The organism is Micromonospora arborensis (assembly GCF_003205615.1).
Lineage (GTDB): Bacteria > Actinomycetota > Actinomycetes > Mycobacteriales > Micromonosporaceae > Micromonospora > Micromonospora arborensis.
Map to the genome: position 1 here is coordinate 245499 of NZ_PYBV01000011.1, position 57671 is coordinate 303169.

Annotated in this window: 45 protein-coding genes; 21 read left to right on the plus strand and 24 right to left on the minus strand. The window is 70.2% G+C overall.

Features of this window, described 5'->3' with window-relative positions; all coding sequences use genetic code 11:
* Positions 1 to 705: 705 nt before the first annotated feature.
* Positions 706 to 1827, minus strand: a complete 1122-nt coding sequence (locus C7C45_RS09140; protein WP_110563173.1) for a glycerophosphodiester phosphodiesterase — start codon at positions 1825 to 1827, stop codon at positions 706 to 708.
* A 141-nt stretch (positions 1828 to 1968) separates the two neighbouring features.
* Here C7C45_RS09140 and C7C45_RS09145 point away from each other — a divergent pair, with 141 nt between their 5' ends.
* The gene (locus C7C45_RS09145; protein ID WP_110563174.1) at positions 1969 to 3303 is read left to right on the plus strand and encodes a TrkH family potassium uptake protein; all 1335 of its coding nucleotides are present in this window, start codon (positions 1969 to 1971) and stop codon (positions 3301 to 3303) included.
* Positions 3304 to 3321: 18 nt separating this feature from the next.
* Complete coding sequence (locus tag C7C45_RS09150) at positions 3322 to 3990, plus strand: potassium channel family protein (protein ID WP_110563175.1); 669 nt, start codon at positions 3322 to 3324, stop codon at positions 3988 to 3990.
* A gap of 37 nt (positions 3991 to 4027) precedes the next feature.
* Here the strand turns inward: C7C45_RS09150 and C7C45_RS09155 are convergent, their stop codons facing one another.
* The 7 genes from C7C45_RS09155 to C7C45_RS09185 form a co-directional block, all read right to left on the minus strand.
* Complete coding sequence (locus C7C45_RS09155; protein WP_110563176.1) at positions 4028 to 5692, minus strand: serine/threonine-protein kinase; 1665 nt, start codon at positions 5690 to 5692, stop codon at positions 4028 to 4030.
* A 71-nt stretch (positions 5693 to 5763) separates the two neighbouring features.
* The gene (locus tag C7C45_RS09160; RefSeq protein WP_244200300.1) at positions 5764 to 7326 is read right to left on the minus strand and encodes a fused MFS/spermidine synthase; all 1563 of its coding nucleotides are present in this window, start codon (positions 7324 to 7326) and stop codon (positions 5764 to 5766) included.
* A gap of 36 nt (positions 7327 to 7362) precedes the next feature.
* Positions 7363 to 8307: a coiled-coil domain-containing protein gene (locus C7C45_RS09165; RefSeq protein ID WP_482805341.1), complete on the minus strand. Its 945-nt coding sequence runs from the start codon at positions 8305 to 8307 to the stop codon at positions 7363 to 7365.
* 287 nt (positions 8308 to 8594) lie between these two features.
* Complete coding sequence (locus C7C45_RS09170; protein WP_110563179.1) at positions 8595 to 9404, minus strand: inositol monophosphatase family protein; 810 nt, start codon at positions 9402 to 9404, stop codon at positions 8595 to 8597.
* Positions 9397 to 9849, minus strand: a complete 453-nt coding sequence (locus tag C7C45_RS09175) for a response regulator (protein ID WP_110563180.1) — start codon at positions 9847 to 9849, stop codon at positions 9397 to 9399. The genes C7C45_RS09170 and C7C45_RS09175 overlap by 8 nt, the downstream gene beginning before the upstream one ends.
* The gene (locus tag C7C45_RS09180) at positions 9846 to 11579 is read right to left on the minus strand and encodes a sensor histidine kinase (RefSeq protein ID WP_110563181.1); all 1734 of its coding nucleotides are present in this window, start codon (positions 11577 to 11579) and stop codon (positions 9846 to 9848) included. Before C7C45_RS09180 ends, C7C45_RS09175 begins: the two co-directional genes overlap by 4 nt.
* On the minus strand, positions 11576 to 12775 hold the full coding sequence (locus tag C7C45_RS09185; RefSeq protein ID WP_110563295.1) for a PP2C family protein-serine/threonine phosphatase: 1200 nt from the start codon (positions 12773 to 12775) through the stop codon (positions 11576 to 11578). The genes C7C45_RS09180 and C7C45_RS09185 overlap by 4 nt, the downstream gene beginning before the upstream one ends.
* Before the next feature lie 289 nt (positions 12776 to 13064).
* Here C7C45_RS09185 and C7C45_RS09190 point away from each other — a divergent pair, with 289 nt between their 5' ends.
* Positions 13065 to 15485 carry a M28 family peptidase gene (locus C7C45_RS09190; RefSeq protein WP_110563182.1) on the plus strand — a complete coding sequence of 807 codons (2421 nt, stop codon included), beginning with the start codon at positions 13065 to 13067 and terminating at the stop codon, positions 15483 to 15485.
* Between the two features lie 46 nt (positions 15486 to 15531).
* On the opposite strand, the gene C7C45_RS09195 is transcribed toward C7C45_RS09190, so the two are convergent.
* Complete coding sequence (locus tag C7C45_RS09195; protein WP_341866481.1) at positions 15532 to 16470, minus strand: threonine/serine dehydratase; 939 nt, start codon at positions 16468 to 16470, stop codon at positions 15532 to 15534.
* Positions 16471 to 16605: 135 nt separating this feature from the next.
* On the opposite strand from C7C45_RS09195, the gene C7C45_RS09200 reads away from it, so the two are divergent.
* Positions 16606 to 16959 carry a hypothetical protein gene (locus C7C45_RS09200; protein ID WP_110563184.1) on the plus strand — a complete coding sequence of 118 codons (354 nt, stop codon included), beginning with the start codon at positions 16606 to 16608 and terminating at the stop codon, positions 16957 to 16959.
* A gap of 216 nt (positions 16960 to 17175) precedes the next feature.
* On the opposite strand, the gene C7C45_RS09205 is transcribed toward C7C45_RS09200, so the two are convergent.
* On the minus strand, positions 17176 to 17358 hold the full coding sequence (locus C7C45_RS09205; protein WP_244200301.1) for a hypothetical protein: 183 nt from the start codon (positions 17356 to 17358) through the stop codon (positions 17176 to 17178).
* A 395-nt stretch (positions 17359 to 17753) separates the two neighbouring features.
* On the opposite strand from C7C45_RS09205, the gene C7C45_RS09210 reads away from it, so the two are divergent.
* The 6 genes from C7C45_RS09210 (at position 17754) to C7C45_RS09230 (ending at position 27160) form a co-directional block, all read left to right on the plus strand.
* Positions 17754 to 18923 carry an NsdA family TPR-like regulatory protein gene (locus tag C7C45_RS09210; RefSeq protein ID WP_110563185.1) on the plus strand — a complete coding sequence of 390 codons (1170 nt, stop codon included), beginning with the start codon at positions 17754 to 17756 and terminating at the stop codon, positions 18921 to 18923.
* A gap of 156 nt (positions 18924 to 19079) precedes the next feature.
* A complete protein-coding gene (locus C7C45_RS09215) occupies positions 19080 to 19466 on the plus strand; it encodes a hypothetical protein (RefSeq protein ID WP_110563186.1) in 387 nt (128 codons plus the stop codon).
* 204 nt (positions 19467 to 19670) lie between these two features.
* Positions 19671 to 20051, plus strand: coding sequence for a hypothetical protein (locus tag C7C45_RS09220; RefSeq protein WP_110563187.1), 381 nt, complete (start codon positions 19671 to 19673; stop codon positions 20049 to 20051).
* A gap of 584 nt (positions 20052 to 20635) precedes the next feature.
* Positions 20636 to 23083, plus strand: coding sequence for a type I restriction-modification system subunit M (locus C7C45_RS09225; RefSeq protein WP_208641107.1), 2448 nt, complete (start codon positions 20636 to 20638; stop codon positions 23081 to 23083).
* Positions 23084 to 23172: 89 nt separating this feature from the next.
* Entirely contained in the window at positions 23173 to 24438 is a 1266-nt protein-coding gene (locus tag C7C45_RS33590; RefSeq protein WP_146247299.1) for a restriction endonuclease subunit S, read from the plus strand.
* Positions 24439 to 25045: 607 nt separating this feature from the next.
* On the plus strand, positions 25046 to 27160 hold the full coding sequence (locus C7C45_RS09230; protein WP_208641108.1) for an AIPR family protein: 2115 nt from the start codon (positions 25046 to 25048) through the stop codon (positions 27158 to 27160).
* Positions 27161 to 27552: 392 nt separating this feature from the next.
* On the opposite strand, the gene C7C45_RS09235 is transcribed toward C7C45_RS09230, so the two are convergent.
* The 3 genes from C7C45_RS09235 to C7C45_RS09245 all read right to left on the minus strand — a co-directional run bounded on the left by C7C45_RS09235 (position 27553) and on the right by C7C45_RS09245 (position 29201).
* Positions 27553 to 27807: a Smr/MutS family protein gene (locus C7C45_RS09235; RefSeq protein WP_007465523.1), complete on the minus strand. Its 255-nt coding sequence runs from the start codon at positions 27805 to 27807 to the stop codon at positions 27553 to 27555.
* 143 nt (positions 27808 to 27950) lie between these two features.
* Positions 27951 to 28319 (minus strand): tetratricopeptide repeat protein, encoded by a 369-nt coding sequence (locus C7C45_RS09240; RefSeq protein WP_110563189.1) that lies wholly within the window; start codon positions 28317 to 28319, stop codon positions 27951 to 27953.
* Between the two features lie 111 nt (positions 28320 to 28430).
* Positions 28431 to 29201 (minus strand): ROK family protein, encoded by a 771-nt coding sequence (locus C7C45_RS09245; protein WP_110563190.1) that lies wholly within the window; start codon positions 29199 to 29201, stop codon positions 28431 to 28433.
* A gap of 62 nt (positions 29202 to 29263) precedes the next feature.
* Here C7C45_RS09245 and C7C45_RS09250 point away from each other — a divergent pair, with 62 nt between their 5' ends.
* From C7C45_RS09250 to C7C45_RS09260, 3 genes are all read left to right on the plus strand, one after another.
* The gene (locus C7C45_RS09250) at positions 29264 to 30901 is read left to right on the plus strand and encodes an ABC-F family ATP-binding cassette domain-containing protein (RefSeq protein WP_110563191.1); all 1638 of its coding nucleotides are present in this window, start codon (positions 29264 to 29266) and stop codon (positions 30899 to 30901) included.
* Between the two features lie 38 nt (positions 30902 to 30939).
* Positions 30940 to 31248 (plus strand): hypothetical protein, encoded by a 309-nt coding sequence (locus tag C7C45_RS09255; protein WP_110563192.1) that lies wholly within the window; start codon positions 30940 to 30942, stop codon positions 31246 to 31248.
* A gap of 188 nt (positions 31249 to 31436) precedes the next feature.
* On the plus strand, positions 31437 to 32162 hold the full coding sequence (locus tag C7C45_RS09260) for a methyltransferase domain-containing protein (RefSeq protein ID WP_110563193.1): 726 nt from the start codon (positions 31437 to 31439) through the stop codon (positions 32160 to 32162).
* Between the two features lie 176 nt (positions 32163 to 32338).
* On the opposite strand, the gene C7C45_RS09270 is transcribed toward C7C45_RS09260, so the two are convergent.
* On the minus strand, positions 32339 to 33820 hold the full coding sequence (locus C7C45_RS09270) for an amino acid permease (RefSeq protein WP_110563194.1): 1482 nt from the start codon (positions 33818 to 33820) through the stop codon (positions 32339 to 32341).
* A 203-nt stretch (positions 33821 to 34023) separates the two neighbouring features.
* Between C7C45_RS09270 and C7C45_RS09275 the strand changes: the two genes are divergently transcribed.
* Positions 34024 to 35691, plus strand: coding sequence for a glycoside hydrolase family 10-like protein (locus C7C45_RS09275; protein ID WP_110563195.1), 1668 nt, complete (start codon positions 34024 to 34026; stop codon positions 35689 to 35691).
* A 186-nt stretch (positions 35692 to 35877) separates the two neighbouring features.
* Entirely contained in the window at positions 35878 to 36417 is a 540-nt protein-coding gene (locus tag C7C45_RS09280; RefSeq protein ID WP_110563196.1) for a phospholipase, read from the plus strand.
* Between the two features lie 167 nt (positions 36418 to 36584).
* On the opposite strand, the gene C7C45_RS09290 is transcribed toward C7C45_RS09280, so the two are convergent.
* Positions 36585 to 39425, minus strand: a complete 2841-nt coding sequence (locus C7C45_RS09290; protein WP_110563298.1) for an ATP-binding protein — start codon at positions 39423 to 39425, stop codon at positions 36585 to 36587.
* A gap of 152 nt (positions 39426 to 39577) precedes the next feature.
* Positions 39578 to 39793 carry an FmdB family zinc ribbon protein gene (locus tag C7C45_RS09295; RefSeq protein WP_110563197.1) on the minus strand — a complete coding sequence of 72 codons (216 nt, stop codon included), beginning with the start codon at positions 39791 to 39793 and terminating at the stop codon, positions 39578 to 39580.
* A gap of 54 nt (positions 39794 to 39847) precedes the next feature.
* Between C7C45_RS09295 and C7C45_RS09300 the strand changes: the two genes are divergently transcribed.
* The 3 genes from C7C45_RS09300 to C7C45_RS09310 all read left to right on the plus strand — a co-directional run bounded on the left by C7C45_RS09300 (position 39848) and on the right by C7C45_RS09310 (position 45895).
* On the plus strand, positions 39848 to 41410 hold the full coding sequence (locus C7C45_RS09300; protein ID WP_244200302.1) for a lytic transglycosylase domain-containing protein: 1563 nt from the start codon (positions 39848 to 39850) through the stop codon (positions 41408 to 41410).
* A gap of 72 nt (positions 41411 to 41482) precedes the next feature.
* Positions 41483 to 42499, plus strand: a complete 1017-nt coding sequence (locus C7C45_RS09305) for a GNAT family N-acetyltransferase (protein ID WP_110563199.1) — start codon at positions 41483 to 41485, stop codon at positions 42497 to 42499.
* Positions 42500 to 42592: 93 nt separating this feature from the next.
* On the plus strand, positions 42593 to 45895 hold the full coding sequence (locus tag C7C45_RS09310; RefSeq protein WP_110563200.1) for a lamin tail domain-containing protein: 3303 nt from the start codon (positions 42593 to 42595) through the stop codon (positions 45893 to 45895).
* A gap of 93 nt (positions 45896 to 45988) precedes the next feature.
* Here the strand turns inward: C7C45_RS09310 and C7C45_RS09315 are convergent, their stop codons facing one another.
* The 6 genes from C7C45_RS09315 to C7C45_RS09340 all read right to left on the minus strand — a co-directional run bounded on the left by C7C45_RS09315 (position 45989) and on the right by C7C45_RS09340 (position 52469).
* Positions 45989 to 46324: a hypothetical protein gene (locus C7C45_RS09315; RefSeq protein WP_244200303.1), complete on the minus strand. Its 336-nt coding sequence runs from the start codon at positions 46322 to 46324 to the stop codon at positions 45989 to 45991.
* A gap of 433 nt (positions 46325 to 46757) precedes the next feature.
* Positions 46758 to 47741: a porphobilinogen synthase gene (gene hemB, locus C7C45_RS09320; RefSeq protein ID WP_110563201.1), complete on the minus strand. Its 984-nt coding sequence runs from the start codon at positions 47739 to 47741 to the stop codon at positions 46758 to 46760.
* 21 nt (positions 47742 to 47762) lie between these two features.
* Positions 47763 to 49343, minus strand: coding sequence for a bifunctional uroporphyrinogen-III C-methyltransferase/uroporphyrinogen-III synthase (locus C7C45_RS09325; RefSeq protein WP_110563202.1), 1581 nt, complete (start codon positions 49341 to 49343; stop codon positions 47763 to 47765).
* The gene (hemC, locus tag C7C45_RS09330; protein ID WP_110563203.1) at positions 49340 to 50308 is read right to left on the minus strand and encodes a hydroxymethylbilane synthase; all 969 of its coding nucleotides are present in this window, start codon (positions 50306 to 50308) and stop codon (positions 49340 to 49342) included. The genes C7C45_RS09325 and hemC overlap by 4 nt, the downstream gene beginning before the upstream one ends.
* Entirely contained in the window at positions 50305 to 51702 is a 1398-nt protein-coding gene (locus tag C7C45_RS09335; protein ID WP_110563204.1) for a glutamyl-tRNA reductase, read from the minus strand. Before C7C45_RS09335 ends, hemC begins: the two co-directional genes overlap by 4 nt.
* Positions 51699 to 52469, minus strand: coding sequence for a redox-sensing transcriptional repressor Rex (locus C7C45_RS09340; RefSeq protein ID WP_110563205.1), 771 nt, complete (start codon positions 52467 to 52469; stop codon positions 51699 to 51701). The genes C7C45_RS09335 and C7C45_RS09340 overlap by 4 nt, the downstream gene beginning before the upstream one ends.
* A gap of 536 nt (positions 52470 to 53005) precedes the next feature.
* Between C7C45_RS09340 and C7C45_RS09345 the strand changes: the two genes are divergently transcribed.
* Entirely contained in the window at positions 53006 to 54310 is a 1305-nt protein-coding gene (locus tag C7C45_RS09345; protein ID WP_110563206.1) for a sensor histidine kinase, read from the plus strand.
* Between the two features lie 59 nt (positions 54311 to 54369).
* Positions 54370 to 55023, plus strand: a complete 654-nt coding sequence (locus C7C45_RS09350; RefSeq protein WP_110563207.1) for a response regulator transcription factor — start codon at positions 54370 to 54372, stop codon at positions 55021 to 55023.
* On the opposite strand, the gene C7C45_RS09355 is transcribed toward C7C45_RS09350, so the two are convergent.
* Both C7C45_RS09355 and C7C45_RS09360 read right to left on the minus strand, forming a co-directional pair.
* Entirely contained in the window at positions 55004 to 55666 is a 663-nt protein-coding gene (locus C7C45_RS09355) for an HAD family hydrolase (RefSeq protein WP_110563208.1), read from the minus strand. The two genes, C7C45_RS09350 and C7C45_RS09355, sit on opposite strands and share 20 nt — an antisense overlap.
* Positions 55667 to 55686: 20 nt before the next feature.
* Positions 55687 to 55941 (minus strand): glutaredoxin family protein, encoded by a 255-nt coding sequence (locus tag C7C45_RS09360; RefSeq protein ID WP_110563209.1) that lies wholly within the window; start codon positions 55939 to 55941, stop codon positions 55687 to 55689.
* A 648-nt stretch (positions 55942 to 56589) separates the two neighbouring features.
* Between C7C45_RS09360 and C7C45_RS09365 the strand changes: the two genes are divergently transcribed.
* Positions 56590 to 57546 carry an ECF subfamily RNA polymerase sigma factor, BldN family gene (locus C7C45_RS09365; protein ID WP_110563210.1) on the plus strand — a complete coding sequence of 319 codons (957 nt, stop codon included), beginning with the start codon at positions 56590 to 56592 and terminating at the stop codon, positions 57544 to 57546.
* Positions 57547 to 57671 lie beyond the last annotated feature (125 nt).

The following is a 57671-nucleotide window of genomic DNA, read 5'->3' on the forward strand; positions in this document are numbered from 1 at the left end:
CCGCCGCGCCACACCACCGGACCCTCCCGCCGCGCCACACCGCCGGACCCTCCCGCCGCGCCACACCGCCGGACCCTCCCGCCGCCTTGATCGACACCAGGTCGGCGATATTGCGGCATCGGCCGGGCTGGACACCCCTATATCGGCGTTATGGCGCGGGCGGTCCGCCGCAAAGCCCGCGGTGGTCGCCGGTCACGGCCAGCGCCGCCAGCGCCTACCCGGAAACCCGCCCCAGGCACGGGCATCGGCCGTGGACCGGCGAAGATCGTGCTCGATCCTGGAAGTAGGGGCCTCGACCGCGCGCTGACACCACTACAACCAGGATCGGGCGCGATCTTGGCCTGCGAGGCCACTACAACCAGGATCGGGCGCGATCTTGGCGGCTCGGCGCGCGGTGACACCACTAGAACCTGGATTGGGCGCGATCTTGGCGGCTCGGCGCGCGGTGACACCGCTACAACCTGGCTCGGCGCGATCTGTGGGTGGCGGCGCGCGGGGTGAACGTTCACCCTGGGCTGGCCTCGCCGTCGTGCGATCCCGGTCGGCGCGGTCCCGCAGACGTGCCGCTGGCCCGCCGTCCGGGTGGCGGACGGCGGGCCAGCGTGTGGGCCGGGCGTGGTCGGCCCGATGGTCGGTCCGGAGCCGATCAGCTCCGGGCCGAGGTCAGCTCGGCGAGGCAGGCTGCCCCGTCGACGTTCGGAGGGGTCAGTTCCCGGCGAAGCCGGCGCGGGCGGCGACGGCGGTGTCGGGCTGGTCGGTGAAGACGCCGTCGAGGCCCAGACCGAGGAAGAGTTCGTACTCGGCGGTGATGTCGCCACGAGCGTTGGGATCGGTGCCGATTCGGAAGTTCACCGGGAGGAACTGGTTCTCCGCGCGGAACGTCCAGGCGTGCACGAGTAGCCGCTCCCGGTGCGCGTCGCGCACCACGTTCGTCGGGGCGAGCAGGGCACCGGCGGCGTCCCGGGGCACGATCAGGTTCTTGTTCGGCCCGATGCCGTCGGCGTACCCGGCGATCCACTTCAGCCCGGCCGGCGAGGCCAGGTCCTGGTAGCTGCGGGCGTCGCCGGCGACGGTGAAGTCGTACGGGCGGCCGGTGGCGTCGAGCAGTTGGATCAGCTTGACGTCGGTCAGCCGGCTCAACCGGCGCAGGTTGGCCGTCTCGAACGACTGGATGAAGACCGGCGAGTTCTTCCGGTCCAGCTTGTTCTGGCGCAGCACCCGGAGCAGCGGCTCCTCCAGCGGCAGGCCGATCGAGGCGAAGTAGCTCGGGTGCTTGGTCTCCGGGTAGATGCCGATGGTGCGGCCCCGTGTCCGCCCCTCGGCTCGGGCCAGGTCGATGACCTCCTGGAGGGTGGGCACCTCGAAGCGGCTGTCGAAGGCGGTGTTCGGCACCCGGACCTGCGGAAGCCGTTCCTTGGCCCGCAGCGTCTTCAGCTCGGCGAGGGTGAAGTCCTCGGTGAACCAACCGGTCACCGTGACGCCGTCGATGGTCTTCGTCGCCTTGCGGGTGGCGAACTCCGGGCGGTCGGCCACGTCGGTGGTGCCGGAGATTTCGTTTTCGTGCCGGGCGACCAGCACGCCGTCGGAGGTGGAGACCAGGTCCGGCTCGATGTAGTCGGCACCCATCCGGATCGCCAACCGGTACGCCTCCAGGGTGTGCTCCGGCCGGTAGCCGCTGGCGCCACGGTGGCCGATCACAATCGGTCGGTCGTTCGCCCGGGAGCGGTCCGCGTCGGCCACCGGTTCGGCTTCGGCCATGGTCGGCACGGCCACGGCGGCGGTGAGCAGTACGCCGGCCAGGCCCAGGGTCGAGAGGGTGCGTCGCATCGCCGTCTCCTGTCGTCGGGGGAAGCCGTTTCAGCAGACCTCCTCGGATTGGCCGGCAGTTGGTCGATGGCTGGCCGGGAGGTGAATCTCCGGAATGGGCGTTCCCGCTCCGGGTGGCGGGCGGAAAAGGAAGATTGTCTGGTGCGCCGGTTTTTCCGCAACCCCGTGCGGCTGGTGCCGTTCGCGTTCCTGGTGCCGATCCTGCTCGGTTCCGGGTTGCTCATGGCGCGCTGGGCGACCGCCGACCACGAGCGCCCGCCGCTGGTCACCGCGCTCTTCACCGCCACCTCTGCCGTGTCGGTCACCGGCATGGCGATCAACGACACGCCGAACTACTGGTCCGGCTGGGGCCTGTTGGTGATCACCCTGCTCACCCAGCTCGGCGGTCTCGGCATCCTCACCGTCGCGGCACTGGTCATCCTGGTGGTCTCCAGTCAGCTCGGGCTGCGCAACCGGCTGCTGGTGCAGGCCGAGACGGCGGAATTCGGTATCGGCGACGTGGGCCGGCTGCTGCGCCGGATCGCGGTGACCGTCTTCGCCTGCGAGGCGGTCATGACCGCGCTGATCGCCGGTCGACTCTGGCTGGCCTACGACTACTCACCCGGGCGGGCCCTCTGGTCGGGTGTCTTCCACGCCGTACAGGGGTTCAACAACGGTGGCTTCGCGCTCTACTCGGACGGTCTGCTGGCGTTCAGCCGTGACCCGTGGGTGTCGCTTCCCCTGGCGGTCGGCGCGATCATCGGTGGGCTCGGGTTCCCCGCGTTGTTCGAGGCGGTCCGCGAATGGCGTCAGCCGGCGCACTGGGCGGTGGCGACCAAGCTGACCATCTGGGGCAGCGCGGTGCTGCTGCTGATCGGCTTCGCCGGTCTGCTCGCCGCCGAGTGGACCAACGCGAGCACGATCGGCCAGTACGACGTACCCGGCAAGATGCTCGCGTCGTTCACCCAGATCGCGTTGAGCCGTACCGGCGGCTTCAGCGTCCTGAACATCGCCGCCCTGCAGGAGGAGAGCTACCCCCTGCTGATCGTGCTGATGTTCATCGGCGGGGGCAGCGCCAGCACGGCCGGTGGCATCAAGGTCTCCACGTTCTTCCTGCTGGCGTTCACCCTCTGGGCGGAGCTGCGTGGCGAGCCCGACGTGACGGTCGGGCACCGCCGGGTGGCCACCGCCAGTCAGCGGCAGGCGCTCACGGTGGCGCTGCTCAGCATCGCGCTGGTCACGCTCGGAACGATGACGTTGCTGCTGCTCACCGAGGGCGTCCGCTTCGTCGCGGCCCTGTTCGAGATCACCTCCGCGTTCAGCACCACCGGTCTGACCACCGGCCTGGCCGGCGAACTGCCGGCCGGCGGTCAACTGACCCTGACCGTGCTGATGTTCATCGGCCGGATCGGGCCGCTCACCCTCGGGTCGGCGATCGCCCTGAACACGCGACGCCGGCTCTACCGCTACCCCCAGGAACAACCCATCGTCGGCTAGCAGGGAAGGAGCGGCGAGGTGTCGGCTAGGAGAGCGGACAGCGACGGCGTCGTGGTGATCGGGCTGGGTCGCTTTGGTTGCCACCTGGCCGGGTCGTTGACCCGGATGAACCACGAGGTGTTGGCCATCGACCGGAACCCGGCGCAGGTGCAGCGCTGGTCGGCGCAGCTCGACCGGGTCGTCCAGGCGGACTCGACCGAGGAGGGGGCGCTGCGGCAGCTCGGCATCACCAGTTTCGGGCGGGCGGTGGTGGCCATCGGGGCCTCGGTGGAGGCGAGTGTGCTCACCGTGCTGGCACTTGTCGAGCTGGGCCTGCCACAGATCTGGGCCCGTGCGACCTCACAGAAGCACGCCAAGATCCTGTCGTCGGTGGGCGCACACCACGTGATCTTCCCGGAGGCGGAGACCGGGGACCGGGTCGCGCACCTGATCGTCAGCCGGTTACTGGACTTCATCGAGTTCGACGACGATTTCGCCATCGCCACTGTCCGGGTGCCGGAGTCCCTGGTCGGGCGCACCCTGCTCGACCTGCGGCCGGAGGAGCGCTACGGAGTTCGGGTGGTCGGTGCCAAACTGCCGGGCGAACGTTTCCGCTACACCTCGGACGACACCGCGCTCCCGCAGGGTGGGGTACTCATCGTCGAGGGTGGAATCGACCAGGTGCAGCGGTTCGCGGGACAGCGCTGACCTGGCGGTCGGTGTCAGCGACCGTCGCGGCCCTCGGTCAATGTGGCGCTTTCCCCCGGCCACCGCCACCGGGCCCCTCGCCCTTGGCCGGCTTCGCGGGGCCCTTGGCGGGCTTCGGGGGCTTGGCCTTCGCCGCGCCGCCGCCCGCACCGGAGCCGCCGCGCACCGTCGTCGCCTTCGGCGGGGCGTTCGTCGTGGCGGCCTTACTCGGCGGTGCCGTGGACGGCGCACTGCCCGCGACCCCGGAGACGCGGACCCCGCAGGTCGCCTCGCCGAGCCGGAACTCCACCGGCAGCGGGTTCGCCCCGGTGTACTTCCCCGTGAGGGTGAGCTTCTCGGCCGCACCGGGTGCCAGCGTGTTGCGCTGGGCCGTCGGCCGAACCAGCACCGTACTTCCCTGCTGCTGCACCGGCGCGGGCTCGGCCTTCGTCACCGTCTGCTGACCGGGGAAGGTGAAACTCATCGCCCAGTCCCGCAGCTCACGCTCACCGGTGTTGGTCAGCGTCAGCTCCGCGGCGAAGTCGGTGCCCGAGTCCGTACGCAGCGCGTACGCCACCTCGCAGGGCGTTGCCGTCGGCAGACCCATCCGGGCCTCGGTCGTCGGCCGGCCCTCACCGCTGGCCGGGGTACGCGAGGTGAACCCCCACATCGCGCCGGTGACCGCGATCAGCCCGACGGCGGCCACTCCGGCCTCGACCCGCCGACGTCGGCTCACCCGTTGCCGTGTCCGCCGGTGCCGTTCGCGGGTACGCGACAGCGGCAACGCGTCGGTCGCCGCGGACCAGGGCAGGATCGTGGTACGCGCACTGCCCAACATGGCCGCATCCAGTGGCCCACCGGCCGGGGAGACCGGCACCGCCGCGAGCATTCCGGCTGCGTCCGCGAGGATCCGGGTCAGCTCGGCGGTGGCCGGCCGGTCGGCCGGCCGCTTGGCCAGGCAACGCCCCACCAGGTCGGTCACCTCGTCGGGCAGCCCTGCGACGGTGGGCATCGGCTCCGGGTCGTTGTACATGTGCGCGCGCAACATCTGCGTGGTCGTGTTGGCCCGCCACGGCAGCCGCCCGGTGAGCATCCGGTAGAGCAGCAGCCCGACGGCGTACACGTCGGTGGCCGGGGAGACCTGGCCGTTGTCGAGCCGTTCCGGAGCGAGGTACGCGGGAGTGCCCAGCAGCGCGCCGTCCGGCCCCTTCTCGCTCTCCCCGACCAGCGCGGAGATACCGAAGTCGACGACCTTGACCCCGGTCGACGTGAGCATGACGTTGCCCGGGGTGACGTCGCGGTGCACCACGCCCCGGGCGTGCGCGGTGGCCAGCGCCGAGCTGACCTCCGCGGCGATGGTCACCGCCTCCCGCCACGGCAGCTGGCTCTCCCGGCCCAACCGGCTGGCCAGCGAAGCGCCGTCGACCAGCTCCATCACGACGTAGGGAACGGTCAGGCCGACCTGCTCGGACTCGCCGTAGTCGTACACGTTGGTGATGTTGGGGTGGCAGAGCCGCGCGGCGGCCTGCGCCTCGATTCGGATCCGGTGGCGGAAGGCCCGGTCGCTCGCCAGCCGCGAGGCCAGCACCTTCACCGCGACCTGGCGGCCGAGCACCTCGTCGTAGCCGCGCCAGACCACCGACATGCCGCCCGCGCCGAGCTGCTCGATGAGCCGGTACCGCTCATCGAGCAGTTGCGCGCCGTTTCGGTCCCCACCACCCATGGTGACCGTTGTTGCCCGCGACCGGCCGACCTACACCTGGAGTATCGGAATCGGTCAGAACTGTCACCCGTTCAGGCGGTGGCGAGCAGTTGGTCCACCGGAGCGTAGTCGTCGGTCAAGACCAGCGCCCGGCCGACGAATTCCGTCAGCTCCGCCCCGTCGAGCAGGCTGACCGTGGGATCCACCTCGCTCAGCCGGGTGCGGACGGCGTCCAGCGGCAGCGGCGCGTCGGAGCCGACGATGAGGAAGTTGGAACCCTGCTCCTCGGCGAGCGCCTCCGGTGGGGCGATCAACGCGACGTGCCGGAACTCGGCGGCCACCGTGGCCAGCTCGGCGCGGATGAACCGCAGCGGCGGGTAGTCGATGACGTTCTGCACGTACACGCCGCCGGGGCGGGTCACCCGCCGGACCTCGGCGGCCATCTCCCGGGTGGCCAGGTGCCAGGGCACCACCAGGTGACCGAACGCGTCACCGACCACCAGGTCGCGGCTGTCCGTCGGCTCGCCGGCGACCAGCATCCGGGCGTCGCCCACGACCGCCCGCAGGTCCGGCCCGGTGCGTACGCCCAGCTCCCGCTCGCCCAACTCGACCAGCCCGCCGTCGATCTCGAAGACCACGTTGTCGGTGCCCGGCCGCGTGGCGGTCAGGTAGCGCGGCACGGTGAACCCGCCGCCGCCCAGGTGCAGCGCGTCCAACCGCTGACCGGTCGGCGCGGCCACGTCGGCGACCGCGCCGATCCACTTCGTGTACGCGTACTCCAGGTGCCTTGGGTCGGCCAGGTCCACGTACGAGTGCTGGGCCGAGTTGAGCAGCAAAGTTCGGCCGGTGGACCGGTCGGGATCTGCCGTGACCCGGGCGCAGTGGTACGCGGTCTCGATGTCGCACGGGTTCGGTGCGACGGTGGTCAGCCCCGCCCCGACCAGGCCGAGCACGGCCAGCGCGGCCCGGGTCCGGGCGGGACCGGGCAGCTCGGTGGGCTCCTGCCGGCGCAGGTACCAGCCGAGGCCGATGCCGACCAGCCCGAGCGCGACCGCCAGGGTCAGCAGGATGACCGTGCTGCGCAGTGCGGCGACCAGTACGAAGCCGGTGAGCAGGGTCGCGGTGATGCCGCCCAGGGTGCCGATCCCGGAGAGTCGGCCGACCACCTGGCCGGTGCGGCGCAGGTCGGCGAGCTGAAGCTTCACGACCAGCGGCGTGACTGCGGCCAGCAGTGCCGCCGGCACGAACACGGCCAGAGCGACAAGCAGCAGGATCGCGCTGGCCGCACCACCCCGCAGCACCTCACCGGCGTACCGCACGACGGGCAGGGTGATCGCGGTGGCGATGCCGGCCAGCACCAACGCTGGCGCCAGCAGGCCTCGCGGGTTGCGCCGGTCGGCCAGCCAGCCGCCGGACCACGCCCCGTAGGCGATCGCGGCCAGCGCGATGCCGATCACCGAGCTGGTCACCTGGAGGGTCACCCCGACGTACGGGCCGACCAGGCGCAGCGCGACGGTCTCCAGCACCAGCACGGCGCCGCTGGAGAAGAAGACCAGGAAGGCGGCCAGGCCGTTGGGCAGCGCCCGACCGGTGACGGACACGGGCGGGGCCGAGGAGGCCGGCGGGGCCGCCACGTCGGACGGTGGGGTATTCATCGTCGCGATGGTACGCAGCGAAGCCGGTGGCCCGGGTCAGTACAGCGATAGATGAACGTGGTTCGTGTGGGACGCGGCGGGACTGCCGCTGCCGCTGTACGAGCGCCAGCCGGTGCCGGGGTGCCAGATCTGCCGGTACCAGATCACGTAGAGCACACCCAGTCGGTCGGCGTTGCGCACGTGCCAGGCAGCCAGACTGTCGCCGTACGCCTTGTCGCCGCCGGTCGCGTTGCGGTCCTCGAAGCCGTTCGTGGCGGCCGCGAAGTCGCAGGCCCGCCCCTTCGGGTGCTCGCCGCCGCCACCGGTGCGTTTGCAGGAGACGTGCCGCTTGTAGCCGGCCGCCTGGGTCTGGTTCAGCGCGTGCAGGGTGCGCGGGGTGATGCAGCCGGAGGTGGTCGGGTCCTTCACGGAGCAGGATTCCGACGGCCAGGATCCGTCGGAGTTGCGCGGTGCCGGCTTCGCCGAGGCGGAGCTGCCGCCGCTGAAACCGTTACTGCCGCCCGAGCTGACCTCGGCGAGCGCCGCCTCGGCCTCCTTCTTCTTCTTCGCCATGACGGCGAGCTGCTTCTGCTGCTCGCGGACCTCGGTGTCGATGGCGACCTTGGCCTGCTGCGCCTGCTGCCGGGCTTCGTGGAGGTCCCGCAGCCGCTTGCTGTCCCGCTGGGCCATCAGCTCAAGGTCGCTCGCGCGTTGCAGGAACGTCTGCGGCGTGGCGGTGTTGAGCAGCATGGCGACCGGGCTGAGCCGGCCGGCGCGGTACGACTGCGCAGCCACCTCGCCGACCTGGGCGGTGAGCCCGACCAGTCGACCCTCGACCACCGTCAACTCGCCGGTCAGCGCCGTCTGGCGACGCTTGGAGTTGTCCAGTTTGGCCTTGGCTTCGATGTGAGCCTTGGCGGTCAGCTCCAACGCGTCCTGCAGCTTCTTGCTGCCACCCTCGCCGGGTTCCGCGTACGCGGGCACACCGGTGCCGCCCAGCATCAGCGCGACGGCGGCGAGCAGGGCGAACAGTGCGCGGCGACCGAGCCGCGGGCTGAGCCTGGTCCTGGGCACGACAGCGTCCTTCCGTCGACCGCCGGCCCCCGGGTGAACAACTGCGCGGCGGCGTCCCCACCGGCGCCGGTCGGCGGCCTGCTGGCGGAGACCGCCGTCACGATACCGGACGGTGAGCCGGTGACCAGCCCCCTGACCGTCGGGCTGCGTCGATGTCGACGGAGCGTCTCGACGACGTCGCGCAGTGCGCGGATCAGGGGCCAGGAGCGCGCGGATCAGGGGCTCAGGAGTGCGTCGCGCACCTCGGCCCAGACCTGCTCGTTGACGGCGACGAGCAGACCTCGACCGTCGTCGGCGGGGTGGTAGTCGACACCGTCGAACCGGCGGGCAACGCCACCAGCCGCGCAGACCAGCACGGTGCCCGGCGCGTGGTCCCAGGGCAGGGTGCGCCAGAAGAGGACGAACTGCTGCTCGCCGCTGAGGATGTCCAGATACTCCCGGCCGGCGCAGTGCTGGCCGGGCAGCAGCTCACCGAGCCGGCGGCCACCGGCGCGGACCCGGTCGCGGGTCTCCGGCGGCAGGAACTGGGTCATCGCCGCGCCGCGCAGCTCGCCGAGTGGCGGCGCCGTGCCGGCGCCGTCGACACGTCGACCGTTGAGCAGGGTGCCGTCGTCCGCCCAACCTGCGGCGAGAGTGTCGGCGAGCGGGTCGAGGATCCAGCCGGCGGTCGGCCGCCCGTCGGTCAGCAGCGACACCATCAGGGCGAACGGCCGGCGACCCGCGGCGAAGTTGGCGGTGCCGTCGACCGGGTCGACCAACCAGACGTCCCCGCTGTCGCGCAGGTGCCGCAACAACCCTGGGTCGTCGGCGACGCCCTCCTCACCGATCACCGTCGAGCCTGGCCGCAGCCGACGCAGCCCCGCCGAGAGCAACTCCTCGGCACGGCGGTCGGCGACGGTGACCACCTCGCCGGGCGCCTTCTCCGACACGTCGGCGTCGTCGAGTTTGCGAAACAGTGGCAGCACGACCTGGTCAGCGGCCTCGCGGAGCAGGTCGCCAACGTCGTCGAGCAGGGTGTCAGCCACGCGGCGGCAGCTTGACCACGCTGACGAAGAACTCGTCGATCTGCCGGACCACCGCGATGAAGCGCTCGAAGTCCACCGGCTTGGTCACGTAGGCGTTGGCGTGCAACTGGTAGCTGCGCAGGATGTCCTCGTCGGCCTGCGAGGTGGTGAGCACCACCACCGGGATCCGGCGCAGTTCCGGGTCGTTCTTGATCTCTTCCAGTACCTCCCGGCCGTCCCGGCGGGGCAGGTTGAGGTCGAGCAGGATCAGATCGGGCGCCACCGCGTCCGCGTACTGACCCTCCCGCCGCAGGTAGGCGAGCGCCTCGGCGCCGTCGGAGACGACGGTCAGCCGGTTACGCAGCTTGTGCTCCTCGAACGCCTCCTGGGTCATCAGCACGTCACCCGGGTCGTCCTCCACGAGCAGGACCTCGATCGGGCTGTTGCCATCCGCCGGCGCGGTCATCCCACCGTCTCCCTCATGTCACCCGTTCTACCGCTTCCCGGCGACCCGTCGGCCCGGTCCGGCCGGTCCGAGGAGTCGGACTGCTCCGTCACCGCTGCCGGAACCTCGGTCGAGGGCGCCGCGTCGCCCGCTGGCAAAGCCTGCGGCTGCTCCGACGAGTCGACAGCGGCAGCCGCCTCGATGTCCTTTGGAAGCGCCGGCAGGGTGAACCGGATCGCGGTGCCCTCCGGTACGTCGGTGTCTACCCAGACCCGGCCGCCGTGATACTCGACGATCTTCTTGACGATGGCCAACCCGATGCCGGTGCCCGGGTACGCGTCCTTCGAGTGCAGCCGCTGGAAGATCACGAAGATCTTGTCGGCGAACTCCGGCTCGATCCCGATGCCGTTGTCCTGACAGGTGATCTCCCACTCGGCGCCCACCAGCCGGGCCGAGATGTGCACCTTCGGCGGCACGTCCGCCCGACGGAACTTGATCGAGTTGCTGACCAGGTTGGCCAGCAGGTTGGTGAGCAGCGGCTCCTCACCCGAGATCACCGGCAGCTCGGACCAGGTCAGCTCGGCGTCGGCGTACTGCCGGGCGGCTTCGGTCTGGCCGGCGACGTCGCCCATCACCTTGTTGAGGTCGACCTCGACGAAGCCGGTGGTGAGACGGCCGATCCGGGAGAACGCGAGCAGGTCGTTGATCAGGCGCTGCATCCGCTGCGCGCCGTCCACCGCGAAGGCGATGTACTGGTCGGCCCGCTCGTCGAGCTGCCCGGCGTAACGGCGCTGGAGCAGCTGGCAGAAGCTGGCCACCTTGCGCAGCGGCTCCTGCAGGTCGTGCGAGGCGACGTACGCGAACTGCTCCAGGTCACGGTTGGACCGGGTCAGCTCCTCGGCCTGCTTCTGGAGCTGACTGTTGACCCACTCGATGCGCTCGCGGGCCGCGCGCACCTCAGCCAGGTCGGCGGCGATCTTCTGGCGCATCGCGTCCACGTCCTCGCCGAGCCGGATGAACTCCGGCGGGCCGACGGCGGCGATGCCGTGCTGGTAGTCACCCTCGGCGACCTCGCGGACCTGGTCGGCAAGCCCGGTCAGGGGCCGGATCACCATCCGGTCCATCGAGAGCAGCAGTACCGCGCCGGCCACGACCACCACCAGCGCGGCGACGATCAACAGGACGACCAGCACGTTGCTGCTGGTACGCACGTTGTCGGCAGACTGCTCCCGGGCGGCCAGGATCTCCTCCTGGAGGTCGTTCACCGCCGAGCGCACCCCGTCGAACTGCTGCCGGGCCCGTTCGGTGACCAACGCCTGACCCGCGCTGGTGCCGCGCTGCTCGGTGGTCGCTATCACCGGCTCCGCCACCGACTGCCGCCACTGCGCGGTGCGCTCCTCGACGATCCGCAGCTCCTGGCCGATCTGCGGATAGTCGTCAAGTAGCGCGCGCATTCCGGCGACGACGCTCTTCTCCTGCTCGAGCCCTTCCCGATACGGGTTCAGGTCGGCCGGATCACCGCTGACCGCGTACCCACGGATTGCCGTCTCCTGGTCGAGCAGCGCGTTGAGTAGTTCCTGTGACTGCACCCGCAGCGGGCCGGTCTCGTTCAGGACGGCGTCGATCTGGGTGCGGTTGCGGGCGGCCATCGCCGCTTCCGCGCCGGCCAGGGCGATCAGCAGCACACCCACGACGGTGAGCAGCGTGATCACCCGACGGCGCAGACTCAAACCGCCGACCACCGGCTTCACCGGCCACCGCCCCTGCTGACCAGCAGCATGGCCACGTCGTCGGCGAGCGGGCCGCCGTTGATGTGTTCGGCCCTGCCGACCAGCCAGGCCGGCAGCTCGGGCAGCGACACCGTACGGTTCGCCGGCTCGTCCAGCAGCCCACTCAGGCCCGGCACGTCGAGCCGCTCGTTGCCGGCACCCACCCGCCCCTCGATCAGGCCGTCGGTGTACATCAGCAGGGACCAGTCATCGGTGTCGAACTCCAGGTCGTAGGCGATCGGCCGGCGGGGTCGTACGCCGAGCAGCAGGCCGCCGGGCGCGGGCACCGGGGCGACCCGGCCGCCGGAGAGCAGCAGCGGCGGCGGGTGCCCGGCGAGTCGGACGGTGGCCCGGTTGGCGTCCAGGTCGAGCCGGGTGGTGGCGACCGTCGCGAAGATCTCCTGCAGCCGGCGCTCACTCATCAGCACCTGCTCCAGCGCGGGCAGCACCTCGTCGTCCGGCACTCCGGCGAGCACCAGGGCCCGCCAGGCCACCCGCAGCTCCACACCGAGGGCGGCCTCGTCCACCCCGTGCCCGCAGACGTCGCCGACGATCAGGTCGAGGCGGTCCGGCCGGGTCTGCACCACGTCGAAGAAGTCCCCACCGATCAGCGCGGCGTGCCGCCCGGGCCGGTAGAAGGTGTGCACCGCGACCTGGTCGGTCGTCATCAGCGGCTGCGGCAGCAGGCCGCGTTCGAGCCGGGCCGACTCGGCCTGGCGCAGCTCGACCTCGCGCAGCCTGCGGGCGTTCTCGTCGGCGCGTTTGCGCTCCACGGCGTAGCGCAGGGCACGGGTCAGCAGCACCCCGTCGACCTGGCCCTTGACCAGGTAGTCCTGTGCCCCCTCGGCGACCGCCACGACGCCCAGGTGCTCGTCCGAGCGGCCGGTCAGCACGCACACGGCGGCGCCGCTGGACATCTCCAACACCTGGCGCAGCCCGTCCAGCCCCTGCGCGTCGGGCAGGCCCAGGTCGAGCAGGACGCAGTCGACGCCGGTGATCCGCTGCCGTGCCTCGCTGAGACTGGTGGCGACCAGCAGGTCGATCATCGAGTTCGTCTCGGCGAGCAGCTCTCCCACCAGGAAGGCGTCACCCTCGTCGTCCTCCACCAGCAGCACCCGCAACCGCTCGCCGGGTGGCAGGTCGGCGTGCCGCGCCAGGCCGCCGTGGGGGTACGGCACGACTGGGGAACCGGCCAAGCCGGCCCCCCGGTGCGGCCGGGTCACCGCCGCGAGACGCGGGAGTTCGCTGGTGATGTCGGGCTCCTTCCGAGTGCCCTGCTGATCCTGTATTAGACAACGGTCGCACACAACACGACGCCTGCGGCGCGGGCGGGGATGGGCCGCATCACTGCCCGCGGAATGACAAACCGGGCGGACGGCCGACGTCGGGCGAAGCGGCCATCCCATCCGGGGCCGCCGACGGGCAGGATGGTGCCACCCCAGGCCCCGCCACCCCCGAGGAGTTCCCGTGGGCGCACCGACCACCCCGGCCACGACGGGCACGCCGGCCCGTCGGACTCCGGGCGTACCCGCTGCCGACCGTGCGTTTACTCGGCCGCACCGGCGGCTCGTGGCCGCCGCGGCGGCGCTGGTGGCGCTGGCCGCCGTCGGCGCCGGCAGCCTGCTCGACCTGCGCACGCCGGCGCCGAAGCCGGCGGACTCGCCGGCGGGTGAGTTCAGTGCCGCCCGGGCGTACGAGGACGTGCAGGTGATCGCGGCCCGGTCACACGTCGCCGGCAGCCCGGCCAACGACCAGGTTCGCGCGCACATCGAGCAGCAGTTGCGCGGGCTGGGCCTGGAGACCGAGGTGCAGGACACCGTGGCGCCGGAGGCCGGCCAGCTCAGCGGGGCGGCGGGCGGGGCGACCCTGGCCCGGGTGCGCAACGTGGTGGCCCGGCTGCCCGGCACCGACTCCACGGGCCGGGTCTTCCTGGTCGCCCACTACGACTCGGTGCAGACCGGGCCGGGCGGCAACGACGACGCGGCCGGCACGTCGGCCATCCTGGAGGTGGCCCGCGCGCTGAGCACCGGCCCCCGGCCCCGCAACGACATCGTCTTCGTGCTGACCGACGCCGAGGAGGCGTGCCTCTGCGGCGCGGCCGCGTTCGCCGCCAGTCACCCGCTGGCCGCCGACGGCGGTGTGGTGCTCAACCTGGAGGCGCGGGGTTCCACCGGGCCGGTGATCATGTTTGAGACGTCCCGGAACAACGCGAAGCTGGTGGACGTCTTCGGCCGGTCCGCCCCGCACCCGGTCGGCACCTCGTTCGCGGTGGAGATTTACCGCGCGCTGCCCAACGACACCGACTTCACCGCGTTCCTGGACCAGAAGTTCGTTGGGCTGAACTCGGCGTACATCGACGGTGGCGCGATCTACCACACACCGTTGGACACTCCGGCGGCGCTGGACCGGGGCAGCCTCCAGCAGCACGGGGACAACGCGCTGGGCCTGGCCCGGGAGTTCGGCCGGACCGACCTGACCGACCTGCGCTCCGGGCACGACGCCACCTACTTCCCGGTCCCCGGCGGGCTGGTCCGCTACCCGGGCTGGCTCACCCTGCCGCTGGCCCTGCTCGCGGTGGCCGCGGTGGCCGCGCTGGGCTGGTTGACCCGTCGGCGGGGCCGGGCCAGCATCGGCCGGCTGGCCGCCGGCTTCGCGCTGGCCCTGGTGCCGATCGTCGCCGCGCCGGTCGCCGCGCAACTGCTCTGGCTGGCGATCACCACAATCAGACCGGGGTACGCGGAGCTGCTCGACCCGTACCGGCCGATCTGGTACCGGTTGGCCGTCCTGGCGCTCGCCGCCACCATCCTGTTCACCTGGTACGCGCTGACCCGCCGCCGGATCGGCCCGGCCGCGCTCGCCGTCGGCGGGCTGGCCTGGTTGGCCCTGCTCGGGGTGCTGCTCGCCGTGGCGGTGCCCGGCGGGGCGTACCTCACCACCCTGCCGGCGTTGGCCGGTGCCCTCGGCGGGCTGGTCGCGCTGCGTACCCGGCAGACCGGGCCGTGGCCGGTGGTGGCGGTGACCGCCGCCGCAGCCGTCGGCGTGATCATCCTGCTGCCCACCGTGGTGCTGCTCTTTCCCGCGCTGGGGATGGCCATGGGCGGGGTGGCCGCGCTGGTCGCGGTGCTGCTCGGCCTGACCGCCCTGCCGGTGGTCGACCTGCTGCACCCGCAGGCCGGCGGCCAGCGCGGCATGCGGGCGTTGCGGGCCCGCCGGCTCGGCGCGCTGCCCGCCGCGGCCGCCGCCGTGACGGCGCTGGTGCTCGCCGGGGTCGGGCTGGGCGTCGACCGGTTCGACGCCGCCCACCCCGCGCCCACCCACCTGATGTACGCCCTGGACGCCGGCACCGGCCAGGCCCGTTGGCTCAGCCAGGAGAGTGACCCGCAGCCGTGGACGGACGGCTACGTGGACGGGGCGACCCTCGTCGAGGACGACTTCCCCGGAATCAGCGGCGATTTCCTGCGGGCCGGCCCTGCCCAACCGGCGAACCTGCCGGCGCCAAAGCTGGAGGTGTTGGGCGACACCAGCGTTGGCGGCGAACGCACGCTGCGGCTGCGGCTCACCCCGCAGCGGGCAGTCCGGGTCACCACCCTGCACGTCGAGACGATCACCGCCAAGGTGCTGCGTGCCGAGGTGGCGGGTCGCGCGGTGTCCGCGCAGGAGGGCGGCCGCCGGTGGGGCTTCGGACTGGTCTTCCACGCCCCACCACCGGAGGGTGTCGAGATCACGCTCACGCTGGAGCAGACGGCGGGGCCGGTGCCGATACGGGTGATGGACGCCAGTGACGGGCTGGACGCGCTGCCCGGCTTCCGCCCCCGGCCGCCGGACGTCGGCGTCGTCGGGTCGCACACCTCCGAGATGCTGGCGGTCGCCCGCACCTATCCGATCTGACGGACAGCATCGTGGTCCGGCGGGGCTTGTTCCCCGTCGGACCAGGTCAGTGCGGCGCGGCGGGGCCCAGGTCACTCGGGTCGGTGTTGCCACCACAGACGATCACTGCCACCCGCTCCCCCGCCTGCGGCACGTACGCGCCGCCGACCAGAGCGGCCAGCGCGGCGGCGCCACCCAACTCGGCGGCGACCCGCAGCTCCGACCAGAGCAACCGGCGGGCCCGCACCAGGTCCTCGTCACGGACCAGTACGGAGACCACCCCGGTCCGGCGTGCGGTGTCGAAGGCGATCTCGCCGATCCGGCGGGCGCCCAGCGAATCCGTGGCGATGCCGCCCACCTCGATGTCGACCGGCCGGCCAGCCTTGAGGGCCGAGTGCAGGGTGGGGATCTGCTCGGGCTCGACGGCGACGACGCGTACCGAACCGTCGAACCAACTGGCGATGCCGGAGACCAGCCCACCGCCGCCGACCGCCACCAACACCGTGTCGATCCCGTCCACCTGGCGTTCCAGCTCCCGGCCAACGGTGCCCTGACCGGCCACCACCTCGGGCTGGTCGTACGCGTGCACGACCAACGCGCCGGTCTCCCCGGCGCGCTGGGTGCTCGCCGCCAACGCCTCGGCGTAGTGCTGGCCGACCTGGCGCACCTGGGCGCCCAACCCGGCCAGCCGCTGCACCTTCACCGGCGAGGAGGTGACCGGCACGAAGACCTCCGCCGCAACGCCCAGCGACCGGGCCGCGTACGCGACGGCGAGGCCATGGTTGCCGCCCGAGGCGGCGATCACCCCGGCCGTCGGCAGCGCCCCCTGGAGCATCCGGTTGAACGCGCCACGTGGCTTGAACGAGCCGGTGTGCTGGTGCAGCTCCAGCTTGAGGCTGAGCTGCCCGGGCACGCCCAGGTCGGCGCCGTCGACGGCGATGACCGGGGTCTCCCGCACCCGCCCCTGCACCAAGGCGGCGGCCGCCTCGACGTCGCTTCTGTTCACGATGGGAAACGCCCTTCACTACGACCGGAGGACCAGTCGACAGTCGTCGGTGGGCCCGCCGAAACATCCTATGGAGATTTCATCGCCGCCTCGGCGGAGACGACGGCGAGCCGCCCGGCGATGGATACTCCTGCCATGACGCTGGCGCCACCACGCCCCGACATCGCCCGTAGGGCCGACCCGCGCGCCTCGTTGCTGGTGCTGATCGGCTGGTACGCGGCCGTCGTCGTGGCGTTCGGACTGTTTCTCGGCACGCTCTCCGGGTCGCTCCCTGCGGATTGCGGCGAGGGGTGCGACTCGGAACGGTCCCGAATGCTGCTCTTCGGGCTCTACGTCGCCCTGCCGGCGATGTTCCTCGCGCTGCTGATCAGCCTGGCAACGCTCGCGGCCCTCGTCTCCCGTACCCGGATCCGCTCGGCGGCGCTCGTGGGGACGCTGTCCGCGGTGGTGCCGCTGGCCGTGTGCGCCCTCCTCACCGCGAGCCTCTGACCCCCGGAGGTTCAACTCCGATATCGACAGGGTGCCGCTCTCTGGCGAGCAATGCGCTCGGCCGCCTCACGTCCTCCCCTCGCCGGTGCGCCTCCAAGTGCTCCCGTAACACTGCCTGCCAGGCCTTACTCCCGGCCTCGTCGATCGGCCCGCCGCACCAGCGGTGCGACCAGTCGGAGTAATGCATGCCCTCGTCACCCCGGTGGACGCGGCCCATCAGCGCGTCCATGCCACGAACCGCTCGTACAGCTCGGCCGGTGCCACGTCGGGCAGCTCGACGGCGACGATGAAGAGCAGGCCAGCGACGTACATGGAGAGGCCGATGCGGTCACGTGCGTACGCCTCGGCCAGGCGTACCCGCGCGGGATGGCACGGCCAGGGCGTCTCCGGCGCGCACATCTGACAATGCCATTGCGGCCGGCGCGGCAGATGCTCCCCTTTCATCCGGCGATCCAGTGCTGACACCAACCGTTCAGCCTGGTTCACACGTGCCATCTCGGGCACGCCGGCCATCACAGAGCCGCCCCGCTGGTCGACACTGCCGTCCCGCTTCGTGATCCGATGTGCGCCGGACAGCTGTGGGTAGCAGGTCGCTGCTCCGGTCTCGTCAACTGGACCAGATGCCGTCTGCACCACCAGCGCTTGAAACTTTCCCGAACTGTCACCACGCCTCCCACCGGTCACTGCGCGTGCTCGTCCGGTACACCCTGCGGCGGTACGCTCACATCGGTCGACGGGTTGCGCGTTGCCAGCCCGCACCGGCAACCCGGCAACCTCGGCGGGAGGCGCGAGACATGCCAACATTCGGCACCCGCATGCGGACAGCGCGGGAAGCGCGCGGGCTGAGCCTGGCCGCCCTTGCCGAGTTGCTGCCCGCTGACAAGGGGCATCTCTCCCGGCTTGAGAACGGCCGCCGCCGCCCGGGCGAAGATCTCACCCGTCGGATCGACGAGGTGCTCGGCACCCGCGGTGAGCTGATCACCTGCGCCGCCCTGGATGCCGCTGCCGCTGCCGACACCCGACCGTCGGAGACCGTCGAGCTGTTACGTCGGATGCATGCCAGCGATACCGCCCCCGCCACCATCGAGACGTTGCACGCGACCGTGACCGAGCTGTCCTGCCAATACGGGTGGCGCGACGCTGCGGAACTCCGCGCCGAAGGTCAGGGTTGGCTGCGTGAGGTCGTGCGGCTGCTACAGCGAGCCACCGGGCTACGACAGCACCGCGAATTGCTGGTATGCGCGGGCTGGCTGGCACTGCTGATCGGCTGTGTCGAGTACGACCTCGGCATGCGCGTCAGCGCCGAGGCCACCCGCACTGCCGCCCGACAGCTCGGCGACGAAGCCGACCACGCGGACATCACCGGCTGGGCGTGGGAGATGACGGCCTGGTTCGCACTCACCCAGTCCCGGCACGAAGCGGCGCTGACCGCCGCTCGGGCCGGGCAGGAAGCTGCCGGACGGCAGCGGGTGGGGGTGCAACTGATCGCGCAGGAAGCCAAGGCGTTGGCCCGGCTCGGCGACCTCCACGGTGCGCGAACGGCGCTCGACCGAGGCCGGCAGTTCCTCGACGACCTGGGCGCGCCCGATCGGCCCGACAACCACTTCGAAGTTGATCCCGGAAAATGGCTGTTCTACGCGATGGACGCCTACCGACTCGCTGAACACGACGTTCTCGCCGAGCACTACGCCAACGAGGTTTTGCGTCTCGGCACCGGACCGGACGGCGTCGATCGGTCGCCCATGCGGACGGCCGAAGCCCGGCTCACTCTCGCCGTCACAGCCCTGCGCGCTGGCGAGCTGGACCGGGCCGTCGAGCAGGGGGTGGCAGCATTCACCGCTACTCGCCGCTCCCTGCCCTCGCTGCTGCTCGTCGCCGGAGAGGCTGACGTCGAGCTTCAGCGCCGCCACCCCCGCGAGCACGCCACCGCAGAGTTCCGCGACGCGCTGAAGGCGGTTCGGTAGCCGCGCCAAGCCTGCCGTCCCCTAGACATGGCGGTTCCCACCGACTCGTCAACGACCAGGCCCACGCCCTTGCGCACATGGAGGTGCTGCAATACGGCTGGCCGGCTGATCGGTTTAGGGACAGTCCGGATCGACGGTGGTTGTTACCGTCGCCGCATGGTCACGGGGAGCAACAAGGGTCTGGGCAAGCCGCGCAGGCCGATGTCTCTTCAGGAGCGGGCGCAGGCGGAGCGGGACATCCGAGGTGCGATCGCCTACCTCCAGGAGAGTGCCTACGCCAACTTCCGCTCCGCGGTCGCCAACGTCGCGATCTTCTTCGGTTTTATCGGCGTGTTCGGGATAGCCATCGAGCCCCCGGATGGGTTACGCCTGATCCCCATGGTCGTACTTGTCCTCGCCGGACTGGTCGGAGCCGCCTACTACCCTTTCCGGCAGCATTGGAAGATCGCCGTCAGGCTCTTGGTGACATCGAGCGCGCTCATGGCGATCGGAATGGCCGGTCTCGTCCTGGTAGGCAGAGTCCTGGAGAATAGCCAGCAGTGACCCGCCCTGAGTACCGGGACGGATGCGCGCCGACCGGATCAACGATGTTCTAGCGGCATGTCGCGACACATCGTCGACAATCGACGGCCACTCGATCCGGCTCGCTGGGGGCGGACAGGCTTTGGCGTGCTGCTGGCCGGCCTCGCTGTGCTGCCTTCCGCTGGATGTGCCCCCTCGGGCCACGACAGGGCTCGGGACTCGGTCTTGCAGAGGACCGAACAGGTCGCCCACGAGACCGAGCCATGGGCGCCCGTCTCACACAGCCTGAAGGGCTGGAAGAGCAACCAGTCCGTACTCGACCGGCTCGTCGCCGAAACCGGAGGCGAACGGCTCACCTCCTCGGTCCACGATCCGGACGAGCGTGGGGTGGGCCTGCTGGCCACGGTCGAGGTGATGATGGTGGGCCACGCATCCGAGGGCTGGCTGGCCAACGAGGAGACGTCCTACTACATCTGCGTACGCTTCGACGTTCGCCGGAAGGCCAGCGGCCCGCGCGAGATCACTCCCGTGACCGTCGATTGCCCACACGGGGTGCTGGCCACCCGGGCTCCCGCAGTGACGTCGCTACAGGTAGATCGGATCTAACTTCGGATCGGTCTACCTGAAACCCGCCAGCGCCACTTCCCAGCGGTATTGATCTAGCAGAGGGACCTCGTAGCCGGAACCCGACGAGATGCTGCGCGAGCTCGGCGCGGACCCGTCACCGATAGACATTGGTAGCCACCGCCGGTTCACCTCAGACGGCCTGGAGACGGCCTGATCTTGATGTCGTGTTCCGGGGCTTCGCCCCCGCCGGGGGCCTGGTAGGGGGGTTGCCGGCCAGCGTCAGCGGGCGTCACTCCCTGTGGTCTTGCCCTTCGGCGTCGCGCCTGTCGTGACCATCGGCGTGAGTCCTGCATCACAGCGTCCCCTGACTTCTTACTGACCGCTGGGACGCTCAGCCGGACCCCCAGTCGCTCCGATATGATCGCTACCGCGCGGGGACTAGGTCGTTCGGGTGACGAAGCCCTCCACCTGGCACCGGCCGGAGAGGCTGGGCGATCGGACGACTACCCGACGAGGAAACCCGCAACCACCCGCGCGTGAACGGCTGACTCCCAGCCCCAACGCTTGCCGTTCGGGCATCCGGAGCGACGGTCAATGGCAGGCCATCGAGTACGGTTTCGACCATGAGCATGGTGGGTGTGACGCCGGCGCCTGACCAAGACTTTCCTTCGAGCGGACGCCTGCACCAGGTGGAGCACAAAGTCTGGGTGCCGCTACGCAGGAAATGGGTGGATGTTTCCAGTAAGCCCGAGGAGCTGGTGCGTCAGGAGTGGATCCGCCGCCTCGTCGTCGATGGCGGCTTCTCCCTTCTACAGATAGACCAGGAGAGGCGTACGCAGCATGGCCGCCGCTCGCCCCGGGCAGACATTGTCGTCTGGGCAAGCCCGGCCGACAAGGTTGCGAAAAAATCTCCCGTACTCGTTGTCGAGACAAAGGCGGGTGACGGACGCGCTCGGCACGAGGACTTCTGGCAGGGTGAGTCCTACGCTCGGGCCAGCGAGGCTCGTTTTCTCATCATCGCGACCGCAACCACGCACTCTGTATTTGAGGTCGTCCGCGGACTTCCCGGTTCGACTCAGGAAATTAACGACTGGCCGAAGGCGCACGACGTTGCCGACACTGCCCGTCTGTCGAAGCTCGTAGCTCGTCAGCGGACCTTCGACCGCGACGAGTTTCAGAGGCTGTTGTTCGAGTGTCACTCGTTGCTCCGGGACGCGCATGCAATGACCCCGGATCGGGCCTTCGACACCATGTCCAAGGTTCTGTTCGTCAAACTCCACGTGGAGCGAACTCAGACGCACGAGACATTCACCACCGAATACCTCGACCGATGGGCTGCGATGCAGCTTCGTCGTACGTCAGTGGTGCACGACTTGCTGTTCGAGGACACCAAGGACGCCTACAGGGCCGACGGTTTGTTCAACGCCACGGATAAGCTCGATATCTCTGAAGCAACCTTTCGGCAACTCGTCAGCAAGCTGGAGCGGTTTAACCTGTCCAAGACTGGCGAGGATGTCAAGGGTATTGCTTTTGAGAAGTTCCTGGGCCGCACCTTCCGGGGCGAGCTTGGACAATTCTTCACCCCGCGTCCTGTCGTCGAATTTATGATCCGCGCCCTTAACCCCCACGAAAAGGAGATAATCTGCGATCCTGCCGCTGGATCTGGCGGATTCCTGATCGCGGCATTCGATCATGTCCGTGCCGCGATTGCGGCTGATATAGACAGGCAGCGTCAGGCGGAGATCGAGCGAATTTCTTCAGAGTATCCGGACGATGCCACTGAGGAAATGCTTGACGAGCGAGATGCTCGCATCGACAGAGCCGTACGGAAGATCAACCGAGAGCTCCTGCCGACGGACGACCAGGGCGAGCGGGTCGAAACCCGTGTAGGACATCTCGCCTGGGAAGCAATTTACGGCAGCGACAAAGAACCACGTGCCGCTCGTACAGCCAAGATGAATATGATTATGCACGGCGACGGGCACGGGGGGATCCACTGGCACGACGGCCTAGTCGATGTAAACGGGATTTTCAACGGCCGGTTTAAAGTCGTAGTGACCAACCCACCTTTCGGTGCAACTGTCAATCGCCAGCAGCGCGTTGGTGACACGCGAGAGTCGGATGTCGAGGACGGGGGGAGCCGCTATCGATCGAGACAGAAAGAACGCTACGGCGAAGCGTGGGAAGCGTCGCACGCTCAGGTCCTCGCTGCCCGAGGTCAACCCATTCTCGATCTGTACGAGATCGGGCGTGGGCAGAATTCGCGTCAGACCGAGACTTTGTTTGTAGAGCGATGCTTGAATCTCCTCGACGTAGGTGGCCGCATGGCCATCATTCTGCCCAATGGCAACCTGAATGCTGCCTCGCTTTCCTGGCTTCGGCGCTGGACTGAAGGCAAGGCATTCCTGCGTGGCGTTGTGGCTCTCCCTGGAGAGACATTCAAGTTCTCCCGCGCCTCGGTCTCCGCCTCAGTGGTGTTCCTACAAAAGTTCACCGAGGACGACGCCGCACGTTGGGAGTCGGCTTGGACTGAGGCGGCCGCTGCATCCGACGGGGATTTCGACACGAGGCGCAACGCGGCTGTGCTGCGCTGGGAGCAGCGCGTAGTGGACGGCAACGATCAGCAGCTGCAAAAACTGCTCGAGGATCTAGCCGCATACGGAGTCAAGCGTTGCCTTCCTGCCTGGAAGCGTGCACCTTCGGAAGGGCTAGTCCGTGGGGCGGGCACGACTCGCATCGGAGCGCCGGTGTGGGCCGGTACTGCCCCGCCAAGGGAGTCTCGGGTCCGAGATCTGAAGGCCCGGTACTCACTTCTCGCCCCTGCGGTTCCGGCGCTCAAGGAAGCACTTAAAGGACTCCGCGCAGAGCTGCGAGCGGTCGACGATGAACAGACCGAGGCAATGTGGAAAATGGTGCGTACGACATTTGACTACCCGGTCTTCATGTCCAAACCATCAGCAGTAGGAATTACGACCACGGGCGATACTGGAGATCATGTCCCCAACGATCTCCCCAAAGTACTCGCTGAATGGCACCGGTACGTGACAGATATTCCTGGCTGGCCGGCATGACGTCCCTCACCTGGAGGGTGCGGTTTACGGACCTCGATCGTTGGGATGCCGTCGAGCCCGCTGCCGGCGGTCGCGCCTGGCGTTGGCCGGTGATGACTCTCAGAGATGTCGCTGACGTTCGTCTTGGTACCCAGCTGCGCAGCAGCTACAAGGAGGGGGTGGCACGGCCATACTTGCGCGCCGCAAACGTTCAGCGTGGCTTCCTTAACCTTGCGGACGTCAAGACAATGTTCGTCAGCGTGGAGCAAGCTAACCGCCTTGAGTTGCGCGGGCAGGATCTCCTGTTTGTGGAGGGCAATTCCCTTGAAGAGGTGGGGCGTGCTGCTGTATGGCCAGGCGGTGAGCCGACAATTATTCAAAACGCTCTAATCAGAGCTCGTTTGACTACCGACAGGCTCAATTCCGACTTCGTTGCTCTCTGGTTCAATAGCGCTCTAGGAAACGAATACGTCCGCCAGCATGCCACGACCACCTCCGGATCTCTATGGCATATCGGTGCAGGGAAGTTAGCCGGCGCTCCTATCCCGATCCCGCCTCTTGATGTCCAACGGCGACTCGTCGATGAGCATGCCAAGATCATGGACCTAGCTCGCGATGCCGACGTATCGTTGGATGCCGAGAAAAGGGCTGCCTGGGAGCGCTTCACCGGCGAGGTGGTCAGGCTGGAGGATCCTTCCATCCAAGGTGGCCTGGTCCAGTTCGTGCGCTTTGCTGACCTAGACAGGTGGGATGGGGCGGCGAGTAGTAAGTCACTGGAGTCACGCTGGCCTGTACCGGCCCTCCGTGACGTAAGCGAGATTCGCCTCGGTGTTCAAGTTCCGCGCAAGAACTCCATCCCGTCTGGTCCAGTTCGTCCGTATCTGCGCGCCGCAAATATCCAACGGGGGTTCGTCGACACGTCCGACGTGAAGAATATGGGAGTCAGCAAGAAGCAGGCCGAGGCGCTTGAGCTGCGGGCCGGTGATCTACTTTTTGTCGAGGGATCTGGCTCACCCAAAGAGGTAGGCCGATGCGCAACCTGGGACGGGGCGACATCCGGCGTCATCCACCAGAACAGCGTTATTCGTGCGCGTCTAGTGGCCGACTTTCTTGACCCCCAGTTCGTGGCTACATGGTTTAACTCGCCAGCGGGCAACGCGTACATCCGTCAACACGCTACAACCACATCAGGGCTATATCACATCGGGGCCGGAAAGCTGGCGGGAGCTCCTGTACCGCAGCCTCCCTTGGACGTGCAGCGACGCCTCGTTCAAGACCTAAAGATGGACCTTGAGGCTGCCGCCGAGCACTCGGTCCGGGCAGCCGAACTGCGGGAGAAGGCTCGGTCGCTCATACCTGCGGAGCTCCTCCACTGACCCAGAGGAGATTGTAGGCACTCCTTGGGAGCCTCTTTTCAAAGAGACGCCAGGCAATCTGATGCGGCGGCTCAGGCCACACCTGGAGAGGACCCTCAGTTCGTGGCCGATTCGGAGGGTGCGCTTAAAATTAGGAATATGCCGGCTCACGTCTACTTCAACATCCAATCCGAGGAAATGCTTTCGTTTGCGGGCCACAATCATATGTTTTGCAAATCGGAAGGAGTCTCTGAACGCATAGAAGGCCCTGTGGATCGCTTGCGTGAAGCGTGCGGCACCTAGCGGCGATCGGCGGGTTATACCGAACTAGAGGATGCGTTGGTGAAACAAACGTTGCGGGAGGCCGCCTATAGAGATTCACCGGATCAATGGGGTTTGTCTTCGACGGGGGACCAGACTGGCTGAGCCTTCCGATTCACGTCTTACGTCGAGCGACCGTACCAGCGCGGCGCTGGGGCCTGCGGAGCCTGCTTGATCATGGCCCGCACCGCATAAGCGTGAGACAATCCTCCACTGTGCCGGAGGCCGTGACAGTCCCAGGGGGTAGCTCTTGAGTCCAATCAACCCACGAGCCAGTCTCGGGGACGTCGCCCTTCAGGTACGTCAGGTGGAAGCGTTCCTCCGAGCGGAGTATGTGGACGCCGGCTTGCTGGACCTCAGCGACCTTGAGGGCAAACCGGACGAGGAGCGCGAACCGCGCATGTTGTCTAGGGCGTTGGCCGCCCAAGCGATTCGGATCGCCACAGGCTGGAGTCCCCAGGAAGCTTCACTCGCCGTCACCGACGGCCATGCAGATCAAGGTATAGACGCGATCGCAGTCGTGGATAGTGCCGATCCACATGTCTACCTCGTTCAAGCAAAGTGGAGCAAGACAGGAAGGGCTAACTCCGATCGGTCTGCGGTGCTCGAACTTCTAGCCGGGTTGCGGCTAATCGACGACGAGGACTTCGCCCCATTCAATCCCCGTGGCCGGCAACTCGCCGAGCGAGCGAAGAACGTGATGGGGAGCGGCCCAGTGCCGGTTACACAAGTCATCGCACTGATGCGAGCTGATGAGGTAACCGACGGTTTCCGCCTAGCGATCGATATTGGCGAGCAGGAGTTCAACCGTCACGGCAATGTGCTGCGCCATCGAATCATACTGTCGTCCGAACTGTGGACTTCGGTTCGAGATGATATAGCGCCAAGGCCAGTTGATTTGGAAGCCGACATATTCCCCTGGTTTGCCATCAGCACCCCGTACGAGTCATATCAAGGGGTCGTTGAGGCAGAGCAGGTAGCGCAGTGGCTTACTCACGGCTCAAACCTTTTCAACCTCAACATTCGCAATCCTCTGGGTAGGACGCCGATCAACAATGAGATCATTGAGACTCTTACTAGAGAGCCGGCCCACTTTTGGTACTTCAATAACGGGGTAACAATCCTCTGCGAGTCGGTCGAGAAAAGCCAGCAGTCTATGCGGTCCCCGCAATCACGTCCGATCAGCTTAACCTTGCGCAACGCCAGCGTGGTAAACGGAGCCCAAACCGTTCGTTCAGTCGCTGAGGCCGTTGCCATCGATGCCGTCGCCGCATCGGCCCAGGTTGGCGTTCGCATTATCGTGACCGGTAAAGCTGTCGCCTTCGGTAAACAGGCTACTCAGGCGACCAATCGGCAGAACCGTGTCGAGGCGAGGGACTTTGTCGCGCTCGATCCAATCCAGGCTGCCATTCTGGAGGAGATGCGAGCGGAGCTAGGGCTCGAGTACAGCGTCCGCCGCAGCGAGCTGGAGCCGCAACCCGACACCGGCTGCTCGGTGGTCGAGGCTGCATGTGCGTTGGCTTGTGCCCATCTCGATAGTCAGTACGCCGCTCGGATCGCGACGACTCTTGACGTGCTGTGGGAACGGGGCTCACAGGGCATCTACGACGCCCTGTTCCGGCCGCAGCCTGGCGTCTACCTGCTCTGGAACGCGGTCCAGGTCCTGAGGCAGGTAAGGCGAACCCTCCATCACCTGCGCCCTCGCTACATGGGGCGTGGAGCCGCCTTGGCCGAGCACGGGGTATACCTCCTTGCGCACTTGGTTTTTCGTCGTCTCGATACCGACGCAATTGATGAACCCGATCCGCGGCTCGAGTGGGCCGGGCACGCTGTCGACGAGACAAAGCGGTTGGTAGAGGAACTCTTGCCCATTGTTGCGGGTGTGATCGACGCGCTCTACACGGAGCGTTCGCAGATCCGGTCGGTCTGCTCCGATATAGCCCGATGCCGGGAGGTAACACAGCAGATACTTGGGGTGCCGCAACAAGCTCACCGCCCAGATCGAAACAAGTATCGACATGTGCCAGCCAAGCGCAAGCGGCGCCCGAATGCCGTCTCCGTTCTGATAGATAAGGCCATTCTTGTCGAGGGAGAGGCTCTTACACTTTCGCCGGGCAACCGAGTTGAGGCCGAGGCATTGAAGGGTTGGCTCACCGAGGACCCGAGGCGGGCGCGTGCCACCTGGACCCCCCATCGGACGAAGCCCATCGTCTGGGCAGCAGACGGCCTGCAATATTCGCCGTCTGGCCTGATCTCTCATTTGTGGGAGCTTGCACGATGGGAAGACCGACCTATGGCGAATCAAGGAACCGCCCGCTGGGCTGTCAGTACGGGTGAGACTCTTGCAGATCTGGCATGGCGCGCCCTAGGCGAACTTGAATCCTCCGATGAAAACCCTGATCCGCAAGTCCTCGCGCCGTAGGTCCGCTGCATTCGCTATTGCTGGCGGCGATGGCCGTCGAGTGCAGCTGGCGCCGGCAGTTTGAGTTCTACGGCTAACAGCGCCGATCTGCCATCCCGTCGCCGTCGAACCGCCCTCTGGGTAGCGCCTCGCCGCCGTCCGGTCCGCCATGTGAAGCGGTCCTTGACGGCTCGTATGGACGATGTCAGGTCGGACGGTGGTCTGCTCGGCTTGCCCGAGTCGATGACGACGGGACGGCCTGCTACAACAACCCCGGACCGCGACCGGCCGGCGGAGGCCCGCTGTTCTGGAGCCGGAGGCCTCCGCAAGCCCTTGACGGCCTGGACACGGCATGATCATGGACCAGCGGCCCTGGCAGTGGCCTGTTACGCAGGTCAGAGGCTATGCCGCCGCTACTTCCAGCGGAAGTGGACGAAAAGGCGGCCGAAGTTCTTGGAGTCCTTCTCCACCCGGTGGTAGAGCTGCTTGACGTCCTTCTGGTCGAGGAACCGCAGCACCCGCTTCTTGAGCTGGCCGGACCCCTTGCCGGGGATGATCTCGACGAGGGTGGCCTTCTTCGCCACCGCCTCATCCATGATCCCGCGCAACGCGCGGTCGATGTCCTGCCCCTTGTTGAAGATCTCGTGCAGGTCCAGCTTGAGCTTCATGCCGCAGCCCCCGCCCGGTCAGGTCCCATGCCCGCCATCCTAGGCACGCCCGGCGGACCGCCCGCCGGACGACGAAGAGCCCGCCCGCCGGACGACGAAGGGGCGGTCCCGAAGGACCGCCCCGCCACGTCACCGGTCCACGCTCAGCGCGTGCCGCCCACACGGGTTTCCACCCGCTCCAGCGCCGTCCGGTAGTCGTCGTTGGTCGCGTACATCGCGGCGGCGATCCGCAGGTGCCGCAACGCGTCTGTGTGCCGGTTCAGCCGCTCCAGCGTCCGACCGAGCACGTGATGCGCGTAGTGGTCGCTCGGGTCCCGCTCGACCAGCTCCCGCAGGTGCTCCTCGGCACGGTTGAGCTGGGCCGACTGGAAGTACGCCCGGGCCAGCAACTGCCGGACCGCGGCATTGCCGGGTTCGGCGGCGACGATCGGCTCCAGCAGTCGGGCCGCTCCGCTCGGGTCACCGGTTTCGAAGAACATGGTCGCCCGCCGGTAGTCCGCCAGAAGATCCATCTGCCCACCTCCTCGGGTCGCACCGTCACCTGTTCCGACGCTGGCACAACGCTGGGCGTTTGGCGACTGTTCCCGAGAGCAGGAAGCCGGGAGCCGGGAGCCGGAATCGGGTCAGGTGCGGGCGTCCCGCCGTCCAGCGGACAGCTCCCAGGCGCGCACACCGCCGACGATCCCGGCGGTGTTCGGCACCACCACCACGTCGTCGCCCATCCGGGCCAGTTGCTCGGGCCGGATCAGCCGGGAGTTGCCCCCGCCCAGATAGAGCCGGTCCCAGCGGAACACCGGGCGGAGCCCGTCCACCACCTGCCGGATCCGGCGGGACCAGAAGGCGTCGCCGAGCCGCCGGCGTTCCGGCTCACCCACGTACGTGTCGTAGGTGGTGCCCCACCGCACCGGCGCGTGTGACAACTCCAGGTGCGGCGCGAGCACCCCGCCGTCGAAGAGCGCGCTGCCCAGCCCCGTCCCCAGGGTCAGCACCAGCTCGCAGCCGGTGCCGGCGACCACCCCGGCGCCGTGCACCTCGGCGTCGTTGAGCACGAGCGCCGGCACCCCGAACGCGTCGGCCAGCGCACCGCGCGCGTCCCAGCCGGACCACTCGGCGAGCAGGTCCGGGTCGACCCGGGAGCGTGGGCCGTTACGGGTCACGTAGTGCGGTGTGCTCACCACCACACCGTGCCGGATCATCCCGGGTACGCCGACCGTCAGCCGGTCCGCCGCCGGCAGGCGCCCGCCCAGATCCAGCAGGGTCCGGACAAACAGCGCAGGCGGCAACGGGTACGGGGTCGGCACCCGCAGCGGCCGGGCCCGCATCGTCCCCGCCTCGTCGAGGACGGACGCCTTGATGCCTCCGCCGCCGCAGTCGATCGCCAGTGTGGTCACCACGCCGTTGAGTCTGCCCGCTGCCGTCGGGTCGTATGCCAGCAGCCGGATAGGCTGCCGTCCTGATGAGCGCCACGATGATCGTCAAGGACCTGGCCGCCGGGCACGGCGACCGCCCACTCTTCGCCGGGTTGGACCTGGTAGTCGCCCCCGGTGACGTGGTCGGCCTGGTCGGGCCGAACGGGGCCGGCAAGTCGACGCTGCTGCGTACCCTCGCGGGGTTGCTGCCGGTCGAGGCCGGCAGCGTGCGGCTCAGCCCGCCCACGGCGAGCGTCGGGCACCTTCCGCAGGAGCCGGAACGGCGACCGGGCGAGACCGTGCGGGACTTCCTGGCCCGCCGGACCGGGGTGACCGCCGCGCAGGCGGCGTTGGACGCGGCGACCGAGGCGCTGACCGCCGGGGCGCCGGGCGCCGACGACGCGTACGGCGACGCGTTGGAGCGTTGGCTCGCCCTCGGCGGCGCGGACCTGGACGAACGCGCCGAGCAGGTGAGCGCGGACCTGGGGCTCGCGGTCGACCTGGACCACCCGACGACCGGGTTGTCCGGCGGCCAGGCGGCCCGCGCCGGGCTGGCCTCGCTGCTGCTCAGCCGGTACGACGTGTTCCTGCTCGACGAGCCGACCAACGACCTGGACCTGGCCGGTCTGGAACGGTTGGAGGAGTTCGTCACCGGGCTGCGGGCCGGCACGGTGCTGGTCAGCCACGACCGGGAGTTCCTCCTCCGCACGGTGACCCGGGTGCTGGAGTTGGACCTGCCGCAGCAGCAGGTGCACCACTACGGCGGCGGTTACGCGGCCTACCTGGAGGAGCGCGAGGTGGCGCGCCGGCACGCCCGCGCGGACTTCGAGGAGTACGCCGACACGAAAGCTGGGCTGGAGGCACGGGCCCGCACCCAGCGTGGGTGGATGGAGAAGGGCGTGCGGAACGCCCGGCGCAAGGCCACCGACAACGACAAGATCGGCCGGAAGTTCCGGAGCGAGGCGAGCGAGAAGCAGGCCGCCAAGGCCAAGCAGACCGAACGGCTGATCGAACGGCTCGACGTGGTCGAGGAACCCCGCAAGGAGTGGGAGCTGCGGATGGAGATCGCCGCCGCACCCCGCGCCGGCGCCGTCGTGGCCACGCTGCGAGGTGCGGTGGTACGCCGGGGCGGGTTCACCCTCGGCCCGGTCGACCTGCAGATCGACTGGGCGGACCGGGTCGCGGTGACCGGGGCGAACGGCTCCGGCAAGTCCACCCTGCTGGCCGCGTTGCTCGGGCGGCTGCCGCTGGACGAGGGAACCGCCTCGCTCGGGCCGGGCGTGGTGGTGGGCGAGGTGGACCAGGCACGGGGGCTGTTCCTCGGCGACGCGCCGCTTATCGACGCGTTCCAGGAAGCCGTACCCGACATGTCGCCGGCGGACGCGCGGACCCTGCTGGCCAAGTTCGGGTTGCGGGCGGCGCACGTACCCCGGCCGGCGGCCACCCTCTCCCCCGGTGAGCGAACCCGGGCGGCGCTGGCTCTGCTTCAGGGGCGCGGGGTCAATCTGCTGGTGCTCGACGAGCCCACCAACCACCTGGATCTGGCCGCCATCGAGCAACTCGAATCGGCGCTGGCCAGCTACCCCGGCACGCTGCTTCTGGTCACTCACGACCGACGGATGCTGGCCGCCATCGAGACGAACCGTCGGCTCCGGGTCGACGCCGGGCGGATCGCCGAAGATTGATCCGTGCCAGCGGGCCGGCGCGGGGTGAGAATGACGCCATGCTCAAGTGGGAGTACGCCCTGCTGGTCCGCCGCCGCCAGGCCGCGACCAACGACCTCGGCTGGGAGGTCGTCTTCGTCTGGTACGGCCCGGACGGCTCGATGGTCGACGTGACGCCGTACGGCGACACCTCGCTGGCCCACCTGAACCGGGCCGGTGACCAGGGCTGGGAGTTGGTCGCGATGAGCGAGGACCCGTCCCTGCCCGGCCACCACGAGTTGCACCGCTATCACCTCAAACGGCCGAAGCCCGCCGCCCCGCAACCCCGTCAGCGGATCCGCGGCGGCCGCCGTACCGTCTCGGGCTGACTCGGCCGCTCCGAACGCACCCCTGCGGGCGTCCTGGTCATGATCGACACGACATCGCCGACGTTGGTGTATCCCGCGCCGTGGATGCCGCCAGATCGGCGATCTGGAGTGGATCACGCGTTGCCGAGTCCGACGGGCGGGGCATATCGGGCGCGAATGCGGGTAACGCGCGGCGGGAGGTGGCCCGAATGGTCGCGTTGGCACAAACTCCACCCTCGGCCGACCGGCTGCGGGCGATCGACGAATTCCTCGGTCAGGCGTGGGCGGACCAGGTCCGGCACGATGACCGACTGCGGGGCCTGGCGGTCGAGGTGCGGTTCGACCGCGGGGTGGCCCACCTGAGCGGGGACGTCGCCGAACCCGCCGAGCTACGGCTCGTACGGGACCTGGTGGGGCGGCTGGCCGGCGTCTACGGCGTCTGGTGCCGGGTTGGCGTCGACGGGCGGGCACCGGTGGTCGTGGACCTCGGCTGCGGGCCGACCAAGCAGTGGTCGAGCAACCTGGGGCTGGACATCTACCCGGCGCCGGGGGTGGACGCCGTCGCGGACCTGTCCGGTTCGCTGCCGCTCGCCGACAACTCGGTGGACGTCCTGTTCGCGGTGCACATCCTGGAGCACCTGATCGACTTCCTGCCGCTGGTGGACGAGTGCCACCGGGTGCTCCGCCCGGGCGGCGTGCTGCACGTGATGAGCCCCTGGTGGGGGCACGTGAACGCGGTGGCCGACCCGACTCACGTCCGACTGATGGACGTGCAGACGTTCAAGGGGATCTGCCAGCTCCGACCGCCGGGCACCCCGCGGTGGTACCCCCTGCACGCCGGTTGCGACGGTGCCTCGATCTTCGCGGACCTGACCCCACTCACCCCAGACGCCAACCCCGCACCGAAGCCCCACCTAGCCCGCTTCTTCGACTAACGCCCGGCCACCCGGCCAGGAGGGCAGCACCGACCCCGGCCGGCAGGTCTGGCTTGACGAGGTGACGTGGGTCGACGGCAAGCCGGTGGTCAAGGGCCCCACCGGCGAGCCGCCGCCTCGCCCCTGAGCCGTCGCCGAAGGGCCCCCAAGATCCCGCGGGGGCCCTTCGGCGGATCTCAAGCACCCGGGGCGACGGCGGGATCGTGTCGGGCCAGCCGGTTGCGGCGGTAGCCGTAGCCGAAGTAGATCACCGCGCCGAGCAGCATCCAGGCGAGGAACCGCAGCCAGGTTTCCACCGACAGGTTGAGCATCAGGTAGAAGCAGGCCAGCGCCGAGATGATCGGCAGCACCGGGGAGAACGGCACCCGGAACGGTCGTTCCAGGTCCGGGCGCTTGCGGCGCAGGATCGGGACCGCTGCCGACACGAGCACGAACGCGCAGAGCGCACCGATGCTGACCAGGTCGGCCAGCGCGGACAGCGGCAGGAAGCCGGCGAGCAGCGCGACCGCGACCGTCATGATCGCCGAGATCCGGTACGGCGTGCCCCAGCGCGGATGCACCTTCGCGATCGAGGGCGGGATCAACCCGTCCCGGGCGATGGCGAAGCCGATCCGGCCCATCGCCACCAGGTCGACAAGGATGACGCTGGTCAGGCCTGCGACGGCGGCGATGGAGACCAGCACGGCGGCCCAGCCCGCGCCGACCGACTCGAAGGCCGACGCGATCGGGGCGCCCCGGTCGATCTCGGTGTACGGCACCATCCCGACCACCACCAGCGAGACGCCGATGTAGAGCACGGTGGAGATCAGCAGCGTGCCGAGCAGACCCAGGGTGAGGTCCCGCTTGGGCTTGCGCGTCTCCTCGCCCAGGTTCGCCACCGCCTCGAAGCCGGTGTACGCGAAGAAGACGACCGCAGCGGCGCTGAGCACCCCGACGAAGCCGAAGACGGACGGTTCCAGCCCGAAGAGCGCCTGCGTGACCGGTTGCTTGATGCCGTCGTCGCCGCTACCCGCGGGCTCGGCCGGGGGGATGAACGGGGTGAGGTTGGCGGCCTTGACGAAGAACAGGCCGGCCACCACCACGAAGACGCAGATGGCCACCTTGACCAGCACCAACAGGTTGGTGATCCGGGCGGACTCCCGGATGCCGATGATCCCCACGGTGCCGAGGATCAGCACGATGGCGATCGCGCCGATGTTGACCGTGCTGCCCTCCTCGCCGAACCAGCGGGTCGGCAGGTCGAGCAGTTCCGCGAGGTAGCCGGACCAACCTCGCGCCACCACGGCGGCGCCGAGCGCGAACTCCAGCAGCAGGTCCCAGCCGATGATCCAGGCGACGATCTCGCCCATCGTCGCGTACGCGTAGGTGTAGGCGCTGCCGGCGGTCGGCACGCTGGAGGCCAACTCGGCGTAGCAGAGCGCGGCGAGCAGGGCCACCAGGCCGGCGATGGCGAAGGAGATCACCACACCCGGCCCGGCGCTGTCCCGGGCTTCGATCCCGGTGAGCGTGAAGATGCCGGTGCCGATCACGATGCCGATGCCGAAGCCGGCGAGGTCGACCGCGCCGAGCCGTCTCTTCAGCCCGAGTTGCCCGTCCGAGCCGTCCGCCTCACCTTGGGCTATGACGTCCTTGATCGGTTTGGTGCGCAGCACGGACACCTGGTCACCCCTCCCACCGCACGACCACCCCCGTGGCGGCCGGTAGCCGGCGTTGCTACCCAATGGCGGGATTGATCAACCGTGAACCCTTGCGACAGTGACCAGACTGTGAAAATTTTCTTCCAGCGATACATGGACAGACGGCGAATCTTGCCGGAAGTGCCGCGCTGGACACCGGGAGCCCCACCGAAGGGACATACCGCATGAGAGCCACACGAATCGGTGCCGCCGGGCTGGTCGCAGCCCTACTCGGCACACTCGTCACCACCACCCCCGCCAACGCCGCGCCCGACGCGGCCAGCACCACCACCACCACCAACGCCACCTGCACCACCGACCCGGCCATGCCGAAGCGGCAGTTCCGGGCCATGTGGATCTCGTCGGTGGTCAACATCGACTGGCCCAGCAAGGCATCCCAGACCAGCCCGGACCAGGTCGCCGCCCAACAGGCCGAGTATCGGGAGTTGCTCGACCTCGCCCAGCGGCTGCACCACAACGCAGTCGTGGTGCAGGTCCGGCCCACCGCCGACGCGCTCTGGCCCTCGCCGTACGAGCCGTGGTCGGAATACCTGACCGGCATCCGTGGGCAGGACCCAGGCTGGGACCCCCTGGCCTTCCTGGTCGACGAGGCCCACCGGCGCAACCTGGAATTCCACGCCTGGTTCAACCCGTACCGTGTCTCGATGCCGGCGCCCGGCGGCGCCGGCGCGGACCTCGCCCAACTCGCCCCCGACCACCCGGCCCGGCAGCATCCGGACTGGACCTTCGCCTACCCGCCGGCCGGCGTGGCCGGCAGCCGGCTCTACTACAACCCCGGCATCCCCGAGGTCCGCGAGTTCGTGCAGACCGCGATGATGGACGCGGTCAACCGGTACGACATCGACGGCGTGCACTTCGACGACTACTTCTACCCCTACCCCAGTGGCACCTACCAGGTGCCGGACGACGCCACCTTCGCGGCACACAACCGGGGTTTCACCGACCGGGCGGACTGGCGGCGCGACAACATCAACCTGCTCGTCCAGGAGATGAGCGGCAAGATCAAGGCGGCGAAGCCGTGGGTGAAGTTCGGGGTCAGCCCGTTCGGCATCTGGCGCAACAAGGCCGCCGACCCGCTCGGCTCGGACACCACCGGCAGCCAGTCGTACGACATCATCTCCGCCGACACCCGCAAGTGGATCAAGCAGGAGTGGATCGACTACGTGGTGCCGCAGCTCTACTGGTACATCGGCCAGTACCCGGCGGCCGACTACGCGCGACTCGTGCCGTGGTGGGCCGAGACCGTGCGGGGCACCCACGTACAGCTCTACATCGGCCAGGCCGACTACAAGAGCGGCGATCCGGCGTACGGATCGTACTGGCAGAACCCGAGCGAGCTGTCCGACCACCTGACACTCAATCGGGCGTACCCGGAGGTGCAGGGCAACGTGCACTTCTCAGCCGTCCAGGTGCGGGCCAACCGGCTCGGCGCCACCGACATCTACGCGGCCGAGCACTACTCCCGCCCGGCGCTCGTGCCAGCCATGCCGCACCTGCCGGCCCGCCCACTGCTCTTCCCGGTGGTCACCAAGGCAGCACGGCAGGCCGACGGAGTACGGCTGACCTGGCGCCAGCCGGCTGACGGCGTCGGGCCACTCGGCACCGCCACCTCGTACGCGATCTACCGGTTCGACGGCAGCACGCTGCCCGGCAAGTGCGGCACCGCGGACGCCGCACACCTGGTCGGCACCGTCCGGGCCACCCCCGGCGGAGCCCAGTCCTGGGTGGACACCTCGGCCGCGCCCGGCCGGCGATACACCTACCAGCTGACCGCGCTCGACCGATCCGGCAACGAGAGCCCGACGAGCCCGCCAGCCTTCGTCCTGCGCTGACCCGTCTTCCCTCGCCGAATGCCCCGGGTGCTCAGCGCCCCCGGGGCATTCGTCTGTTTCGACGCCTGTCATCAATAGTTGGCACGGCACATACCGACCGGTTGATCAGCTGATCGAAACTCATCGACATCCGGTAACCCGCCGGTAACTTCAGTTCCGCCCCGCTCACCCCCGCGGAGGTAACCCGTGCCCCGACGTCTCGCCACCCTGTTCGCCTCGGGCGCGCTCGCGCTGCTCGCCACCCTCGCCATCGCCTCCCCCGCCGCCGCCGTCACCCCCGCCCAGCGGCTCTCCGTGCTGTCCAGTTGGACCCAGACCAGCGCCTCCAGTTACAACTCCTGGAACAGCGCCCGGGTCAACCGGGCCCCCTGGGCCGAGTACAACTTCAACTGGTCCACCGACTACTGCTCGTCCAGCCCGGACAACCCGCTCGGGTTCACCTTCAACCTGGGCTGCTACCGGCACGACTTCGGCTACCGCAACTACAAGTCGGTCGGCCAGTTCCCCACCAACAAGTCCCGACTGGACAGCGCCTTCTACGAGGACCTGAAGCGCGTCTGCGCCACGTACAACTCGATCGTTCGGCCGGCGTGCTACAGCCTGGCCTGGACCTACTACCAGGCGGTCAGCCTCTTCGGATCGCTGGCAGCCGTACAACAAGCCGACATCGACCGCGCCGCCCACCTGAAGGCCGAAGCCGAACGCCAAGCCCGAACCCCCGCCTAACCCGCCACCCCCCCCACCCCACCCCCCCCCCCCCCGCGCCCCCCCCCCGCCCCGCCCCGCCCCGCCCCGCCCGCGTCGATCATGAGGTTATTGCCCGCCTTCCCGGCGTGTCGGGGCAATAACCTCATGATCAACAACGGCGTGGGTGGGGTGGGGGTGGGGGTGGGTTAGGCGCGTTCGGTGCGGGTGGCTGGGTGGCGGTCTGGGTCGGCGGGAGTGAGTGGGGTTGGCTCGGGTAGGGCGGTGCTGAAGCGGGTCGAATCGGCTGCCAGGTCCGGGTGCTCCACGTCGAGTGCCAGCGCTGCGGCCTCGTCCAACCCCAACTCGGCACCCTCGCCGTACGCGTCGTCGAACGCCGCGTCGCCCAGCACCGCGCGCAACTCCGCCTGCTGTTCGGCCCAGTAGCCGCCGTAGATGCCCGGGGTCGCCCGCATGCTCGCCCGGGTGGCCTGCGCCGCTCCGAACAGGCGAGCGGCCGTCAGCCGGTCCCCGCCGATCGCGCAGCGCACCGCGATCGCGTTCAACGTGTCGCACGCCCGGCCGTGGTAGCCATGGCCCATTCGAGAACGCAGCGCCACCAACAGGTGCTCATGTGCGGCGATCACGTCACCCCGGGCCAGCGCGACCATCCCGAGCAGCATGTCCACCGAACGCCGACCCCGCTCCACCGGACGGGCCGCCTCCACCGGACGGACCGCGCCCAGCAGGTCCGCGGCCTCCTCCAGGGCGCCCCGGCGCCAGAGCAACTCGGCCAGGCTGAACACCGCCAGCAGCGCTTCGCCGACCACGTCCTGCCCGTGCGCCCAGTCGATGACCTCCCGGCACACCCGCTCGGCCTCGACGAACTGCCCCATGTCCACCAGCGGCGCGGCCCTGCCGGCGAGCACCCGGGCCAGCAAGCCGGCATCACCGGCCTGCCGGGCGGCGGCCTCGGCCCGCTGGGAGTAGCGCAACTCCTCGGCGAACTCGCCGTCCGCGCCGGCGTGCAGCGAATGCATGTGGTAGACCGCTGCCAGCTCCGCCTCCGGGATCCGCTCACCCGTCTCGGCGAGACGCCCGTACAACCGGAACAGCCACAGTCGCCCCTCCCGGGCCAGGCCCCGCTCAAGCCACCACTGGTCCAGGCCACCAGCCAGCCCGAGGCCGGCGCGGGCGCTGCCGCCGGTGGCGCACCACCGCAGTGCGGCGCGAAGCTCCCCGGCCAGCGGGTCGAGGGCATACAGCGACAGCGTCACCGGCCGGCCGTCCTGGCCCAGGTGTGCCCGTTCCACCGCATGCGCGGACCAGGCCACATGCCGGTCCCGGGCGGCCTGCTCCTCACCCGCCTCGACCAACCGCCGCGCCGCGTACGCCCGGATGGGGTCGAGCATCCGGTAAGTGCTGCCGGCGGCACGCGGCTCCGCCAACACCATCGACTTGTCCACCAGCACCGAGAGCGGGTCCAGCGGGTCGTCACCCAGCAGCCACTCCACCGTCGCCAGGTCCACCGGCCCGGCGAAGACGGCCAGCCACCGCAGCAGGCGAGCCGCCCGAGGCCCCAGCGTCCGGTACGACCACGTGACGGTGGCCTGCATGGTCAGGTGCCGCTCGGTGGCCGAGCGCTGCACCGCCCTGCTCGCCGGGGTGGGCGGCGACGCCCCGGCTGCCGCGGCGACCAGGTCCACGGTGTCCTGCTGGTTGCCGGACCAGCCCCGCTCCACCGGTGGTGGATCCGGGTCCTCCCGGCCGGCGTCCAGTGTGCCGAGAACATCGTCCAGCCGCTCGGCGAGCTGACCGACAGAGAGCACCCGCAGGCGGGCGGCGGCCAGCTCGATGGCGAGCGGCAACCCGTCCAGCCGCTGCACCACTCGACGAAGATCGGCCGACTCGGCTGGATCCGGCTGCCGACCGCCGCGGGCCGCCGTCGTACGGTCCAGCAATAACGCCACCGCGTCGCTCTCCATACCGTCCGCCTGCGGGTCGACCGAGAGTGGCGGGATCCGCCACACCACCTCGCCCGGCAGGCTGAACGACTCACGGGTCGTCGCCAGCACCCGCACGCCGCCCCCGCCGGACAGCAACCGTGCGATCACCTCGGCACAGGCCGCCGGTTGGGTGTCGCAGGTGTCCAGGACGACAAGCATGCGGCGGCCGGCCGCGTGCTCGACCAGGGTGTCCAGCATCGGCCGGCCCGGCTCGGGTCGCAGGCCGAGCACCGCGGCGATCGCGAACGCCACCAGCCCCGGGTCGGTCACCGTGGCGATGTCGACGAACCAAACCCCGTCCGGGTACGCCTCGACCACCCCGCTGGCCAACTCCACCGCGAGTCGGGTCTTGCCCGCGCCGCCCGCGCCCAGGACGGTCACGAGGCGGTGCTGCTCCAGCAGCAGCCCCAACTCGACGCGCTCGGACTGTCGACCGACGAACGAGGTCACCTGGGTCGGCAGATTGTGCGCGACCGCGTCGGCGGTGCGGGGTCGGGGGAACTGCCGCTCCAGGCCCGGTGCGACAAGTTGGAAGAGTCGTTCCCGGTCGTCGAAACCGCGCAACCGGTGCAGGCCCAGGTCGAGCAGGGACGCGCCGGGCGGCAACGGGTCGGCCCGACGGGCGGTGGACGCCGAACAGAGCACCTGCCCACCATGCGCGGCGGCGGCCACCCGGGCGGCGCGGTGCACCTCGGGGCTGGCGTAGTCGCCGTCGCGCGGCTCGGCGTAGCCGGTGTGCAGGCCCATCCGCACCCGGGGCGCGGCTTCGGTGGTGGGCCAGTCGTGGCTGGACAACGCGCGCTGGGCGGTCAGGCACGCGGTCAGCGCCGCGGCCGCGTCCTCGAAAGCCAGGAAGAACGAGTCGCCTTCGGTCAGCAACTCCGCGCCGCCCGTGCTGGCCAGCGTCCGGCGCAGCAGCCGTCGATGCTCGGCGAGGACCGGGCGGTAGTCCGGCCCGAGCAGCTGAGCCAGCCGGGTCGAGCCCTCGATATCGGTGAACACGAAGGTCACCCAACCGCTCGGAAGCTGAATCCGTGGCGACATGCGTGGAACCTCCGCCCGTGACGTCGGGTTCATGCTGCCTGAGTCCGAGTGGTCACACATCGTGAGAACGGCCGGGCAGGTGCCGCCTCAAAGTGCCACTCGGACCCGCTCCCGGCAAGACCAGCCCACCAGGTGGCGGCGAACTGACCCGCTCAGCAACCGCAGGCGCCGCCGCAACACCCACCGCCGGCGGACGCCGGGCCACCGCCGGCGACACCACCCCGGCCGGTGACCGCGACCGCGGAGAGCAGCTTGACCGTGTCGGCGTGTCCCTGCGGGCAGGTGGCCGGGTCAGCGGCAGCGGCCATCGAACGGTTGACCTCGAAGGTGTCGCCGCAGGCGCGGCAGCGGAACTCGTACCGGGGCATGCACCCAGGGTACGTGGATCTGGCGTTTGGCGGAGCATGGGTGATACTCGACGGGTGGTGGACGGCGAGGACGACACGCGTGTGCAACCGTTACGACCGGCCGCGCCGCTGGACGGGCCGCTGGAGGGCTCGGGGGCCGCGCCCGATCCGGTGCGCGCGGTGCCCCGCCCCCGCCGGCCCTGGTTGAGCGGCCGGTCCGGGGGTGCGTCAGCGACACCTGCCGGCACGTCCAGCCCTACCGACCCTGCCGGTTCCGGCCCGGATGCGAGCGCCACCGCCCCCGCCACGAAGGCCGCATCCGAGCCCGACCCGCTCGCTGAAACGAAGGCCGACAGCCCGAAGGCCGAGGCCGCAAAGCCCGAAGGCGCAAAGCCCGAAGGCGCAAAGCCCGAAGGCGCAAAGCCCGAGAGCACGAAGGCCGAAGGCGCGACGACCGGAAGCGCGAGCACCGGAACCGCGAAGACGGACGGCGGTGCCAGTGACCCGGCCGCGCCGAAGGTTGCCGCCGGGTCGGGCGCCGGCACACCGGGTGACGATGCGAAGACCGTCACCGTGGTCGGCGCTGCGGGCCTGGCGAAAACCAGTGTGGACGAGGTGCCCGTCGTGTCGGCGTCCGCACCCAGCCGGCGTCGGCGGGTGCCGTTCGCGCACGCGGTACGGCTGCCACCGCGCCAGGCAGCAGCCTCCGCCGCCCGTGCGACCCGTGCCTGGGCTCGCCGGCCGAGTGGTCGGCTCACCCTCCCCGGCCTCTTCCTGCTGGCGCTGGTGGCCGCGACCGCCGCTGCGGGCGCGCTGCTCGTGCCGGCCACGATCCGCGCACCCCGCACGGTCGCGGACGACTCCTCCGCCGGGCCGACCGTGGCCGCACGACCGGGAATGCCGTCCGGGCCGGTCCCGACCGGCGGGATACCCAACGGCGGGCTGCCCAGCGGCTTTCCCAACGGCGGGCTGCCCAGCGGCTTTCCCAGCGGCGGGCTACCCAGTGGGTTTCCCAGCGGCGGGCTGCCGACCGGACAGCCCACCATCGGGCCGGGGACCGGAGTCCGGCCCTCGGACGCCCTGGCCAGCTGGGCACAGCAGGTCGGCGCCAAGGTGGGCATCCCGGCTGTCGCCATGCAGGCGTACGGCTACGCCGAGTTGATGCTCAACCAGACCAACCGAAGCTGCGCGCTGAGCTGGACCACCCTCGCGGCGATCGGGCAGGTCGAATCGGGGCACGGCTCGGCCAACGGCGCGCGGCTCGGGCAGGACGGCAAGGCACTGCCAAAGATCATTGGGCTGCCGTTGGACGGCAACGGCGGTCGGATGCGGATCATCGACACCGACCGTGGGGTGCTCGACGGGGACCTGACCCTCGACCGGGCGATCGGGCCGATGCAGTTCATCCCGACCACCTGGCAGGAGATCGGCGCGGACGCCGACAACGACGGGATCAAGGACCCGCACGACCTGGACGACGCCGCCCTGGCAGCGGGGAACTACCTCTGCAAGGGCGGCCGCAACCTGAGCATCCCGACCGACTGGTGGAACGCGATCCTGTCCTACAACGACGTGCGGCGGTACGCCCAGGACGTCTACGACACCGCAAACCGGTACGGACGGGCCAGTCGCCCGTGACGTGATCGTCTCGATACGTTGGAGAACTGGACACTTCCCCCCAGCACCTGTTAGCGGCAAGCTAGACGGGTGATGGTGCGCGAGTGGGACCCGAGGACCGCGTCGTCCGCCGAGATCGCGTCGCTGCTGGCCACGCTGAACGCGGTCCTGGCGACCGATCTGCCGCACGACCCGCCGTGGCGGGAGACCTCGCTGCGGGAATACCTCGCCGAGGTGATGCCCGGCGAGCGGCGGATCTCCTGGATCGCGCAGGCCGAGCCGACCGACCCCGACCACCCGGGTGCGGTGCTCGGCCAGGTTCACGTGCTGCTCCTCGGTGACATCGGCGTGCTCGAGGTGCTGGTGCACCCGTCCGTGCGGCGCAGCCACCTCGGCCGTGACCTGGTGTTGCGTGCCGCCCGCAGGGTCTACCAGGAGGGCTTCCGGTCGATCGGTGTCGAGGTGGTCGGCGACACGCCCGCGGTCGGGTTCTACGAGTCGCTCGGCTTCACCCGGGAGTACGTGGAGACGCGCAGCGTGCTCGACCTGACCGGTGTCGACTGGGCCGAACTGGCCCAGATGGCCACCGGCGTGGCGGCGGGCTACCACCTGGAGTTCTTCCCTGGTGGGCCACCGGATGACCTGATCGAGGCGTACGCGCGGGCGAAGGCCGAGGTGCGCGACGTCGACGACGGTGAGCTGCGCCCCAGCTCCTACGACCCGGAGCGGCTGCGCGACAGCCTCGACACCCTGCACCGGCGGGGCATGAAACCGTACATCGTGCTCGCCCGGCACGAGCAGAGCGGCGAGGTCGCCGGCCTGACCGAGGTGGTGGTCCCGGCGCAGCACCCGACCCGCGCCGATCAGTACGACACGATCGTCGCGCAGGACCACCGCGGCTACGGCATCGATCGGGCGATCAAGGCCCGGATGCTGCTGGAGCTGCGTTGCGCGGAGCCGGAGCTGATCGAGGTGCAGACCTGGAACGCGCAGGCCAACGAGGCGATGCTGAAGGTCAACGCCGAGCTGGGTTACCGGCCTGACCGCGACTGGTGCGAATACAGCGTCGACGTCGCCGAGCTGGTGCACCGCCTCGACCCGCCACGCTGAGGGAATTCACGGAACTGTCCACTAGGGGATGGACGCTGGACAGTCGCGCACCTTAACGTGCGTTGACTCCCATCCACCCATCGTGGAGGCCCTATGCGCCCGCGCCGCTCAATCGCCGCGCTCGCGACCGCCACCGCCGCCGTGACCATCACGGCGCTCGGCGTCGCACCCACCGCGGCCAGCGCCGCGCCCACCGACCTGTTCATCTCGGAGTACGTCGAAGGTTCGTCGAACAACAAGGCGATCGAGCTGTTCAATGGCACCGGCGCCCCGGTCGACCTGAGCGCCGGCGGCTACCAGCTCCAGCTCTACTTCAACGGCTCCACCACCGCCACCACGATCGCGTTGACCGGGAGCGTGGCCGCGGGCGACGCGTTCGTGTTCGCGAGCGCCTCGGCCGGGGCCGCCATCCTCGCCCAGGCCGACCAGACCACCGGGGCGAGCCTGTTCAACGGTGACGACGCGATCGTGCTGCGCCGGGGCACCACCGTGCTCGACTCGATCGGGCAGGTCGGCGCCGATCCGGGCACCGAGTGGGGTGCCGGCGTCACCAGCACCGCGGACAACACCCTGCGCCGGCAGTCGGCTGTCACCGCTGGCGACACCGATCCGACCGACGCGTTCGACCCCGCCGCACAGTGGGCCGGCTTCCCGGTCGACACCTTCGACGGCCTCGGCACGCACACCGTGGACGGCGGCGGCCCGGTCGACGCGCCGGCCACGCTGACCTGCGGTGGTCCGCTGGTCACCGCTGCGGGCACGGCGGCGAGCCGGGAGGTCACCGCCACCGACCCCGATGACACGATCGTCGACCTGGCGGTGATCACGGTCAGCCCGACCCCGGCCGCCGGCTCGATCACCCGCACCGCGTTCACCCCCGCCGAGGGCCTTGGCGGCACCGCGCACGCCACGGTCGGCGCGAGCGCCGATCTCGCCGCCGGGGCGTACACCGTCGCCCTGACCGCGACCGACGCGGGCGGTGGCACCGCCACCTGCACGCTGGTCGTGCAGGTGACCCGGGAATTGACCGTCGGCGAGGTGCAGGGCCCGACCACCGACGCCGAGGCCGGTCCGACCGACCGGTCGCCGCTCGCACCGGCGAGCGGCAACGGCACGAGCAGCACGATGTACGACGTACGCGGCGTGATCACCCAGTTGACGCTGGCCCGCACCTCGGCCGGGGCGGAGCAGCACGGCTTCTTCCTGCAGAGCCGTACCGGCGACACCGACGGCGACCCGACCAGCTCCGACGGCATCTTCGTGTTCATGGGCGCCTTCACGTCGCTGATCGGCGGCTACGTCCCGACGGTCGGCGACGAGGTCGTGCTGCGGGCCCGGGTGTCCGAGTACTACAACTTCACCCAGCTCTCCGGCGCGTCGCTGGTCCGCCGGCTCGGCGGCGGCCTGGCCGTGGACACCGCGGTCGCGGTCACCGACGCGGTGCCACCTGCGGAGTTGACCGACGCGCAGCGTTTCTGGGAGCGGCACGAGGGCAGCCGGATGCGGGTACGCGCAGGCAGTGGCGCGGTGAGCGGACGGGACGTCTTCTCCTCCACCGCCGACGCCGAGCTGTGGGTGGTCGACCGCGACGACCCGCTGCTGGACCGCGCCGACCCGTACGCCCGGCGGGTCTTCCGGGACTCGCACCCGCTGGACAACGACCCGACCCGGCGCTTCGACGACGGCAACGGCCAGCGGGTGCTGCTCGGCAGCATGGGCGTGAAGGCCACCGCCGGGGACAGCGCCGCGCTGCTCCCGCCGGCGCACACCTTCGACACGTTGCGGGCCGATGCGGTGGGCGCGGTCTACTACTCGTTCGAGAAGTACGGCGTCCAGGTCGAGCGGGCGGAGTTCGCTGCCGGGGCCGACCCGTCGAAGAACAACCCGCCCAAGGCTGCCGACCGGTCGCAGGAGGTCGCCGTCGCCACCTACAACGTGGAGAACCTGTACGACTACCGGGACGACCCGTTCGACGGCTGCGACTTCACCGGTAACGCCGGCTGTGCGGGTGTCGACCCGCCGTTCGACTACGTGCCGGGCAGCGAGGCGGAGTACCGCGAGCAGTTGACCGCGCTCGCCGACCAGATCGTGAAGGACCTGCACGCACCGGATCTGATCCTGGTGCAGGAGGCCGAGGACCAGGACATCTGCACGGTTTCCGGGGCCGCGCTGAGCTGCGGCGACACCAACAACGCCGATGGCGCTCCGGACAGCATCCAGGAGTTGGCGCTCGCGGTGGCGGCGGCCGGCGGGCCGGCGTACGCCGCCGCCTATGACCGGACCGGCGCGGACGCCCGTGGCATCACCGCCGCCTTCCTGTACCGCACGGACCGGTTGTCGTTGGCGGCCGCGACGGCGAACAACCCGCTGCTCGGCTCGGCACCGACCGTGCAGTACCGCGCCGCAGGGCTGCCGGCCAACTCCGACGTGCAGAACCCGAAGGCCCTCAACGCGGTGCTGCCGTCGGACGTGGACACCTCGACCGGTCGGGACGGCAACAACGTCTTCACCCGCGCTCCCCAGTTGGGCAAGTTCAGCGTGGCCGCGGCACCCGGTTCGACCGAGCGGTTCACCCTGTACGCGCTCAGCAACCACTACTCCTCGGGCCCGGACAGTCGGGTCGGGCAACGGCGGGAGCAGGCGCGCTACGGCGCGGCGATCGTCACCGCGATCGAGGCGGCCGACCAGACCGCCCGGGTGGTCTACGGCGGGGACCTGAACGTCTTCCCCCGCCCGGACGATCCGTTGCCCTTTGGGCACCAGGGGCTCAGCGCCACCGGGAGCCAGCCCACGCCCTCGGACCAGCTCGCACCGCTGTACGAGGCGGGCCTGCACAACCTGTGGGACAACCTCGTCGCGGACGTCCCGGCGTCCGCCTACTCGTACAGCTTCGAGGGGCAGGCGCAGACGCTCGACCACCTGTTCGTCAACGACGCGTTCTACGGCGATCTGGTGCAGGTGCGGGCGGCACACATCAACGCCGACTGGTCGGCGGAGTTCACCGGCGACGGGTCGCGCGGTTCCAGCGACCACGATCCGCAGGTGGCGAGGTTCCGGTCCCGGGCGTCGCTGACCGTCGCCGACACGACGGTGGTCGAGGGCAACCAGGGCACTCGGCAGCTCACCTTCACCGCCACCGTGTCCCGGCCGTTGTCCCAGCCGGTGCTGCTCTGCGCCGCCACCGTCGGCCTCTCGGCGCAGGGCGGCTCGGACTTCGACCCGTACGCCGGTTGCAGGGTGTTGGCCGCCGGGCAGACGTCGCTCGCTTTCCCGGTGACCGTGCGTGGTGACCGGAAGCGGGAGTCGGACGAGAAGCTGACCCTGCTCGTGGCGGGCGTGCCCGGCCTACGACTGGCCGACCCGCTGGCGACGGGAACCATCACCAACGACGACTGAGGTCCGCCAGGCGCTCATATCAGCGGCCCGCCGTCCGGATTTCGCCCCGGACGGCGGGCCGTTCGTCGTTCGTCCGGCCGAGTCAACGTGTATTCAGTAGTAGTCCTGGACGATCGGCGGGGGTGGCACGTTGCGGTGCTGCGCCACCCGCACCTCCCACCGGCTGCGTCGGCGTCGCGCCTCGCGGTCTGCCGAACTGCGGTGGTAGGTCTCCGGAGGCCGGGCCAGCCCATAGATGTCCCCCCACCACTCCCCCTGCTCAGGGTCGAGAATGGTGTCCAGGTGCGAGGGATAACGGCGACCCGCGCCGTCGTGAACGTCCTCGCGGTCGGCCATCGGTTGGATGACCCGGCCCTCCTGGTCCACCACTGTCAGATAGAGCCCGGCCGTAGCGAGCAAGCGCTCCAGCACGGCCAAACTCGGTGTCATGCTGCCGGCCTCGACCTTCCCACGGTCGAGGGTGAAACCTTGGCGAATCGTGCCATCTGGCGCTGACCCAGTCCTTTGATGCGGCGAGCCCGACGCACCAGGCCAGCGATGGGAAAGCGACCGACGGTGGGGCCGGGGGACGGAGAAGGAACGAGCGCCGAAGCCATACGACCACAATCCGTAACCCGAACGCTCGATGCAATCCTGTGGAGAAACCTGTGGACAACTATTGAGAGCCGGGGACCGAGGGCATCCCACGTCACCTTCGCTCTGCTTCAGTGAAGGCAACACTCAGAGGCCCGAACTGTTGCCTCCGCTGAAGCAGAGCAAAGGGTGGGAAGAGGCACACCAGGGCGCAGCCCAAGGAAGGAGGGGCGCTGCCCAAGGCGCCCGGGCGCGGCCGTAGCGCGGGGCGGCCACGAGGCGATGATCGTCAGTAGCGCTGGCGGAGCAGCTCGGCGGCCTCGACCGCCCAGTAGGTGAGGATGACCTGCGCGCCGGCCCGCTTGATCGAGGTGAGCGTCTCCAGCATCACCCGCTCCCGGTCGATCCAGCCGTTCGCGGCGGCCGCCTCGACCATCGCGTACTCGCCGGAGACCTGGTAGGCGGCGACCGGGACGTCCACCGCGGCCCGGACCGCCGACACCACGTCGAGGTAGGGCAGCGCCGGCTTGACCATCACCAGGTCGGCACCCTCGGCGACGTCCAACGCCACCTCGCGCAGCGACTCCCGCAGGTTGGCCGGGTCCTGCTGGTAGGTGCGCCGGTCGCCCTCCAGCGCCGACTCCACCGCCTCCCGGAACGGGCCGTAGAAGGCGGAGGCGTACTTCACCGCGTACGCCAGCACCGAGACGTCCTGGTGCCCGGCGGCGTCGAGCGCTTTGCGCACCACGCCGACCTGGCCGTCCATCATCCCGGACGGCCCGACCATGCCGACCCCGGCGGCGGCCTGGGCCACCGCCATCTCGGCGTACGCGGCAAGGGTGGCGTCGTTGTCGACCTCGCCGTCTCCGGTCAGCAGCCCGCAGTGTCCGTGCGAGGTGAACTCGTCCAGGCACAGGTCGCTCATCACCACCGTGGCGTCGCCCACCTCGGCCACCACGTCGCGGATGGCGACGTTCAGGATGCCGTTCGGGTCGATGCCGCCGGAGCCGGTCGGGTCCCGCTGCTCCGGCACCCCGAAGAGCATGATCCCGCCGACCCCGGCCTGGACCGCCTCGGCCGCCGCCTTGCGCAGCGAGTCCCGGGAGTGCTGGAGCACCCCCGGGAGCGACGAGATGGCCCGGGGCTCGGTGAGCCCCTCCTTCACGAACATCGGCACGACCAGCTCGGCCGGGTCGACCCGGGTCTCGGACACCAGCCGGCGGATCGCCGGGGTGCGGCGCAGACGGCGGGGCCGGATCTCGGGGTACGACATGAGAGGCCTTCCTGAAGACGACTACCGGAAGCGCAGGGCGGTCGGCCCCTGCACCTTCGAGCCGCGGCGCTGCTTGGCCGGCATGGCGGCCAGCTTCTCGCGCAGCTCGACGGCGTAGGCGGCGAGCGCCTCCACCAGGTCGGGCACCGAGGCGTGCGGCGGCTGGACGTCGACCCGCAGGCCGAACTCCGTCGCGGTCTCCGCCGTCTTGGGCCCGATGACGGCAACAACGGTACGCGCGTGCGGCTTCCCGGCGATACCGACGAGGTTTCGCACCGTGGAGGATGACGTGAACAAGACAGCGTCGAACCCGCCCGACTTGATCGCGTCCCGGATCTCGGCGGGCGGCGGCGCGGCCCGCACCGTCCGGTACGCGGTCACGTCGTCGACCTCCCAGCCGCGCTCGGTGAGCCCGGCGGCGAGCGTCTCGGTGGCGATGTCGGCGCGCGGCAGCAGCACCCGGCCCACCGGGTCGAGGATCTCGTCGTGCGGGGAGAACTCGGCCAGCAGCCCCTCGGAGGACTGCTCCCCGGCGGGGATCAGCTCCGGCTGGATGCCGAACGCGCGGACCGCGTCCGCCGTCGCCTCACCGATGCAGGCGATCTTGACGCCGCCGAAGTGCCGGGCGTCGAGCCCGTGCTCGGCGAACTTCTCCCAGACCGCGCGGACCGCGTTCACCGACGTGAAGATCACCCAGGCGTACCGGCCGTCGACCAGGCCCTTGACGGCCCGCTCCATCTGCGCCGGGGTGCGCGGCGGCTCGACCGCGATGGTCGGCACCTCGCACGGGATCGCCCCGTACGCGCGCAGCCGGGCGCTCATCGCGCCAGCCTGCTCCTTGGTACGGGGTACGAGCACCTTCCAGCCGTACAGCGGGCGGTTCTCCCACCAGCTCAGCTTGTCGCGCTGGCCCACGCCGACGCCGATGGTGAGCACCACCCGGCCGGTGAAGCCGAGGGCGGCGGCCACGAAACTGTCGACGGTCGACGTGGTCGTGTACTGGGTCTCGCCGGTGCCGTCGCCGGTCACACCGACACCGGTGGTGCCGTCGACCCCGGCGGCGAGCAGCCCGTCCCGGACGGCGGCGAGGTCGCCGGCGTCCACGGCGAGCGCGAGCGAACCCCGGCCGACGGCCGTGGCCAGCGCCTCGAAGTCCAGTGCGCTGACGTCCTCGACGTCGGCGGCCGTACGCACACCCGGCAGCGGGACCCCCGCGTAGGTGGCCACACCCTCGGCCTGACCCACACCGGGCACCACCTCGAAGTGGGCGGCGGTACGGGCCACCGCCTGCACCTCCTTCACCACCGAGTCGTGGCCGAACGGGTCGCCGGCGACCAGGTGCACCGCGTTCAACCCGGAGCGGGCCGCGGAGATCAGCACCTTCGCCACATCCCCCGGTGCGCCTTCGGCGGGGGTGAACTCGGCATCGTCCCTGGCATCGGCGCGGACGACGGCGAGCAACGACTCCGGGACTCCCCGGTCGTAGATCACCTGGTCGGCGTCGACCAGGGCGTCGTGCGCCCGACGGGTCAGCAGGCCCGGGTCACCGGGGCCAGCCCCGACGAACGCGATACGGCCGACGGGCTTACGGGTGCGGGTCATTCTGTGCTCCCAAATTGCTGGGTCCCCGGGCCGGTGTGTCCTTCGTGGCCGAGGATCGAGTCGGCGCCGAGGTCGAGGAGTTCGGCGGCGAGTGCCTTACCGATCTCCGCCGCGTCGGCGGGCGTTCCGGTGCGGGACAGCCGGAGGTCACGAGTGCCGTCCGGGCTGATCACCGCCCCGCGCAGGTAGATCTCATCGCCGGTATCGCCCTCGGCGAGTTCCGCGTAGGCGGCGACGGGTGCGCTGCACCCGGCCTCCAGGGTTGCCAGAAACGCGCGTTCCGCGGTGACCGCAGCACGCGACGGTGCGTGGTCCAGCACCGCGAGCAGCTCGACCAGGTCCTGGTCGTCGACCCGGCACTCCACGGCCAGCGCACCCTGGGCGGGGGCGGGCAGCATCAGCATCGGATCAAGCGTCTCGGTGATCTCGTCGGCCCGACCGATCCGGGCCAGCCCGGCTCGGGCCAGGACGACGGCGTCCAGGTCGGCCTCGGGGCCGACCACCCGCGCCAGGCGGGTGTCGATGTTGCCGCGGATCGGGGTGACCTCCAACTGCAGGCCGAGCGCGTGCAACTGGGCGATGCGGCGCAGCGCGCCGGTGCCCACGGTCGCCCCGGGCGGCAGCTCGGCGAGCGTCCGGCCGCCCTGGGCGATCAGCGCGTCGCGCGGGTCCTGCCGGGCCGGCACCGCCGCGATGTGCAGCCCGCCGGCGGCAGCCGTGGGCAGATCCTTGTAGGAGTGCACCGCGAAGTCGATCGTCCGGGCGGTCAGCGCGTCGCGCAGCGCGGAGACGAACACCCCGACGCCGAGCCGGTGCACCGGCGCGTTGGAGCGGTCGCCTGCGGTGACCACCTCGACCAGCTCGACCGGGCGGCCGGTGGCGGCGGTCACCGCCTCGGCGATCTGGCCGGACTGGGCCATCGCCAGGGCGCTGCCCCGGGTGCCGAGACGCAGGGGGACGGTCATCGCGCACCTCCGTTGGGTGGGGTCGGCTCGGCGGCGTCGGCTCCGGACACCGGATCGATGCCGGGGAGCACCCTGCCGAAGTCAGGAGTGAGCACGTCGGGAACGGTGTCCACCGGTGAGGTCTGCGGCACCTCAAGGTCGAACAGCTCGCGCAGCAGGGCCGCGTACTGGTCGCCGCCGGGCTCCGCGGCCAACTGGCGGACCTTGACGGTGGGTTGGTGCAGCAGCCGCTGCACGACCCGGTGCACCGTGCGGGCCACCTCGGCCCGCAGGTCGTCGCCGAGGTCGGGGCGACGCTGGGCCAACCGGCGAAGCTCGGCGGTGACCACGTCGTCGGCGCGGCCGCGCAGCGCGGCCACGGTGGGTGCCACGTCGGCGCCGCGCAACCAGGTGAGGAAGCCCTCCACCTCGCCCTGCACGATCCGTTCGACGGCGGCCGCGTCCGCGGCGGCCGGCCCGTCGGCGAGCAGCGCCGCCATCCGGTCGATGTCGATCACCTCGACGCCGGGCAACTCGGCGACGCCCTCTTCGACGTCGCGCGGGACGGCCAGGTCGAGCAGGACCAGCGGGCCCCGGAGCGGGTCCCGCTGAGCCAGCGCCGCGCTGACGACCGCTCGGGTGAGGACCGGTTCGGTGGACGCGGTGGCGGCCACTACGATGTCCACTGTGGAGAGGGTGGCGACCAGCTCGGTCATCGGCGCGGCACTCGCCCCGTACGACTCGGCGAGCCGGACGGCCCGGTCGGCGCCCCGGTTGCTGACGGTGAGCGGCCCGGCGCCCAGCCGGGACAGCGTGGCCACCCCGAGCGAGCCCATCGCGCCGGCGCCGACCACCAGGGCCGGGTGGCCGGCGAGGTCACCGTCGAGGTGCCCGGCGGCCAGCTCCAACGCGGCGGTGACGACGCTCTGGCCGGCCCGGTCGATGCCCGTCTCGGCATGGGCCCGCTTACCGACCCGCAGCGCCTGCTGCATCAGCTCGTGCAGCAGCCGGCCGGCCGAGTCGGCGCCGGTGGCCCAGTGGTACGCGTCACGCAACTGGCCGAGGATCTGCGCCTCGCCGACCACCATCGAGTCCAGGCCGGAGGCGACCCGGAACACGTGATCCACGGCGGCGGTGTCGTAGTGCACGTACAGGTGGCTGGCGAGCGCCGCCGGCGAACTGCCGGCCTGCTCGGCCAGGACGGCGCAGACGTCACCGAGCCCACCGTGGAAACCGGACACGGCGGCGTAGACCTCCACCCGGTTGCAGGTGGAGACGATGACCGCCTCGGCCACGTACGGCTGGGCGATCAGCTGGTCCAGGGTGCGGGTCAGGTCGGCGGGAGGAACGGCCAGTTGCTCCAGCGTGGCGACCGGGGCGGTCCGATAGGACGCGCCGACGACGAGCAGTTTCACGTGCCGATCGCCTCCTGGGTGTCGGTGGCCGCGAACCCGCCCGGCAGGGCGGTGAGAGCGGACCCGCCGGTGGCGGGCAGCGCGGTCAGCGACGCCTTGCGGTGCTCGTGGAAGGACAGAATCTGCAGCTCGATGGCGAGGTCGACCTTGCGCACGTCGACCCCCTCCGGAACCGAGAGTACGCACGGCGCGAAGTTGAGGATGCTCGTCACGCCGACGGCGACCAGTTGGTCGGCGACCTGCTGGGCGGCGGCGGCGGGGGTGGCGATCACGCCGATCGCGAGAGATTCCTCGGCGGCGACCGTCGGCAGGTCGTCGACATGCCGGACTACCAGGCCGTTGATCTCCTCGCCGACCCGGGAGGGATCGGCGTCGAGCAGTGCGGCGATCCGGAAGCCTCGGCCGGCGAAGCCGTCGTAGCCGGCCAGAGCGTGACCGAGATTACCCACGCCGACCAGGGCGACAGCCCGCCGTTGGGTGAGCCCGAGCACATTCTCGATCTGCTCGATCAGCAGCGCGACGTCGTAACCGACCCCCCGGGTGCCGTACGAGCCGAGGTGGGAGAGGTCCTTGCGGAGCTTGGCGGAGTTGACTCCGGCGGCGGCGGAGAGACCCTCGCTGGACACCGTCTCGTACCCGGTGTCGGCGAGGTTGTGCAGCGCGCGCAGGTACTCCGGGAGCCGAGCGACGGTCGCCTCGGGCAGATCCGGGAGCGCCGGTACGGCACCGGCGCGGCCGGGCACGCCTGGGTGACGGTGCTGACTCATGAGACTCCGTGCGGTGCGATCCTCGGCCAACTCCGCTGGTCGGCCGCTTATGGACTCCCGCTGGCGACCGAGGTTGCCGGCTGTGCTAGCAGGGCGCGTCGGAGTCACAGAGTAGGCGCTTGTGAAGACGTGCACAAATCGCGATCTTGCCGCTGCGTGACGCAACCTCACCAGCACCTCCATTCCGCAAGATCGATCTGGCGGGTCTTCGCCTTCGCCGCCCGGGCGATTATTGCTCAATCCCGACTTCTCTGACCAATCCCGCGCCCCACCCACCCCCACCCACCCCCCACGCCCCCACGCCCCCCCCCACGCCCCCCCACGCCCGCGATCTTGCACTTGCTGTCCCCGCATCACGCCCATACCGGACGAGTCGGCGACTGAAAGTGCAAGATCGACGCAGCAGAGGCGCGGAGGTGACGCAGCAGAGAGGTGCGGAGGTGACGCAGCGGAGGCGCGGAGGTAGGGACAGCACTACGAGGGAGAGGCGGGACTTCGGGATGGGGACGGACAGCACGGATGCCTAGCCTTTGGGCATGACCGCAGTTGCCGCCACCAGCGACCAACCGATGCTGGCACCGAGCATCCCCCGCCAGCTCTTCGTCGACTCCGGGTACGTGCTGCTCGGCCTGCCGCTGGCGGTGGCCAGCTTCGTGGTCCTCCTGGTCGGTCTCGCGGTCGGCGTCGGCCTGGTGGTCACGGTGATCGGCCTGCCGATCCTCAGCGGCACCCTCTACGCCGCCCGTGGGTTGGCCGACGTCGAGCGGCTGCGGCTGCCCGCGGTGCTCCGGCAGCCCCGGATCCGGCCGCACTACCGGCTGCCCGAGGCGGGTGCGAACGCCTGGCGGCGGATCTTCGTGCCAATGCGGGACGCCCAGTCCTGGCTCGACCTGGCGCACGGCATCCTGCGGCTGATCGCGGCGGTGGGCACCTTCGTGGTGACCCTGTCCTGGTGGATCGCGGCCATCGCCGGCTCGCTCTACTGGGCCTACGACTGGGCCCTGCCCCGAGCCGACGGCGAGGGTGACCAGGACCTGGCGCAACTGCTCGGCCTGGGCGACTCGACCACCGCCCGGATCGGTCTGTACACCGCGCTCGGGGTGTTCTTCCTGATCACCCTGCCGATCGTGGTTCGGGGTTGCGCGCTGCTGCAGGCCAGCTTCGCCAAGGCCATGCTGACCGGAGTGGCCGAGATGCGCGACCGGATCACCGTGCTGGAGGAGCAGAAGCGGGCCGCCGTGTCCGCCGAGGCGTCCGCGCTGCGCCGGTTGGAACGCGACATCCACGACGGCCCCCAGCAGCGCCTGGTGCGCCTGGCCATGGACCTCAGCCGGGCCCGGATGCAGCTCGCCTCCGACCCGGAGGCCGCCGGCCGGACCATCGACGAGGCGGTCAGCCAGACCCGGGACACGCTGGCCGAGCTGCGGGCACTGTCCCGGGGCATCGCCCCGCCGATCCTGGTCGACCGGGGCCTGCCCAGCGCCCTGGCCGCGATCGCCGGACGCGGGCTGATCCCGATCGAGCTGCAGGTGGACCCGCAGCTCGGCACCCCGGCAGGGCGGCTCGACCCGGCGGTGGAGAACACCGCGTACTTCGTGGTGTCCGAGGCGCTGACCAACGTCGCCAAGCACAGCCGGGCCACCGAGGCCGTGGTTGCCGTCGCCCGGCAGGGCGGCCAACTCCAGGTTCGGGTCGGCGACGACGGGCAGGGCGGCGCGCACCTGGCCAAGGGGCACGGGCTGGCGGGCATCGCCGACCGGGTTCGGGCTGCCGGCGGTGAACTGATGGTGGTCAGCCCTGCCGGCGGCCCCACCGAGATTCGCGCGGAGCTACCGCTGTGACCAATCCGGGCACCGCGCCGAGCCCTCGGGACGGGACGAACGTGGTAGACAACACAGCCATGCGAATCGTGATCGCCGACGACGCCGTCCTGCTCCGGGAGGGGCTCGTACGGCTGCTGACCGAGAGCGGGCACCAGGTGGTGGCCGCGGTCGGGGACGGCGACGCGCTCGTCGAGGCAGTGGTGGCGCACCGGCCGGACGTGTCGATCGTCGACGTCCGGATGCCGCCGTCCCACACCGACGAGGGGCTGCGGGCTGCGGTGGAGGCGCGGCGGCTGGTGCCGCGCAGCCCGATCCTGGTGCTCTCCCAGTACGTCGAGGTCTCGTACGCCGATGATCTGCTGGCCACCACCGGCGGTGCCGGCGGCGGCATCGGCTACCTGCTCAAGGACCGGGTGGCCGCGATCGACGAGTTCCTGGACGCGCTGCGCAGGGTCGCGGCCGGCGGCACGGTGCTCGACCCGGAGGTGGTCGGCCAACTGTTCGCCCGGCGCCGCCGGGACGACCCGCTGCGCGAGCTGACCCCCCGCGAGCGCGAGGTGCTCGCGCTGATGGCCGAGGGCCGCTCGAACACCGCCATCGCCCGTGCCCTGGTGGTCAGCGACGGCGCGGTGGAGAAGCACGTGCGCAACATCTTCACCAAGCTCACCCTGCCACCGGACACCGAGCAGCACCGGCGGGTGCTGGCCGTCCTCACCTATCTGCGGAACTGACCTCCCGGGCCAACCGCACCGCGTCGGTGAGGGTGTCGGCCACCGGGTGACCGGAGGCGCGCAGCCGGGCCGGGTCGGTGAACCCACCGGTGTAGAGCACGGCACGGCCGCCCACCGCGAGCGCCGCGTCCGCGTCGTCGATGGAGTCGCCGATCAGCACCACCGAGTCGCCGTCCACGCCCAGCTCGGCCAGGTGCAGCTTGAGCGACTCGGCCTTACGGTCGCCGCCGACCGTGGCCCGCAACCCGTCGACCCGGGTGAAGTGGCCGGTCAACCCGTACGTGTGCACGGTCGGCACCAACTCCTCGTGGAACCACATGGAGAGCAGGCTCTGGCTGCCCGGCCAGGCGGCCATCGCGGTGCGCGCGTCGGCGGCCAGCTCGCAGGTGGTCAACCCGGTGCGGTACGCGTCGTGGAAGATCCGGTCCAGTCGGCCGAACTCGTCGTCGTCGACGGCCTGCCCGAGCACCTCGGCGTAGTACTCGGCGATCGGCCTGCGGAACCGCACCCGGTGCTCGTCGAGGGTGACCGTCGGCCCACCGAGGCTCGTGAACACGACGTTGGTGGCGGACACCACCAGGCTGAGGTCGTTGAGCAGGGTGCCGTTCCAGTCCCAGACGAGGTGCGGGGGCGCGGAGGTCATCAGAGCACGATAGGCAACGCTCAGAGCTGCGGAGTGGTCAGGTCCCGCAGCAGCCGGTCCTCCTCGACCCGCCAGTAGCCGTGCTCCTTGCCGTCGAGCATCACCACCGGCAGCCGGTCCCCGTACTCCCGCTCCAGCCCCTCGTCGGCGGTGACGTCCCACTCGACCCACTTGTCGCCGGTGACTGCCACCACCCGGTCGAGCGCGGCCTTGGCGTCGTCGCACAGGTGACAGCCGGGTCGGGTGATCAGGGCTAGCCGGGCGTCACTGGACATCGGTTACCTCCGTGGGGTGTCGGCGATCGCCGTTGGGTCGGTCGGCACCGTCGCCGGTCGCCGCGGCGCCGGCACCACGTTACGTCGGCACGGCCTCGCCCGCGCCCGGACGGCGATGTCGTAGAGTCCCGTTGACGGGACTGTCCGGTGTGCCACGGACGGCCCGATCAGGTCCTGTCGATGGGATGCACGGCCTCGCCCCCGGCCGGTTCGGCCGCGCCCGCGCCGCCACCCGAGGCGATGGGTCAGCCGAACGGGCAACCCGCCCCGACCAGGGTATCCACCGTGGAACACCGGGTCGGCGGAAAGTCAATCGCACACGACGGACAACCGGTCCGCCGCCGGTACGACAGAGCGGGAAATACTTCCGCCTTGTGTAACGGACTTGCCACGCGCGGGTGACGTTGGCCCTATCATCACTCGGGTCGGGTCACCCCATTTGCCGTGAGTCGACACCCCTCAGCCCGAGGAGGCCCCCGTGCCTGTGAGCGCATTGGACCAGCACCTCCAGGGGATTTGCCGCCTGTCGGCAACCCCCGCGACCGTCCTGCCCGACCGGTTCCCCGGTTGGCCCGCCCCGACGACACACAGATCCGTCCCGACGCACAGACCGGCCCGTCCGGCGACTGATCCGACGGGGGCAGGCCGGTGACCACCTTCGGTTATGCGGAACGCCCCGCCGGCCTGACCGGTCAGCCGGCACGCTCGCACGTCAACGAGCGACCGGCGGCCCGTGCCCCGTTGGACGAACCACACGGCCCCGCGGTGCGGGGCGACGGCGCGGCGCAACGGACCCGCAGCCGGCCACACCACAACGAGCCGCCGCCGCGGCCCGCGGTGCCCGGCGGAAACGCGAGACCGACCGGCGGAAGGGTTGCCGTTCCGGCCCGGCCGACCATGCCTGCGCAGGGTCGAAGGGGCAGCGAAACACCGGTGGTGACCACCGATCCGGCGGCGGGCGAGACAGCGGTGATCCCGGCGGTGCCGGCCGACACCGCCACCACCCCGACCGGCTTCCCGAGCCGCCCGGACCCGTCCGATCCGGCCACCGAGGTCTGGACGCTGATCGAACGGGCCCAGGCCGGTGAGTCCGAGGCGTTCGGTCTGATCTACGACCGGTACGTGGACACCGTGTTCCGGTTCGTCTACTTCCGGGTCGGCAACCGCCAACTCGCCGAGGACCTGACCTCGGACACCTTCCTGCGCGCCCTGAAGCGGATCGGCAGCTTCACCTGGCAGGGCCGCGACCTCGGCGCCTGGCTGGTGACGATCGCTCGCAACCTGGTCGCGGACCACTTCAAGTCGGGTCGGTACCGACTGGAGGTCACCACCGGCGACGTGCTCGACGCCGATCGGGAGGACCGGGGCCCGGAGGGCAGCCCGGAGGCGGCGGTGGTGGAGCACATCACCAACGTCGCGCTGCTCACCGCCGTGAAGCAGCTCAACCCGGAGCAGCAGGAGTGCATCGTGCTCCGTTTCCTGCAGGGCTTCTCGGTCGCCGAGACGGCCCGCGCGATGGGCAAGAACGAGGGTGCCATCAAGGCCCTGCAGTACCGGGCCGTCCGCGCTCTGGCCCGGCTCCTGCCGGACGGCTTCCAGCCGTAGTTTGTGATGGCGGGACCGATGGACGTCGATCGACGTCCGTGCAGCTCAGAGTCGGTCCCGCCCGGTGACGACGATCACTTTCTGTAATTTCCGCCCCGCCGGGCCCGTAACCCGTGCCCGGTCCG

Coding starts and splice junctions, on each gene's coding strand:
- C7C45_RS09255 (WP_110563192.1), top strand. CDS start 30,940: ATGCTCAAGTGGGAGTACGCCCTGCTGGTCCGCCGCCGCCAGGCCGCG.
- C7C45_RS09360 (WP_110563209.1), bottom strand. CDS start 55,941: ATGTCCAGTGACGCCCGGCTAGCCCTGATCACCCGACCCGGCTGTCAC.
- C7C45_RS09310 (WP_110563200.1), top strand. CDS start 42,593: ATGCGCCCGCGCCGCTCAATCGCCGCGCTCGCGACCGCCACCGCCGCC.
- C7C45_RS09340 (WP_110563205.1), bottom strand. CDS start 52,469: ATGAGTCAGCACCGTCACCCAGGCGTGCCCGGCCGCGCCGGTGCCGTA.
- C7C45_RS09275 (WP_110563195.1), top strand. CDS start 34,024: ATGAGAGCCACACGAATCGGTGCCGCCGGGCTGGTCGCAGCCCTACTC.
- C7C45_RS09250 (WP_110563191.1), top strand. CDS start 29,264: ATGAGCGCCACGATGATCGTCAAGGACCTGGCCGCCGGGCACGGCGAC.
- C7C45_RS09235 (WP_007465523.1), bottom strand. CDS start 27,807: ATGAAGCTCAAGCTGGACCTGCACGAGATCTTCAACAAGGGGCAGGAC.
- C7C45_RS09160 (WP_244200300.1), bottom strand. CDS start 7,326: ATGAATACCCCACCGTCCGACGTGGCGGCCCCGCCGGCCTCCTCGGCC.
- C7C45_RS09260 (WP_110563193.1), top strand. CDS start 31,437: ATGGTCGCGTTGGCACAAACTCCACCCTCGGCCGACCGGCTGCGGGCG.
- C7C45_RS09290 (WP_110563298.1), bottom strand. CDS start 39,425: ATGTCGCCACGGATTCAGCTTCCGAGCGGTTGGGTGACCTTCGTGTTC.
- hemB (WP_110563201.1), bottom strand. CDS start 47,741: ATGTCGTACCCCGAGATCCGGCCCCGCCGTCTGCGCCGCACCCCGGCG.
- C7C45_RS09295 (WP_110563197.1), bottom strand. CDS start 39,793: ATGCCCCGGTACGAGTTCCGCTGCCGCGCCTGCGGCGACACCTTCGAG.
- C7C45_RS09205 (WP_244200301.1), bottom strand. CDS start 17,358: ATGTGCGCGCCGGAGACGCCCTGGCCGTGCCATCCCGCGCGGGTACGC.
- C7C45_RS09240 (WP_110563189.1), bottom strand. CDS start 28,319: ATGGATCTTCTGGCGGACTACCGGCGGGCGACCATGTTCTTCGAAACC.
- C7C45_RS09305 (WP_110563199.1), top strand. CDS start 41,483: ATGGTGCGCGAGTGGGACCCGAGGACCGCGTCGTCCGCCGAGATCGCG.
- C7C45_RS09350 (WP_110563207.1), top strand. CDS start 54,370: ATGCGAATCGTGATCGCCGACGACGCCGTCCTGCTCCGGGAGGGGCTC.
- C7C45_RS09155 (WP_110563176.1), bottom strand. CDS start 5,692: ATGGGTGGTGGGGACCGAAACGGCGCGCAACTGCTCGATGAGCGGTAC.
- C7C45_RS09210 (WP_110563185.1), top strand. CDS start 17,754: ATGCCAACATTCGGCACCCGCATGCGGACAGCGCGGGAAGCGCGCGGG.
- hemC (WP_110563203.1), bottom strand. CDS start 50,308: ATGACCGTCCCCCTGCGTCTCGGCACCCGGGGCAGCGCCCTGGCGATG.
- C7C45_RS09325 (WP_110563202.1), bottom strand. CDS start 49,343: ATGACCCGCACCCGTAAGCCCGTCGGCCGTATCGCGTTCGTCGGGGCT.
- C7C45_RS09315 (WP_244200303.1), bottom strand. CDS start 46,324: ATGACACCGAGTTTGGCCGTGCTGGAGCGCTTGCTCGCTACGGCCGGG.
- C7C45_RS09140 (WP_110563173.1), bottom strand. CDS start 1,827: ATGCGACGCACCCTCTCGACCCTGGGCCTGGCCGGCGTACTGCTCACC.
- C7C45_RS09215 (WP_110563186.1), top strand. CDS start 19,080: ATGGTCACGGGGAGCAACAAGGGTCTGGGCAAGCCGCGCAGGCCGATG.
- C7C45_RS09225 (WP_208641107.1), top strand. CDS start 20,636: ATGAGCATGGTGGGTGTGACGCCGGCGCCTGACCAAGACTTTCCTTCG.
- C7C45_RS09165 (WP_482805341.1), bottom strand. CDS start 8,307: ATGCTGGGCGGCACCGGTGTGCCCGCGTACGCGGAACCCGGCGAGGGT.
- C7C45_RS09200 (WP_110563184.1), top strand. CDS start 16,606: ATGACGCTGGCGCCACCACGCCCCGACATCGCCCGTAGGGCCGACCCG.
- C7C45_RS09345 (WP_110563206.1), top strand. CDS start 53,006: ATGACCGCAGTTGCCGCCACCAGCGACCAACCGATGCTGGCACCGAGC.
- C7C45_RS09355 (WP_110563208.1), bottom strand. CDS start 55,666: ATGACCTCCGCGCCCCCGCACCTCGTCTGGGACTGGAACGGCACCCTG.
- C7C45_RS09175 (WP_110563180.1), bottom strand. CDS start 9,849: ATGACCGCGCCGGCGGATGGCAACAGCCCGATCGAGGTCCTGCTCGTG.